General features: G+C 62.7%; 45 protein-coding genes and 1 riboswitch (2 of these 46 cut by a window edge). Of the genes, 17 read left to right on the top strand and 28 right to left on the bottom strand.

Features of this window, described 5'->3' with window-relative positions; translation table 11 throughout:
- From NCCP436_RS11465 to NCCP436_RS11455, 3 genes are all read right to left on the bottom strand, one after another.
- Positions 1 to 773, bottom strand: the 5' portion of a protein-coding gene (locus NCCP436_RS11465) for an aldo/keto reductase (RefSeq protein ID WP_220804171.1). Its footprint begins 58 nt before the window's first position; 773 of the gene's 831 nt are visible here — the first part of the coding sequence; it begins with the start codon at positions 771 to 773; its stop codon lies off the left edge, out of view.
- Entirely contained in the window at positions 752 to 1,927 is a 1,176-nt protein-coding gene (locus tag NCCP436_RS11460; RefSeq protein ID WP_220804137.1) for an FAD-binding oxidoreductase, read from the bottom strand. Before NCCP436_RS11460 ends, NCCP436_RS11465 begins: the two co-directional genes overlap by 22 nt.
- 64 nt (positions 1,928 to 1,991) lie before the next feature.
- On the bottom strand, positions 1,992 to 2,324 hold the full coding sequence (locus tag NCCP436_RS11455; protein WP_220804136.1) for a multidrug efflux SMR transporter: 333 nt from the start codon (positions 2,322 to 2,324) through the stop codon (positions 1,992 to 1,994).
- A gap of 91 nt (positions 2,325 to 2,415) precedes the next feature.
- Between NCCP436_RS11455 and NCCP436_RS11450 the strand changes: the two genes are divergently transcribed.
- Together NCCP436_RS11450 and waaA are read left to right on the top strand one after the other, a co-directional pair.
- Positions 2,416 to 3,303 carry a LysR family transcriptional regulator gene (locus tag NCCP436_RS11450; protein WP_220804135.1) on the top strand — a complete coding sequence of 296 codons (888 nt, stop codon included), beginning with the start codon at positions 2,416 to 2,418 and terminating at the stop codon, positions 3,301 to 3,303.
- A 43-nt stretch (positions 3,304 to 3,346) separates the two neighbouring features.
- Positions 3,347 to 4,618 carry a lipid IV(A) 3-deoxy-D-manno-octulosonic acid transferase gene (waaA, locus tag NCCP436_RS11445; RefSeq protein WP_220804134.1) on the top strand — a complete coding sequence of 424 codons (1,272 nt, stop codon included), beginning with the start codon at positions 3,347 to 3,349 and terminating at the stop codon, positions 4,616 to 4,618.
- Between the two features lie 160 nt (positions 4,619 to 4,778).
- Here waaA and NCCP436_RS11440 read toward each other — a convergent pair whose 3' ends face one another.
- The gene (locus NCCP436_RS11440) at positions 4,779 to 6,215 is read right to left on the bottom strand and encodes a TolC family outer membrane protein (protein ID WP_220804133.1); all 1,437 of its coding nucleotides are present in this window, start codon (positions 6,213 to 6,215) and stop codon (positions 4,779 to 4,781) included.
- Positions 6,216 to 6,422: 207 nt separating this feature from the next.
- Positions 6,423 to 6,529, top strand: a riboswitch (TPP riboswitch).
- A 95-nt stretch (positions 6,530 to 6,624) separates the two neighbouring features.
- Here NCCP436_RS11440 and thiC point away from each other — a divergent pair.
- From thiC to NCCP436_RS11395, 9 genes are all read left to right on the top strand, one after another.
- On the top strand, positions 6,625 to 8,508 hold the full coding sequence (thiC, locus tag NCCP436_RS11435; protein ID WP_220804132.1) for a phosphomethylpyrimidine synthase ThiC: 1,884 nt from the start codon (positions 6,625 to 6,627) through the stop codon (positions 8,506 to 8,508).
- A 97-nt stretch (positions 8,509 to 8,605) separates the two neighbouring features.
- The gene (locus tag NCCP436_RS11430) at positions 8,606 to 9,205 is read left to right on the top strand and encodes an NUDIX domain-containing protein (RefSeq protein ID WP_220804131.1); all 600 of its coding nucleotides are present in this window, start codon (positions 8,606 to 8,608) and stop codon (positions 9,203 to 9,205) included.
- A complete protein-coding gene (locus NCCP436_RS11425; RefSeq protein WP_220804130.1) occupies positions 9,196 to 9,648 on the top strand; it encodes a DUF1249 domain-containing protein in 453 nt (150 codons plus the stop codon). The genes NCCP436_RS11430 and NCCP436_RS11425 overlap by 10 nt, the downstream gene beginning before the upstream one ends.
- A gap of 133 nt (positions 9,649 to 9,781) precedes the next feature.
- Entirely contained in the window at positions 9,782 to 10,618 is an 837-nt protein-coding gene (cpdA, locus tag NCCP436_RS11420; protein ID WP_220804170.1) for a 3',5'-cyclic-AMP phosphodiesterase, read from the top strand.
- Positions 10,619 to 10,719: 101 nt separating this feature from the next.
- Complete coding sequence (locus NCCP436_RS11415) at positions 10,720 to 11,331, top strand: YqiA/YcfP family alpha/beta fold hydrolase (protein WP_220804129.1); 612 nt, start codon at positions 10,720 to 10,722, stop codon at positions 11,329 to 11,331.
- A gap of 15 nt (positions 11,332 to 11,346) precedes the next feature.
- Positions 11,347 to 13,245 (top strand): DNA topoisomerase IV subunit B, encoded by a 1,899-nt coding sequence (gene parE, locus NCCP436_RS11410; protein ID WP_220804128.1) that lies wholly within the window; start codon positions 11,347 to 11,349, stop codon positions 13,243 to 13,245.
- Positions 13,245 to 14,228: an esterase-like activity of phytase family protein gene (locus tag NCCP436_RS11405; protein WP_220804127.1), complete on the top strand. Its 984-nt coding sequence runs from the start codon at positions 13,245 to 13,247 to the stop codon at positions 14,226 to 14,228. The genes parE and NCCP436_RS11405 overlap by 1 nt, the downstream gene beginning before the upstream one ends.
- A 125-nt stretch (positions 14,229 to 14,353) precedes the next feature.
- The gene (gene parC / locus NCCP436_RS11400) at positions 14,354 to 16,603 is read left to right on the top strand and encodes a DNA topoisomerase IV subunit A (protein ID WP_220804126.1); all 2,250 of its coding nucleotides are present in this window, start codon (positions 14,354 to 14,356) and stop codon (positions 16,601 to 16,603) included.
- A 131-nt stretch (positions 16,604 to 16,734) separates the two neighbouring features.
- The gene (locus NCCP436_RS11395; RefSeq protein WP_375709487.1) at positions 16,735 to 17,463 is read left to right on the top strand and encodes a membrane integrity-associated transporter subunit PqiC; all 729 of its coding nucleotides are present in this window, start codon (positions 16,735 to 16,737) and stop codon (positions 17,461 to 17,463) included.
- Positions 17,464 to 17,508: 45 nt separating this feature from the next.
- Here the strand turns inward: NCCP436_RS11395 and hldE are convergent, their stop codons facing one another.
- The 5 genes from hldE to msbA form a co-directional block, all read right to left on the bottom strand.
- Positions 17,509 to 18,930 (bottom strand): bifunctional D-glycero-beta-D-manno-heptose-7-phosphate kinase/D-glycero-beta-D-manno-heptose 1-phosphate adenylyltransferase HldE, encoded by a 1,422-nt coding sequence (gene hldE / locus NCCP436_RS11390; protein ID WP_220804124.1) that lies wholly within the window; start codon positions 18,928 to 18,930, stop codon positions 17,509 to 17,511.
- 34 nt (positions 18,931 to 18,964) lie between these two features.
- The gene (locus NCCP436_RS11385) at positions 18,965 to 20,968 is read right to left on the bottom strand and encodes an acyltransferase family protein (protein WP_220804123.1); all 2,004 of its coding nucleotides are present in this window, start codon (positions 20,966 to 20,968) and stop codon (positions 18,965 to 18,967) included.
- 93 nt (positions 20,969 to 21,061) lie between these two features.
- Positions 21,062 to 22,486 (bottom strand): PIG-L deacetylase family protein, encoded by a 1,425-nt coding sequence (locus NCCP436_RS11380; RefSeq protein ID WP_220804122.1) that lies wholly within the window; start codon positions 22,484 to 22,486, stop codon positions 21,062 to 21,064.
- 4 nt (positions 22,487 to 22,490) lie between these two features.
- Positions 22,491 to 23,387, bottom strand: coding sequence for a GNAT family N-acetyltransferase (locus NCCP436_RS11375; RefSeq protein ID WP_220804121.1), 897 nt, complete (start codon positions 23,385 to 23,387; stop codon positions 22,491 to 22,493).
- Positions 23,384 to 25,210, bottom strand: a complete 1,827-nt coding sequence (msbA, locus tag NCCP436_RS11370; RefSeq protein WP_220804120.1) for a lipid A export permease/ATP-binding protein MsbA — start codon at positions 25,208 to 25,210, stop codon at positions 23,384 to 23,386. Before msbA ends, NCCP436_RS11375 begins: the two co-directional genes overlap by 4 nt.
- A 33-nt stretch (positions 25,211 to 25,243) precedes the next feature.
- Between msbA and NCCP436_RS11365 the strand changes: the two genes are divergently transcribed.
- The gene (locus tag NCCP436_RS11365) at positions 25,244 to 25,867 is read left to right on the top strand and encodes a lipopolysaccharide kinase InaA family protein (RefSeq protein ID WP_220804119.1); all 624 of its coding nucleotides are present in this window, start codon (positions 25,244 to 25,246) and stop codon (positions 25,865 to 25,867) included.
- Between the two features lie 12 nt (positions 25,868 to 25,879).
- Here NCCP436_RS11365 and NCCP436_RS11360 read toward each other — a convergent pair whose 3' ends face one another.
- The 15 genes from NCCP436_RS11360 to glnE all read right to left on the bottom strand — a co-directional run bounded on the left by NCCP436_RS11360 (position 25,880) and on the right by glnE (position 44,308).
- Positions 25,880 to 26,734, bottom strand: a complete 855-nt coding sequence (locus tag NCCP436_RS11360) for a lipopolysaccharide core biosynthesis protein (RefSeq protein ID WP_220804118.1) — start codon at positions 26,732 to 26,734, stop codon at positions 25,880 to 25,882.
- A complete protein-coding gene (locus tag NCCP436_RS11355; protein ID WP_220804117.1) occupies positions 26,724 to 27,911 on the bottom strand; it encodes an O-antigen ligase in 1,188 nt (395 codons plus the stop codon). Before NCCP436_RS11355 ends, NCCP436_RS11360 begins: the two co-directional genes overlap by 11 nt.
- A gap of 5 nt (positions 27,912 to 27,916) precedes the next feature.
- Positions 27,917 to 28,963 (bottom strand): polysaccharide pyruvyl transferase family protein, encoded by a 1,047-nt coding sequence (locus NCCP436_RS11350; protein ID WP_220804116.1) that lies wholly within the window; start codon positions 28,961 to 28,963, stop codon positions 27,917 to 27,919.
- Positions 28,964 to 29,137: 174 nt separating this feature from the next.
- Positions 29,138 to 30,403, bottom strand: coding sequence for a capsule biosynthesis protein (locus NCCP436_RS11345; protein ID WP_220804115.1), 1,266 nt, complete (start codon positions 30,401 to 30,403; stop codon positions 29,138 to 29,140).
- Positions 30,404 to 30,410: 7 nt separating this feature from the next.
- Positions 30,411 to 31,544 (bottom strand): glycosyltransferase, encoded by a 1,134-nt coding sequence (locus NCCP436_RS11340; RefSeq protein WP_220804114.1) that lies wholly within the window; start codon positions 31,542 to 31,544, stop codon positions 30,411 to 30,413.
- On the bottom strand, positions 31,531 to 33,285 hold the full coding sequence (locus tag NCCP436_RS11335) for a carbamoyltransferase (RefSeq protein WP_220804113.1): 1,755 nt from the start codon (positions 33,283 to 33,285) through the stop codon (positions 31,531 to 31,533). The genes NCCP436_RS11340 and NCCP436_RS11335 overlap by 14 nt, the downstream gene beginning before the upstream one ends.
- Positions 33,286 to 33,297: 12 nt before the next feature.
- The gene (locus NCCP436_RS11330; protein ID WP_220804112.1) at positions 33,298 to 34,743 is read right to left on the bottom strand and encodes a lipopolysaccharide kinase InaA family protein; all 1,446 of its coding nucleotides are present in this window, start codon (positions 34,741 to 34,743) and stop codon (positions 33,298 to 33,300) included.
- On the bottom strand, positions 34,743 to 35,486 hold the full coding sequence (locus NCCP436_RS11325; protein WP_220804111.1) for a lipopolysaccharide kinase InaA family protein: 744 nt from the start codon (positions 35,484 to 35,486) through the stop codon (positions 34,743 to 34,745). Before NCCP436_RS11325 ends, NCCP436_RS11330 begins: the two co-directional genes overlap by 1 nt.
- Positions 35,483 to 36,217, bottom strand: a complete 735-nt coding sequence (locus NCCP436_RS11320) for a lipopolysaccharide kinase InaA family protein (protein ID WP_220804110.1) — start codon at positions 36,215 to 36,217, stop codon at positions 35,483 to 35,485. The genes NCCP436_RS11325 and NCCP436_RS11320 overlap by 4 nt, the downstream gene beginning before the upstream one ends.
- On the bottom strand, positions 36,217 to 37,023 hold the full coding sequence (rfaP, locus tag NCCP436_RS11315) for a lipopolysaccharide core heptose(I) kinase RfaP (RefSeq protein WP_220804109.1): 807 nt from the start codon (positions 37,021 to 37,023) through the stop codon (positions 36,217 to 36,219). The genes NCCP436_RS11320 and rfaP overlap by 1 nt, the downstream gene beginning before the upstream one ends.
- The gene (locus tag NCCP436_RS11310) at positions 37,020 to 38,144 is read right to left on the bottom strand and encodes a glycosyltransferase family 4 protein (protein ID WP_220804108.1); all 1,125 of its coding nucleotides are present in this window, start codon (positions 38,142 to 38,144) and stop codon (positions 37,020 to 37,022) included. The genes rfaP and NCCP436_RS11310 overlap by 4 nt, the downstream gene beginning before the upstream one ends.
- A 9-nt stretch (positions 38,145 to 38,153) precedes the next feature.
- Positions 38,154 to 39,158, bottom strand: coding sequence for a lipopolysaccharide heptosyltransferase I (gene waaC / locus NCCP436_RS11305; protein ID WP_220804107.1), 1,005 nt, complete (start codon positions 39,156 to 39,158; stop codon positions 38,154 to 38,156).
- Between the two features lies 1 nt (position 39,159).
- Complete coding sequence (waaF, locus tag NCCP436_RS11300) at positions 39,160 to 40,203, bottom strand: lipopolysaccharide heptosyltransferase II (RefSeq protein WP_220804106.1); 1,044 nt, start codon at positions 40,201 to 40,203, stop codon at positions 39,160 to 39,162.
- Positions 40,204 to 40,387: 184 nt separating this feature from the next.
- Positions 40,388 to 41,311, bottom strand: a complete 924-nt coding sequence (locus NCCP436_RS11295; RefSeq protein WP_220804105.1) for a branched-chain amino acid transaminase — start codon at positions 41,309 to 41,311, stop codon at positions 40,388 to 40,390.
- Positions 41,312 to 41,374: 63 nt separating this feature from the next.
- The gene (gene glnE / locus NCCP436_RS11290) at positions 41,375 to 44,308 is read right to left on the bottom strand and encodes a bifunctional [glutamate--ammonia ligase]-adenylyl-L-tyrosine phosphorylase/[glutamate--ammonia-ligase] adenylyltransferase (RefSeq protein ID WP_220804104.1); all 2,934 of its coding nucleotides are present in this window, start codon (positions 44,306 to 44,308) and stop codon (positions 41,375 to 41,377) included.
- Positions 44,309 to 44,576: 268 nt separating this feature from the next.
- Here glnE and aceE point away from each other — a divergent pair, with 268 nt between their 5' ends.
- From aceE to NCCP436_RS11275, 3 genes are all read left to right on the top strand, one after another.
- Positions 44,577 to 47,222 carry a pyruvate dehydrogenase (acetyl-transferring), homodimeric type gene (aceE, locus tag NCCP436_RS11285; protein WP_220804103.1) on the top strand — a complete coding sequence of 882 codons (2,646 nt, stop codon included), beginning with the start codon at positions 44,577 to 44,579 and terminating at the stop codon, positions 47,220 to 47,222.
- Between the two features lie 11 nt (positions 47,223 to 47,233).
- Positions 47,234 to 49,186: a dihydrolipoyllysine-residue acetyltransferase gene (aceF, locus tag NCCP436_RS11280; RefSeq protein WP_220804102.1), complete on the top strand. Its 1,953-nt coding sequence runs from the start codon at positions 47,234 to 47,236 to the stop codon at positions 49,184 to 49,186.
- Positions 49,187 to 49,370: 184 nt separating this feature from the next.
- Complete coding sequence (locus tag NCCP436_RS11275) at positions 49,371 to 49,811, top strand: CopD family copper resistance protein (RefSeq protein WP_220804101.1); 441 nt, start codon at positions 49,371 to 49,373, stop codon at positions 49,809 to 49,811.
- Between the two features lie 8 nt (positions 49,812 to 49,819).
- On the opposite strand, the gene NCCP436_RS11270 is transcribed toward NCCP436_RS11275, so the two are convergent.
- Positions 49,820 to 50,326 (bottom strand): hypothetical protein, encoded by a 507-nt coding sequence (locus NCCP436_RS11270; protein ID WP_220804100.1) that lies wholly within the window; start codon positions 50,324 to 50,326, stop codon positions 49,820 to 49,822.
- A 163-nt stretch (positions 50,327 to 50,489) separates the two neighbouring features.
- Here NCCP436_RS11270 and NCCP436_RS11265 point away from each other — a divergent pair, with 163 nt between their 5' ends.
- Together NCCP436_RS11265 and msrA are read left to right on the top strand one after the other, a co-directional pair.
- Positions 50,490 to 53,168: a bifunctional diguanylate cyclase/phosphodiesterase gene (locus tag NCCP436_RS11265; protein WP_220804099.1), complete on the top strand. Its 2,679-nt coding sequence runs from the start codon at positions 50,490 to 50,492 to the stop codon at positions 53,166 to 53,168.
- A gap of 50 nt (positions 53,169 to 53,218) precedes the next feature.
- Entirely contained in the window at positions 53,219 to 53,866 is a 648-nt protein-coding gene (gene msrA / locus NCCP436_RS11260) for a peptide-methionine (S)-S-oxide reductase MsrA (RefSeq protein ID WP_220804098.1), read from the top strand.
- 39 nt (positions 53,867 to 53,905) lie between these two features.
- Here the strand turns inward: msrA and NCCP436_RS11255 are convergent, their stop codons facing one another.
- The 3 genes from NCCP436_RS11255 to NCCP436_RS11245 form a co-directional block, all read right to left on the bottom strand.
- Entirely contained in the window at positions 53,906 to 55,096 is a 1,191-nt protein-coding gene (locus tag NCCP436_RS11255; RefSeq protein ID WP_220804097.1) for a cytochrome c, read from the bottom strand.
- Between the two features lies 1 nt (position 55,097).
- Positions 55,098 to 57,002 (bottom strand): NAD(P)/FAD-dependent oxidoreductase, encoded by a 1,905-nt coding sequence (locus tag NCCP436_RS11250; protein WP_220804096.1) that lies wholly within the window; start codon positions 57,000 to 57,002, stop codon positions 55,098 to 55,100.
- Between the two features lie 140 nt (positions 57,003 to 57,142).
- Positions 57,143 to 57,671: the 3' portion of a 23S rRNA (adenine(2030)-N(6))-methyltransferase RlmJ gene (locus tag NCCP436_RS11245; RefSeq protein ID WP_220804095.1), read on the bottom strand. Its footprint extends 314 nt past the window's final position; 529 of the gene's 843 nt are visible here — the last part of the coding sequence; its start codon lies off the right edge, out of view — the gene reads right to left on this strand; it ends in the stop codon at positions 57,143 to 57,145.

Raw genomic sequence — 57,671 nt, 5'->3', positions numbered from 1 at the left:
GGATTGATGGTACCGACAATGGCGCTGGCAACCCCGGGATGGGCAAACACCAGTTTGAAGCTGGCACGTACCGGGTCAACGCCGTCGGCCAGACAGACATGTCCGCTGGCCAGCGCCTTCTTGATCAAAATGCCCTTGGCGTGACTGGCAGCATAGTCCAATACCGGCTTCTCGCCCTGCTCGTTGAGGTTGTAGGTCACCATGGCGCAATCACCCTGCTCCAGAGCCAACAACCCGCCTTCGACCGTCTTGCCGGAAATACCGTAGGCAAGGATCTTGCCCTCGCGCTTGAGCGCTGCCAGCGTCTCGTATACCTCGCTCTGCTGCAGCACCGCCAGATCGTTGCCATCCGAATGAACCAGCAACAGATCGATGCGATCCGTCTCCAGGCGCTGCAGACTGCGCTCCACCGACATCCGCGTATGGGCAGCGGAAAAGTCAAAGGAAGATCGGCCCTGCTCAAACTCCTCGCCGGTCTTGCTAACGATCACCCACTCGTCGCGCTGCCCGCGCAACAGCGGGCCGAGGCGTTGTTCGCTGAGGCCGTAGGCCGGCGCGGTATCGATCAGGTTGATGCCCAGATCACGCGCCTGCCGCAGCAGCGCGCGGGCCTGCTCGTCATCCGGGATGCGAAAGCCGCTGGGGTACTTCACTCCCTGATCGCGCCCCAGCTTGACCGTACCCAGGCCCAACGGAGACACCCGCAGGCCGGTGGAACCCAGCGGACGGTGCAACTCATGCAGGGTCGCGCTCACGACAGCAACTCCTCCCAGACCGGCCGCCCCAGCGGCGGGCGCGGCAGTTCCGGCAGCGGCGGGTGGTTGCCGGGCTGCACGACATCGCGGCGCAGCGCAGCCAGTACGCGGTCGGCAAAGTCCGGCGCCAGCGCCAGCTTGGTAGGCCAGCCCACCAGCAGTCGCTGCTGATCAGCCAGGAAGGCATTGTCCGGACGCACCAGCCCGGACTGCGCCGGCTCGGCCCGATCAACTCGCAGGGTGGCCCAGCGGGTCTCACGTTGATCAATCCAGGGCAACAGCGCAGCCATTTCCTTCTGCGCTGCGCGGATCTGCTCCGCTTCGTCACGCGCTACTCCCTCGGCCTCGGCCAGGTCACCACCAAGATACCAGACCCACTGGCCGTCGGCAGCCGGATGGCTGGTGACAGTCACCCGCGGCTTCGATCCGCCGCCAAGACAGTGTGCATACAACGGCCTGAGTGCCGGTCCTTTGGCCAGTACCATGTGCAACGGCCGCAACTGCTGCGCCGGCTGCTGCAGGCCCAATGCTGCCAGCAGCCCGGCATTGCCGGCACCGGCGCAGAGCACCACTCGCTGGGCGCGGATGACGCGGTTGTCGACAATCAAACCGGCCAGCTCGCCGTCCTCATATAGCGGCTCGATCTGCCGGGCAGCCAGCAGACCTTCACCGGCCAGCTCGGTCAAACGGCCGATCAGACTCGGCACATCCAGAACCAGCTCTGCCAGCCGGTAGACCCGCCCCTTGAAGCTGGGATCCTGCAAAGCCGGCGGCAACTGATCGCCCTTGACCTGATCGACCCGCCCCCGCACGGCCTTGCTGGCGAAGAAACTGGTGAGATTGCCTGCCAGGCTGCCGGGTGACCACAGGTAATGGGCGTCGGAAAGGACGCGCACGCCCGACAGAGCCAACTCGCCCTCGCCTGCCAGTGCTTCGCGCCAGCGCCGCGGCATATCGGCGATAGCTTCGGAAGCCCCGGTCAGCGCACCATGCAAGGCGTATTTGGCACCACCATGGATGATGCCCTGTGACTTCAGGCTCTGACCGCCCCCCAGACTGCCGCTCTCCAGCACCAGACTGGAAAATCCTTCGCGACGCAGGCGGGCATTGAGCCAGAGGCCGGCGATACCACCGCCGACGATCAGCACATCGGTACTCAGAGACTGGGACATGAACGGGCCTCGGAAAAAACAGGCGCATAGTATAACCCGGTCTGCCTGCCTCTCCGGCTGCCGCTCAATGCCCGGTGGACTGCGAAAACAACTGAATCACCACCACGCCACTGACAATCATGGCCATGCCGAGCATGGCTGGCAGATCCAGTTTCTGCTGATAAATGAACAGTGCCGCGATACTGACCAAAACTATCCCGAGTCCGGCCCAAATTGCATAAGCAATGCCCACCGGAATACTGCGCACCACCAGGCTCAGCATCCAGAAGGCAATGCCGTAGCCTGTCACAACCAATATCAGCGGCAGTGGCTTGCTGAAGCCATCGATGGCCTTCATCGAGAGGGTAGCCACAACTTCGGCAGCAATGGCGATAGCGAGATAGAGGTATCCGGACATAACAACCCACTCCTTGAACATGGCCGCGATTCTAAGCCTGCCAATGATGGGATAAAGTGATTACCTATCTCCCACGACGATAGGCTTGCCAATGAACTGGAACCTCGATCAGTTACGCCTGTTTGTCCGTACCGCTGAACGCCGCTCCTTTTCCGCCGTAGCACGGGAGACTGGGCGTGCCCAGTCGGCGGTAAGCAGCGCCATCGCTCTGCTGGAGGCGGATCTAGGCGTCACACTGTTCGAACGCAGCAGTGGCCGTCAGCCACGTCTGAGCGAAGCTGGTGCCGCTCTGCTGGAGGAGGCCCGGAGCGTGCTGCAGCAGTGTCAGCGACTGGACGGCCGGGCACTGGGACTGGCCCGTGGCGAGGAAGCCCGGCTACGTCTGGCCCAGGACGAGGCCATGCCCTACCAGCCGGTGCTGGCCAGCCTGGAAGCTCTGGCCAATGCCTTCCCGCTACTGGAGGTACAGCTGTCCAGCGGTGCTCAGGGCGACGTGGCACGCAAGCTCTTGCAGGGCCAGGCGGATCTGGGCCTACTGTTCCATCATGAACAGATGCCTCGGGAGCTGGAAAGCCGCCGCCTGGGCACCATCGAAATGATCACGGTGTGCAGCCCGCAGCACCCACTAGCCCGCCTTGCCAGCGTCGAGCGCCGGCACCTGGCCGAGCACCGGCAACTGCTGATGACACCGCAGGACAGTCAATACCCGGGCGGCGAACAGATCAGTCCACTGGCCTGGCGGGCCGACAGTTTCTATGTGATGGCCGAACTGGTCATCCGCGACCTCGGCTGGGCCTGGCTACCACGCCACGTGGCGCAGTACCCCACCTATCAGGGTCATCTACAGGAACTGCACAGCGACTGGGCACCGCTGCCGCTGGCAGTGGAACTGGTACGCCGGCGCGACGGTGCTCTTGGGCCGGCAGCCTACTGGCTGGCCGACTGTCTGTCCCGCGAACTACTAAGACCGCAGTCGTGATCGCTCTTCCAGCCCATGACTGGCAACGCTAAGCTGCGCCCCCATGAACAGATACCTCTATACCCTGCTGCTGCACCTGGCCCTGCCCCTGATCGCCCTGCGCCTGCTGCTGCGGGCGCGCAAGGCTCCCGCCTACGCGCGCCGGATCGGCGAGCGCTTTGCCTTCTCGCTGCCCCGGATGAAACCCGGCGGCATCTGGATCCACGCTGTTTCGGTGGGCGAAAGCATCGCCGCCGCACCGCTGATCCGGGCCCTGCAGGCTCGCTATCCGCACCTGCCGGTGACCGTCACCTGCATGACCCCGACCGGCTCCGAACGCATCACCGCGCTGTTCGGCGACAGCGTGCAGCACTGCTACCTGCCCTATGACCTGCCATGGACCTCGGCACGCTTTCTGAATCGCTTGCAACCGCGCCTGGCAGTGGTCATGGAAACCGAGTTGTGGCCGAACCACATCCACCAGTGTGCCCGCCGCGGTATCCCGGTGGTGCTGGCCAATGCCCGCCTGTCCGAGCGCTCGGCACGCGGCTATGCCCGCTTTGGCCGACTTACTGCGCCGATGCTGGCGGAGCTTTCGCTAATCGCCGTACAGACACAGACCGAAGCCGAGCGCTTCCTTGCTCTCGGTGCCCGCGCCGAATGCGTGGAAGTAACCGGCTCGATCAAGTTCGACCTGACCATCGACCCGGAACTGGCACCGCGTGCTGCGACCCTGCGCCGGCAATGGCAGGCCGACGGCAGACCACTGTGGATAGCGGCCAGCACCCATATCGGTGAGGACGAGCAGATTCTCGCTGCTCACCGCCAACTGCTGACCTCCTACCCGGATGCACTGCTGATTCTGGTGCCGCGCCATCCGGAGCGTTTCACGAAGGTCTACGAGCTGTGCCGTGAACAGGGCCTGACCACTCGTCGCCGCTCCACTGGCGAGGCCGTCCAGCCCGATGATCAGGTGCTGCTCGGCGACACCATGGGCGAGCTGCTGTTTCTCTATGCCCTGGCCGACCTGGCCTTCGTCGGCGGCAGCCTGGTGCCCCACGGCGGCCATAACCTGCTGGAGCCGGCGGCACTGGGCAAGCCACTGCTAAGCGGCCCGCACACCTTCAACTTCCTCGAGATCAGTGCGCAGCTGCGCGAGGCCGGTGCCCTGGAGGAAGTGACGGATGCCGCACAACTGGCGAACGCCCTCACTGCCCTGCTGCAGGACAGGCCACGCGCCGAACGCATGAGCCTGGCTGGACTGGCCGTGCTCGGCGCCAACCAGGGCGCCCTGCAGCGCCTGCTTGATGGCGTGCAGCGGCTGCTGCGCGACTGACGACGAATCTCCAGCAAGCAGCCCTGCCGGCCGGTGTTGAGAACTCTGGCAGGGTGTTGTTCAGCAGAAAGTGTCCGGAGCAGACAATTAAAAAACCCGATGCCGGTAGTCCGGCATCGGGTTTTCGCAAAGCCCTGACAACTCAAAATCTGTGTAAGGCTCAGAACTCCGGGGCGGCACGCAAGCGCTGCTCGGCTGCCGAGGCCAGATCCGGCGGCAGAAAGTCCTTGTCCGGGTTGTAGTCCGGCTTGAGGTACTGCCCCAATGCCTCCAGATCTGCCGGGCTGAGCGTGCCGGCTACCTGCTTCAGCCTCAGGTTGTTGAGGATGTAGTCGTAGCGTGCGTCGTTGTAGTTACGCACTGCGCTGTACAGCTGGCGCTGCGCATCGAGCACGTCAACGATGTTGCGGGTACCGACCTGATAGCCGATCTCGGTGGCTTCCAGCGCGCTCTGGTTGGAGATGATCGACTGGCGCCGGGCCTGCACAGTTTCCACATCGGTGTTCACTGCACGAAACAGGTTACGGGTATTCTGCACCACCTGACGACGCAGACTCTCGCGCAACTGCTCGGTCTGGCCAAGGCGCTGGTAGGCCTCGCGTACCTGCGAGCTGGTCAGGCCGCCGCTGTAGAGCGGGATGTTGAGCTGCAAACCGATGGAGCGCTGCGAAACATCGCCACTGTAGCCCGGCAGGCCGCCGGAATTGGTAAAGCCAAGGCTGTCGTTATCGCCCTTCTGGTAGCTGGCTACCGCATCCAGGGTCGGCGCGTGCCCCGCCTTGCGCTGACGCAGGGTTTCCTCGGCAGCGGACACCGCATGCAGACTGGCCTGCAGATTGAGGTTCTGCGCCGCCGCAGTCTCGACCCAGGCCTGGGCATCATTCGGCGTAGGAGTGAGAACCGGCAGGCTGTGGACAATACCCTCCACGGCCAGGTAGTCGCGATTGGTCAGCGCCACCAATGCCTCGAAGGCATCCTCTACCGCCCGTTCGGCCAGCAGACGATTGGCCCGCGCGGTGTCAAAGCCGGCCTGTGCCTCGAGCACGTCGGTCTTGTCAGAGAGGCCCACGTCAAAGCGCTCATTGGCCTGATCCAACTGACGCTTGAAGGCCGCCTCCTCAGCCTTGGTGGAGGCCAAGTTATCCTGGGCACGCAGTACCGCAAAATATGTTTCGGCACTCCGCAAAATCAGGTTCTGCTCGGTGGCCGACAACTCCAGCGCGGCCTGCTCACTGACCGCTTCGGCAGCCTGCAGCTGAAACCAGCGATCGGCACGGAACAGCGGCTGGCTGAGGTTGGCCTGATAGACCAGGCCGCTGCGCGAAAGGGTAGCACTCGGCGAATCGAGGCTGGTTCGGGTATCAGCATAGTTGGCGCCGGCGGACAGATTGGGCAACAATCCGGCCCGGGCCTGCGGCACCACCTCACGGCGAGCCTCGAAATCGGCGCGGGCAGCGGCGATATCGGCATTGTTCTTCGCGGCCTCCCGGTACACGGTGACCAGGTCGGTCTTGCTGGACAGCGGTGGCTCATCGGCGTTGGCCAGGCCGATTGTGGCAGCCGTGACAGCGAGAACCAGGGAAAGTCTGCGCAACATGAATGTCGATCCTTGAGTTGGCGGTGGTCGGCAAGGCTACGGGGCGCTGCTGCCGGGGGTCAAGCATCCCCTGCCGCCAACAGTCTAGTCGCCTGCCTCCAGGACTGCGCAATGCAGCAAGCGGTTTCCCGAGTCGTATTCCGACACACGGGCTCTGTTTTTTGACCGCCGAGTTGGTTTTCTTCCGCAAGCTTGATTAGACTGGCCGGGTTCTTGTCGGGGTGCCCCATGTGAGGGGCTGAGATTGGCAACTGCCGGATCCCGTTGAACCTGATCAGGTTAAGGCCTGCGTAGGGAACAAGATGTCCTCGTCCGTATCCGGACGAGTCCTCTCGACACCACCAGTGGTGTGCCTTCGCTTCTGCTTGTCAGGTTCTGCCTCCGACCCCCGTCCCAGGAGAAAGACTTGATGAGCGCACAACAACAAAAGAACCTGAGCGAGTCGGCCCAGGTCGACCAGCAGTCGATCCAGCCCTTCCCCCGTTCCCAGAAGATTTATGTCCAGGGCTCGCGTCCGGACATCCGCGTGCCAATGCGCGAAATCAGCCTGGATGTCACCCCTACCGACTTCGGCGGCGAGATCAACGCTCCGGTCACCGTCTACGACACCTCCGGCCCCTACACCGATCCGAACGTGGAAATCGACGTGCGCAAGGGCCTGCCCGATGTACGCAGCCCCTGGATTGAGGATCGTGGCGACACCGAACGTCTGCCCGGGTTGTCCTCGGAGTTCGGCCAGCGTCGTCTGTCGGATCCGGAACTGACAGCCATGCGCTTCGCCCACGTGCGCAACCCGCGCCGGGCCAAGGCCGGGCACAACGTCACCCAGATGCACTATGCGAAGAAGGGCATCATCACGCCGGAGATGGAGTTCGTCGCCATCCGCGAGAACATGAAACTGGCCGAGGCCCGCGAGGCCGGCCTGCTCACCGAGCAGCACGCCGGTCATAGCTTCGGCGCCAATATCCCGAAGGAAATCACCCCCGAATTCGTGCGCCAGGAAGTGGCCCGCGGCCGCGCCATCATTCCGGCCAACATCAACCACGTGGAACTGGAGCCGATGATCATCGGCCGCAACTTCCTGGTGAAGATCAACGGCAATATCGGCAACAGCGCCCTTGGCTCTTCCATCGAAGAAGAAGTGGCCAAGCTGACCTGGGGCATCCGCTGGGGCTCGGACACGGTGATGGATCTGTCCACCGGCAAGCACATCCACGAGACCCGCGAGTGGATCATTCGCAACAGCCCCGTCCCAATCGGCACCGTGCCCATTTACCAGGCACTGGAGAAGGTTGGCGGCATCGCCGAGGATCTGACCTGGGAGCTGTTCCGCGACACCCTAATCGAGCAGGCCGAGCAAGGCGTGGACTACTTCACCATCCACGCCGGCGTGCTGCTGCGCTATGTGCCGCTGACGGCGAAGCGGGTCACCGGCATCGTTTCTCGCGGCGGCTCGATCATGGCCAAGTGGTGCCTGGCGCATCACAAGGAGAATTTCCTCTACACCCACTTCGAGGAAATCTGCGAAATCATGAAGGCCTACGACGTGTCCTTCTCCCTGGGTGACGGCCTGCGTCCCGGCTCGATTGCCGACGCCAACGACGCCGCCCAGTTCGGCGAACTGGAAACCCTCGGCGAGCTGACCAAGATCGCCTGGAAGCACGACGTGCAGACCATGATCGAAGGGCCGGGCCACGTGCCCATGCAACTGATCAAGGAGAACATGGACAAACAGCTCGAGTGCTGCGACGAGGCGCCGTTCTACACCCTTGGCCCGCTGACCACCGACATTGCCCCGGGTTACGACCACATCACCAGCGGCATCGGCGCGGCGATGATCGGCTGGTTCGGCTGCGCCATGCTCTGCTACGTCACACCCAAGGAGCACCTCGGCCTGCCCAACAAGGATGACGTCAAGACCGGCATCATCACCTACAAGATCGCTGCCCACGCCGCCGACCTGGCCAAGGGCCATCCGGGCGCGCAGATCCGCGACAACGCGCTGTCCAAGGCGCGCTTCGAATTCCGCTGGGAAGATCAGTTCAACCTGGGCCTGGATCCGGACACCGCACGCGCCTTCCACGATGAAACACTGCCCAAGGAATCGGCCAAGGTGGCGCATTTCTGCTCCATGTGCGGGCCGAAGTTCTGCTCCATGAAGATCACCCAGGAAGTCCGCGAGTACGCCCGCGACCAGCGTATCGACGCAGTGGATCTGGATGCCGAGCAGGGCATGCAGGCCAAGGCCGAGGAGTTCAAGGCACAGGGCAGCCAGCTCTACCAGCGTGTCTGAGGCCTGCAACGGGCGCTTGATCTGGCACTGCCACAATCGCTAGTGTGACGCGTAACGGGCTGCAGTTTGGCCCGTTACGACTATCTGGGGATCAGCCATGGGCAAAGACGACATCGACATCATCGAGCGCGAAACCTGCTTTCGCGGTTTCTACCGGCTCGAACGCATCCGCCTGCGCCATCGGCTGTTCGCCGGCGACATGGGGCCGCCCCTGAGCCGCGAGCTGTTCGTGCGTCACGATGCCGTGTGCGTCCTGCCCTACGACCCGCAGCGCGACGAAGTGGTACTGATCGAACAGTTCCGCGTCGGCGCCATGGACAAGAGCAGCAACCCCTGGTTGCTGGAGCTGGTCGCGGGCCTGATCGACCGGAACGAGCAACCGGAGGAGGTTGCCCGACGGGAGGCCCTCGAGGAAGCAAACCTTAAGCTCACCTCACTCTGGCCGGTCACCCAATACTACCCTTCTCCCGGCGGCTCGGACGAGCGTGTGCACCTGTATGTCGGCCGCTGCAGCAGCCAGGGTGCCGGCGGCGTGCATGGGCTGGCGGAGGAAGGCGAGGACATCCGCGTGCAGGTGATGCCGCTGGCAGATGCCCTGGCTGCGGTACGCGACGGACGCATCGACAACGCGGCCAGCATCATTGCCCTGCAGTGGCTTGCCCTGAACCGCGACGAGGTACGGGGCATGTGGTCATGACCCTGTTGCGCGAGCGCTACCGGGTCGACCTGGTCGAACTGCAGGCCGCCTGCGAGGCCAACTACGCGCGCCTGCTGCGCCTGCTGCCGGGTATGCGCGAGCATGCCGGAAGCCGCCGCGTGGCTCTCAGCCAGGGCGAACAGTTGCTCGCCGTACTGGCCCTGGAGGTGCTGGAAAGCTGCCCTTACACCACCACTCTGCGGGTTCGTCAGGAACACAGCCTGCACTGGCTTCCAGTGCCGCAGCTGGTGGTCCGGGTCTACCATGACGCGCGCATGGCCGAAGTGGTTGGAACCGAACACGCCCGCCGCCTGGATATCCGTTATCCCTATCCCAACGCGGCCATGCACCAGCCGGACGAAAAGAGCCAGCTCAATCTGTTCCTCGGGGAATGGCTGAGCCACTGCCTGGCCTGCGGGCACGAGCCCCAGCCGGTACTCTGAATGCAAGACCGGCCTACTCGGTGTGTCATACGGCTAACACCACATCGGCCCGGACAGATTGCCGGTATTTTCTGTGACCTGCGTCCGCTTCGCGGGTTTTCCCTTTGTTGCCGCAGCCACCATAATTGCCCCGATGGTTCACGAGGAGACGGTATTGTCCAGCCAGCCCCCTACCCACGCGGATACCCCGGTTCTGCTGGTGCAGTTGTCGGATAGCCATCTGTTCGGCGAAACAGACGGCCGACTGCTGGGCATGAATACCGGCGACAGTCTGCGTCGGGTGGTCGAACAGGTTCGCCAGGAGCAGCCGCGGATCGACCTGATCCTCGCTACCGGCGATCTTTCCCAGGACGGCAGCCTGGCCTCCTACCAGCGTTTCCGCCAACTGACTGCAAGCCTCGATGCTCCGATCCGCTGGCTGGCCGGCAACCATGACGAACCACCCCCCATGGAGATGGCCTGTGCCGACAGCGACCTGCTGGATCCGATTTTCGACCTCGGCGCCTGGCGCGTGATCCTGCTCAACTCCTCGGTTCCCGGTTCGGTGCCCGGACGGCTCGCCGAAAGCCAGCTTACGCTGCTCGAACGTGCGCTAAGCGAAGCGCCGCAGCGTTATCACCTGATCTGCCTGCACCACCATCCGGTTCCCATCGGCAGCAAATGGATGGATCCGATCGGCCTGCGCAACCCTGAGGCGCTGTTCGCCATTCTTGACCGCCATCCGCGTGCCCGCGCCCTGCTCTGGGGGCATATCCATCAGGAATTCGACCAGCAGCGTGGTCATCTGCGACTGCTGGCCTCACCGTCCACCTGCGTGCAGTTCGCACCGGGCAGCGAGGATTTTCAGGTTGGCAACGAGGCTCCGGGCTACCGCTGGCTGCGGCTGAACCCGGACGGCACCTTGGACACCGGTGTCTCGCGCGTGACCGGAATAGATTTCGAAGTGGACTACAGCGTCCGGGGATACTGAAACTGCAGTGCGTCCCCACTGCCAGCCCGCTCGCGAATAAACTCCCTGCCGCAAGTCTGTGGCTTGCAGCCCAAGGCCCCGGGCGAGTAGCCTCCTGCCCCATGAGCACATCCATCCTTTATATACACGGCCTCAACAGCTCCCCCGCCTCACACAAGGCCACCCGGCTGAAGCAGGCCATGGAGCAACTTGGCCTCGGCGAGCAATTGCGAGTGCCCGCCCTGCATCATCATCCCCGTCAGGCCATAGCCCAGCTGCAGGCGCTGGTCGCCGAACTCGGTCAACCCGTGCTGGTGGGCAGTTCGCTTGGCGGCTTCTACGCCACCTGCCTGGCCGAACAACACGGTCTCAAGGCACTGCTGATCAATCCGGCAGTCAACCCGCACCTGCGCTTCGAGGCCTACCTGGGTCCGCAAAAGAACTTCTACAGCGACGAGACCTGGGAGCTGACTCTCGATCACGTCGAAGCTCTGGCCGAGCTGGCCGTGCCAGCTCCGCGCGATACCGAGCGCTACCAGGTCTGGCTGCAGACTGCCGATGAAACGCTCGACTACCGCGATGCCGAACGCTTTTACCGGGCCTGTCAGCTACGCATTCAGGCCGGCGGCGACCACGGTTTCCAGGGCTTCGGCGAGCGCTTGCCGATGCTCTTCGCTTTTGCCGGCATTCACGCCACACTTTGGCGCGATGTCGACTTTTCCGTATTCAATTGACGACCAAGAGAGCCCATGGCCCAGCAGAACGCCTATAACGCCGACGCCATCGAAGTCCTGTCCGGCCTCGACCCGGTGCGCAAGCGACCGGGCATGTACACCGACACCACCCGGCCCAACCACCTTGCTCAGGAAGTCATCGACAACAGCGTCGACGAAGCCTTGGCCGGACACGCCCGATCCATCCAGGTGATCCTGCACGAGGACAACTCGCTGGAGGTGATCGACGACGGGCGCGGTATGCCGGTGGACATTCACCCCGAAGAAGGCGTGCCAGGTGTGGAGCTGATCCTCACCAAGCTGCATGCCGGCGGCAAGTTCAGCAACAAGAACTACCAATTCTCCGGCGGCCTGCACGGCGTCGGCATCAGTGTGGTCAACGCCTTGTCGACCCGCGTGGTAGTCACCGTCAAGCGCGACGGCAATGAATACCGGATGAGCTTCGCCGACGGCTTCAAGGCCAGCGAGCTGGAGATCATCGGTAGTGTCGGCAAGCGCAACACCGGTACCAGCGTCCACTTCTGGCCGGACGCAAAGTACTTCGACTCCCACAGATTCTCCATCAGTCGTCTCAAGCACGTACTCAAGGCCAAGGCCGTACTCTGCCCGGGCCTGGAGGTCACCTTTACCGATAAAAGCAATGCTGAAACCACCCGCTGGTACTTCGAGGACGGCCTGCGCTCCTACCTGGCCGACTCGGTATCCGAGCATCTGCGCCTGCCCGAAGAACCCTTCACCGGTAGCCTGAACGGCGAGCGCGAGGCGGTGGACTGGGCACTGCTGTGGTTACCGGAGGGCGGCGAGGCAATCCAGGAAAGCTACGTCAACCTGATTCCCACCGCCCAGGGCGGCACCCACGTCAACGGACTGCGACAAGGCCTGCTGGATGCCATGCGCGAGTTCTGCGAGTTCCGCAACCTGCTGCCGCGCGGGGTCAAACTGGCTCCCGAGGATATCTGGGAGCGCATCGCCTTCGTCCTCTCGATGAAGATGCAGGATGCGCAGTTCTCCGGCCAGACCAAGGAGCGCCTCTCCTCCCGTGAGGCAGCGGCCTTCGTCTCCGGCGTGGTCAAGGACGCCTTCAGCCTGTGGCTCAATGCTCATCCGGAAACCGGTCTGCAACTGGCCGAACTGGCCATCAGCAATGCCGGACGGCGTCTTAAGGCGGGCAAAAAGGTCGAGCGCAAGAAAATCACCCAGGGCCCCGCACTGCCCGGCAAACTGGCTGACTGCGCCGGCCAGGATCCGTTGCGCTGCGAGCTGTTCCTGGTGGAGGGCGACTCTGCCGGCGGCAGTGCCAAGCAGGCACGCGACAAGGAGTTCCAGGCCATCATGCCGCTGCGCGGCAAGATCCTGAATACCTGGGAAGTGGATGGCAGCGAGGTACTGGCCAGTCAGGAAGTACACGACATCGCCGTGGCCATCGGTATCGATCCGGGCTCGTCCGACCTGTCGCAGCTGCGCTACGGCAAGATCTGCATCCTGGCCGATGCCGACTCCGACGGCTTGCACATCGCCACCCTGCTCTGCGCCCTGTTCGTGCGCCACTTCCGCCCGTTGGTGGATGCCGGCCACGTCTACGTGGCGATGCCGCCCCTGTACCGCATCGACATGGGCAAGGAGGTCTACTACGCCCTGGACGAAAGCGAGCGTGACGGCATCCTCGAGCGCCTGACCGCCGAGAGGAAACGCGGTAAGCCGCAGGTCACCCGTTTCAAGGGGCTCGGCGAGATGAATCCGCTGCAGCTACGCGAGACCACCATGGACCCCAACACCCGTCGTCTGGTGCAACTGACCCTGGACGACTTCGAGGGAACCCGCGAAGTCATGGATATGCTGCTGGCGAAGAAGCGCGCCGGCGACCGCAAGAGCTGGCTGGAAAGCAAGGGCAACCTGGCCGAGGTACTGGCCTGATGCGTGGCCTGTTTCTGGCGCTCGGCCTTCTGGCCGGCGCCGCTCAAGCCGAGCCCGGGCTACCGGAAGAACTCCGGCTCATGAGCGAATACCCGGTCAGCGGCATGCCTGCCGGCCATCTCTCGGGCCTGGCCCTGTGTGGAGAGACACTGTGGGCGGTCTCAGACCGCGAGGATGACCGCCTCTACCAGTTGCTACCGGAAGACGGCGTGCTGCGCGCCGAGGCAGAGTTTTTCAGCGCCCCCAACCCGCCGGAAAGCCAGCTTCCCTGGGGCCTGCGCATGCGTAACTGGGCCGCCGCTCTGGTACGCGGTGGGGCCCTGGATTTCGAAGGCTTATCCTGCGACGCCCAGGGCAACCGCTATCTGGTTAGCGAAACCCGTGCGGCGGTATTGCGCCTGGCCACCAACGGCAGTGTCGAATGGCTGCGTCTGCCGCGCGCACTGGTGCGCCAGTCACGTGCCAGCGGCATGCTGCTGCACTTCAACCACGGGTTTGAAGGCATTGCCGTGGATTCGGCCGGTGAACGCCTGTGGTTGGCTGCCGAACAGAAGCGCCGTGGCCTAGCCGTGCTGCATGGGCGCAATAACAACTGGCGTTGCAGCGGTGGCTGCGTACTGACCAGCGAAGGCGGTGAACGTGCCTCGCCTGAAGCCCTCGGAGGGCACAGTGCTCCACTGGACTTCTCCGGGCTGGCGTATTTCAACGAGAAACTCTTTACCCTGGAGCGTCAGGCCCACCGTATCTGCCGACGCAATCTGAGCGAAGGGGAGATGGAGCTTTGCTGGTCGTTTGCCACCGAGGCACTGACCGACAACCGTCATTATGCAGTGGATTACGGCATGGCCGAGGCCCTCTGGATCGACAAGGACGGCGCCTGGATCGGCGTCGACAATGGCGGTCTTAGCCGCGCCGACGGCGAGCAGCGCCCCATAGTCTGGCGCTTTGCCGCCCCCAGGGGCGGCTGGAGCCGGCGGCCATGAACAATCAGGTCCAAGGCTTACGGACGACGACATGCCAGCGGGCATGCGTGCCTTGAGAACACTCGAATTTAATCAGAAGGGCGGCACCCTGGTGCTGCGCCAATCAACCTTGCAATGAGGCCCGCATGAGCGAATCCCTCGATTTGAGCCTGGAAGGCGTGGAACGCCGGTCACTGGCCGACTTCACCGAGCAGGCCTACCTGAACTATTCCATGTACGTGATCATGGACCGCGCCCTGCCGCACATCGGTGACGGTCTCAAGCCCGTGCAGCGACGCATCATCTATGCCATGAGCGAGCTGGGCCTGGATGCCGATGCCAAGCACAAGAAGTCGGCGCGTACCGTCGGCGACGTGCTCGGCAAGTATCATCCGCATGGCGACAGCGCCTGCTATGAGGCCATGGTGCTGATGGCGCAGCCGTTCAGCTACCGCTACACCCTGGTCGACGGCCAGGGCAACTGGGGGGCGCCGGACGATCCCAAGTCCTTCGCCGCCATGCGCTACACCGAGGCGCGTCTGTCGCGCTATTCCGAGCTGCTGCTGTCCGAGCTGGGCCAGGGCACGGTGGACTGGGTGCCGAACTTCGACGGCACGATGAACGAGCCGGCAACCCTGCCGGCACGCCTGCCCAACCTGCTGCTCAACGGCACCACCGGCATCGCCGTGGGCATGGCCACCGACGTGCCGCCACACAACCTGCGTGAAATAGCCGCGGCCTGCGTGCACCTGCTGGATGAGCCGAATGCCGATGTCGGGCAACTGATGAAGCACGTGCCGGGCCCGGACTTCCCCACCGAGGCGGAAATCATCACCCCGCGCGCCGACCTGCTGAAGATCTACGAGACCGGCCGCGGCTCGGTGCGCATGCGCGCCGTATACCGCCTGGAAGACGGCGATATCGTGGTCACCGCCCTGCCGCACCAGGTCTCCGGAGCCAAGGTGCTGGAGCAGATCGCCGCGCAGATGCAGGCCAAGAAGCTGCCCATGGTGGCCGACCTGCGCGACGAGTCGGACCACGAGAACCCCTGCCGCATCGTCATCGTACCGCGCTCCAACCGGGTCGACGCCGAAGAGCTGATGACCCACCTGTTTGCCACCACGGATCTGGAATCCAGCTACCGGGTCAACCTCAACGTCATCGGCCTCGACGGCAAGCCGCAGGTCAAGAACCTGCGCAGCCTGCTCAGCGAATGGCTGCAGTACCGCGTCGGCACCGTGCGCCGCCGCCTGCAGTTCCGCCTGGACAAGGTGGAGAAACGTCTGCACCTGTTGGAAGGCCTGCTGATCGCCTTCCTCAACCTAGACGAAGTGATCCGCATCATCCGCACCGAGGACCAGCCCAAGCCGGTGCTGATGGCGGCCTTCGGCCTGACCGAGGTGCAGGCCGACTACATCCTCGACACCCGCCTGCGCCAACTCGCCCGCCTGGAAGAGATGAAGATCCGCGGCGAGCAGGACGAGTTGGCCAAAGAGCGTGAGAAACTGCTGGCCCTGCTCGGCAGCGAGGCCAAGCTGAAGAAGCTGGTGCGCAAGGAAATCCTCGAAGACGCCGAAAAGTACGGCGACGAACGTCGTTCCCCCATTGTCGAACGTGCCGAGGCGCGTGCCCTGTCGGAAACCGAACTGCTGCCCACCGAACCGGTCACCGTGGTGCTTTCGGAAAAAGGCTGGGTACGCTGCGCCAAGGGGCACGACATCGACGCGACGGGACTTTCGTACAAGGCCGGCGACGGCTTCAAGGCTGCCGCCCCCGGCCGCTCCAACCAGTACGCGGTGTTTATCGACTCGACCGGACGCAGCTACTCGCTAGCTGCCCATTCACTACCTTCGGCCCGTGGCCAGGGCGAGCCGCTGACCGGACGCCTGACCCCGCCACCAGGTGCCAACTTCGAATGCGTGCTGCTGCCCGAAGACAACGCCCTCTATGTGATCGCTTCCGACGCCGGCTACGGCTTCGTGGTCAAAGGTGAGGATCTGCAGGCCAAGAACAAGGCCGGCAAGGCCCTGCTGACGCTGCCAAACGGGGCCCGCGTGGTAGCACCGAGGCCAGTCGGCAACCTCGATGAGGACTGGCTGGCAGCCGTGACCACCGAGGGCCGCCTGCTGTTGTTCAAGGTGTCGGATCTGCCGCAGCTGGGCAAAGGCAAGGGCAACAAGATCATCGGCATCCCTGGCGAACGAGTCGCCAGCCGCGAGGAGTACCTTACGGATCTGGCCGTACTGCCCACTGGCGCCAGCCTGGTACTGCAGGCTGGCAAGCGCACCCTGACTCTCAGAGCCGACGATCTGGAGCACTACAAGGGTGAGCGCGGCCGCCGTGGCAACAAGTTGCCACGCGGCTTCCAGCGAGTTGACAGGCTGCAGGTGGAATAGCCCGGGCAGACACAGCCAGGACTGGAGTCAGGGCGCGGATTGACGGATGATACGCGCCTCGGATCATGCCTGAATGATCCCCCCGACCTGGATTTGATGTGCAGCGGCCCTCAGGCCGCTGCCGGGAATGAATGATGAGTGTAGTACGTCCTGCCGCCCTGCTGCTTTCCGCCCTGCTCGCCCTGAGCGGCTGCGGCCTGATGCAGCACAAGCCGGTTTCCCTCTATCAGCTCGACAGCGGCGATGCGCTGACACCGAGCAGGGACAACGGTATTACCGTACTGGTCGGCCCGATCAGCGTGGCCGACTATCTGCGCCAGCACCACCTGCTGCAGCGTCAGGCCGACGGTAGCCTGATGGAGGTTCCGGATGCAGTCTGGGCCAGCGGCCTGCCCAACGATATCGATCAGCAGATCCTGCGCCAGCTGGCCTGGCGTCTGGACAGCCAGCGCCTGACACTGGCGCCGGCCGCGCCCGGCTTCAGTGCCGACGCACAGGTGCTGCTGACCATCACCCGGCTGGATTCCGGGCCGACACAGCCTGCCGTACTGGAAGCCCAGTGGAGTCTGCTCGATCGCCGCGGCCAGTTGCGCGACAGCCGCCTGATCCGCCTTGAGGAGCCGCACGCCGGCCCGCTGGCTGAGCAGGTCAAGGCCCAGAGCACGCTACTCCAGCGCCTCAGCGCGGAACTGGCGACAGCCATCCAGCCAGTAGCAACGCTGACCGACCCTGTACCTGTGGAGCCGCCAAGGCGGAAAGCCCCGGTGGTAAAGGCCAAACCACAGGAACCCCAGCCCGCAGGACCGAGGATACCGGTGGCAGAACCCATCAAGACCGATACGGAAGTATTTCGCTTCTAGCAAAAAGCCCGCATCTGCGGGCTTTTTCATTCGGCACCAGGCAGCTTATTTGCTGCGGATCTTCTCCACGATGGCAGTGGTGGAACTATTCTCCACCAGTCCCAGCACGCGCACCTCGCCACCATAGGCCTGGACGATTTCCGCTCCCACCACCTGGTCGATGCCGTAGTCGCCCCCCTTGACCAGCACATCCGGACGTACCTGGGCGAGGAGCCGTTCCGGCGTATCCTCGGAGAAGCTCACCACCCAGTCCACCGCGCCGAGGCCAGCCAGTACCGCCATGCGCCGATCCACACTGTTGATCGGTCGCCCCGGCCCCTTGAGGCGACTGACCGAGGCATCGTCGTTGATCGCCACGATCAGGCGGTCACCTTGGGCGCGGGCCTGTTCCAGATAGGTGACATGACCGGCATGCAGGATGTCGAAACAGCCATTGGTGAAGACGATCTTCTCGCCATGGGCACGGGCATCCTCAATGGCACTGAGCAATTGCTCCAGCCCGAGCACGCCGCGTCCGCTGCCCTCCTCGCGCTGCACCGCCCGGCGCAACTCGGGGACACTGATCACCGCGGTGCCCAGCTTGCCGACCACTATGCTGGCAGCCAGGTTGGCCAGGGCCACGGCCTGCGGCAACTCCTCGCCAGCGGCCAGCGAGGCGGCCAGGGTAGAGATAACCGTATCGCCGGCCCCCGTAACATCGAACACCTCGCGGGCACGTGCCGGCAGGTGCAGCGGTGCATGCTCGGGTCGCAGCAGAGTCATGCCCTGCTCACCACGGGTCACCAGCAACGCTCCCAGCTCCAGCTCGCGCATCAGGGCAGCGCCTTTGGCAACCAGATCGGACTCGTCGGCGCACTGACCGACAATAGCCTCGAATTCATGCAGGTTCGGGGTAATCAGGCTGGCACCACGGTAGATGGAAAAGTCGCGTCCCTTGGGATCGGCCAGCACCGGAATGCCCCTGTCGCGCGCAGCGCGGATCAAGGCCTGATGATTCTGCAGCGCACCTTTGCCGTAGTCCGAAAGTACCAGCACGCGGACACCTTCGAGCAGCGCTTCGACCTGCTGCAGCAGCGCCTCACCATCGGTAGCGAAGGACTCCTCGAAGTCCATGCGCAGCAACTGCTGGTGCCGGCTCATGACCCGCAGTTTGACGATGGTGGGTTGCCCGGGCAGACGCTGGAAATGGGTGTCCACACCGGCACCACGCAGTCTGGTATCCAGACTTTCGGCCGCTTCGTCGGCACCGGTAACACCAACCAGCATGGCCTGGGCACCCAGCGCCGCAATGTTCAACGCTACATTGGCCGCACCACCGGGCCGATCCTCGATCTGCTCCACACGCACCACCGGCACCGGTGCCTCGGGCGAGATCCTCGACGTACCGCCATGCCAGTAACGATCAAGCATGACATCGCCCACCACCAGAACGGGGGCTTGGTCGTAGCGGGGCAGGGTCAGCTTCATGGGCTCTCCGGAATGGGGCAAAAAACGTCACGGATCATAACATGCCCGGCTCTACGCCCGTGGGGGCTCTATTCGGGAGCGGACCATCCCGGGCCTGCTCCTCAGCCTCAAAGATCTGCCGGAACATCGGTATCAATCGGCGGTTGCCGAACTCGGTAATGTGGTTGTCGTCACGATACAGCGGCCGTCCATCCTGATCCCCCGGACAACTGCCGTTGGCACAGAGATAAGGCAGTGGATCGAGCAAGCGGGCGCCACAGTGTTCGACCGCTTCGTCCTGCATCGCCCAAACGAAGGACTGGCGGCGGTGATAGTCGGCTAGAGGCAGCTCGAAACGACGTTGCTGGCCGAATATCATTGCCCGGCCAAGGCGGGTCGGTACATCATCCGACATCTCCGGGGTCGGACGAACCAGGTAAAGCGGCCTCTGCTCGGCCAATCGGCACATGGTTGCCACGTAGTGCTCACGGAATTCGCGCAGATACTCTTCGTCAATTTGCTGATAGGAAGTGCCGAAATTGAAGCTCGGTCGCTGCTCGTCGGGCTGGCCACCGTTGAGATAGTTTGCTGTGCGCCCTACTACCACCAGAGGAACGCCCGCCGGCAACTGGCTGTACTCTCGCTCCAACTGCTTGTTGAGCTCCTCGCATTCATCAGATTTGCCTTCATTGCCACGCAGACCGAAGGCAATGGGACAGCCACCCTCCCCCCGGAACAGTACTCCGCCCACTCCATCAGGCAGCGCCGCCTGCAGGGCAGTGACCAGGGCATCGGCATGGCTGTCACCATACAGGATCACCCGTACCGGCTCCTCTCCGTAGATACAACGGGCCTCTGCCCCCAGGCATTCTTCCCTACGTGGGTTGGTATTGCTGCGCTCCATCTCAATCTCCGCCACGGCCGCAGGCAACCGCTCCACAAAGCCATTCTTACGGATCTGCTGAGCAAATAAGGCAACCAGAACTAGGACAGAGATCAGAACCAGAGCATTGCCTCTGACGCTTAGCCGGTTTAACTGACGACGGGCCGGGTTCTCCACAAAGTGAAAGGAAAGATGTCCAAGCAACAGTGAGGCACACACAGCCAAGACGACCCCAAATGGGTCGCTGAGCTTCTCCACATAGGCCAGAGCCACCACCAATGGCCAGTGCCAGAGATAGATGGAGTAGGAACGCGTCCCCAGCCACTGAGCAGTCCGGCTGCCGGTCCATAGCGAGTCCCGGCGCGCTGCCAGCAGCACCAGCGCTGCTCCAGCTACCGGCAAAACGGCCCGCCAGCCCGGCCAAAGACTCTGCTTGTCGAACACCAAGAAAGTACCCAGGATCAACGCAAACCCGAGCCACTCAACGCTTCGTTGCCAGCCTTCAGACCAGTCCCGCCGGCCAGCCAGATATATCAGGGCGCCAACAAGCATTTCCCAGGCACGATTGTGCAGCAGAAAGAAAGCCTCACTGGCATCCTCGTAAGTGCTCCACAGGCACAGTCCCAGAGAGGCCAGGCAAAGCCCGCCCAATGTCCAGGCCAGCCGGCGGCGCCCCGGCAACCAGCGAGCCATTGCCATCATCAGCAGCGGCAAGAGCAGGTAAAACTGCCACTCCACCGATAGCGACCAGGTGTGCAGCAGCCACTTTTCCTGGGAGGCCACATCGAAATAGCCTGACTCATCGAGATAGCGCAGGTTGGAGCTGAAAGTCAGGCTCTCACGGGCATGCTTACCGAGCAGCCGATACTCCTCGGGCATCAACAGGAACCAGCCAACGAGCAGAACCACAATGCAGAGCACAATCAGCGCCGGCCAGATACGCCGAGCCCGGGCCAGGTAGAAGCGCCACAGCGAAAAGTCTCCACGCTCCAGCCCCTGGAGAGCGATACCGCACATCAGATAGCCGGAAATCACAAAGAACACGTCGACCCCGGCAAAGCCTCCTCCAACGCCGACAACGCCGAAGTGGTACAACACCACGGCGATCACCGCCCATGCACGCAGACCATTGATGTCCAGGCGGAACTCACGTTCCGGTACAACTCCTGCTGTCATCAGCACTCTCCTGACCAGACGCACTCAACGGCCCGGCTATCGTTTGCTAGTGGCTGGTGTGAAGGCCGACCTCTACCTCGTTCCAGAGTGGATCTAGGTGGACGGTGGGCTTGAAGGATCGTCAATAGAGGAGCTGTTCATAGGACGAACCCAGAACAGCTCGTGGCGCCGCACCGCCTTACGGAAGAACTCATCCTCTCCCCAGGCTGGCCAGCAACGGGCAGCCAGCAACTGCTGAATCCGCCTGCGCAAGCGCCGCTTCAGCGGCAGCAGTCCTTGCAGATCGTGCTGCATGGCTAGTGCCATGGCCTTGTCCAGTTGGTCCCCGGCATTGAGCTGCGGGCTCCACAGTCGATCAGCCGGCAACGGCGTCAACGCCGGCGGCAGAGCAACCCCATAGCCCGCAGGCCCCATTGGCCAGCGATCATTATCATGCAGGTGGTTGGCGTAGAGCAGCAACGTCCGGGGCTGCCAGGCACCACGCGAGCAGGCCTCAAGCACGGCACGGGTACTGGCTACGTGATCCGGGTGCGGATCCAGCTGCGGATGCGGCGTTACCACTACCTCCGGGCGGTAATGGGCGATCAGCGCAATCAGATCCGCAATCAGGTTATCCCAGGTCGGCCGACCGTCGGCATCTCCTGGCAGAGCAAGGGGATTGTGCCGGCGCACACTGCGCACGTCGCAGTCACCCGACTCACGGGAGCCGAAAGACTGCTGCGGAGCCGAAGCCATGGCTGGCAGTTGCAGACAGTAATAGCCGAGTTGCACGCAGCGACTCTGCGGAATCCCACCCCAGAGTGGTACAGCCAGGCTGTCCCAACTACGCAGGCGCCCCTTGAGACGGGCCGCAGCGGCCTTGTCCAGACCCAGTCGTCGGTAGCCGTCGGCTTCGATCTCGCCCTGAGTCAGAGTGACGATGGCGGCCTCGTTTGCCCGACTGTACTGGCCAAAGACTGCTAGCTCGGCATCATCGGCATGGGGAGCGATGATCAACATGCGCTGCGCGGCGTAGTCCGGGTTGCGCATTGCATATATCCGCAGCTCACCGCGAATACGGCAGCGTTGTGGGCGGATCTGCAGCCCCTCGGCAATCTGCCCGGACAGGTTGAGGTAGCGCCGTCCCTTCACCCCGCGCTCGAAATCCTGCCGGTCGCTGCCGAGCATAACGAAAGGATCCAGCCAGCGCCCGAGCCAGGTGGCCTCCAGCTGCAACTCCAGAATCAGGGTGTCGTAGTCCTGCAACTCGCTACCAACCTGCAACACCCCCTGCTCCAGACGCGCCGGCAGGCTCAGGCAGTCTGCCGGAAAGTTGTAGCTGTAGTCGTCCTGCGGAGAATAGAACAGATGGTCGGCAAACCAGGCCTCATGCGCCACCCAGCCGAGCACCAGCAATAGCGGTGGCAGCCAGGCCGAAACACCTACGCCCAGCACCAGCAACACCAGTAGCGCCACCAGCAGAGCGATTCGCTTGTTGCGCCGATGGCGCCCGAGCAGTTGCTGCTTGCGTCCGTTCATGGTCTTACACCTGGTAGACCGGTACCCGGTGGCACCAGCGATCCTTGTACTCGCGGTCGGCACGGCCAAAGGAATAACGCAACGGCTTGCCCAGCGCACGGGCCCGAGCCCATTCGTTCTGCGTGTTGACGTAGCTGAGCACACTGCCGGGGCTGAAGTCACGCTGCTGAGGATCCACCCCACCGTTGATGTATTCCAGACTGATCCACTGCGGCGCCTCGACCCGGTAGAGCACCTGAATCGCTACGGGCTCGCCGTTCAGATAGATCAGCGAGCCGCTCATGAACTCGCGCAACAGGCTGAACACCTCGGCCAGATGCGCCTTACCGGTGGCCTCAAAGCCCCAGCGGCGCAAGAACAGATCGGCGTAGATACGTGCCTGATCCTGCGGGCTCAGCTCCAGCATCGGCCGGATCTCCCCGCCCGCCTCCTCCAGAAGACGCTGCTCGCGGCGCTGGTTGTAGCGAAACTTTTTGCTGTACTGCTCCGGCTCGCGTGCCAGCGCCAAGCCTTCGGCCTGCTCATGAGCGCCACTGACACGCACGGCGCAAAGTTCGGACAGATAGCGCACGCGGTGGCGCAGCGGCACACAGGCTCCAGCCGCCAACGGCAGGATCACCTCGGCATTGCCCAGGTCGAACAGGCCGCGCTTGCCCTGTTGCTTGAGCACATCCTTCGACAGTGCCAGGTAGCGGCCCCAGGTGGGGATCGCCGCCTGTAGCTGGCCATCAACCAGCCACCCCAGGTAACGTACCGGGATGCCAGCCAGGTCGGCCAGGCGCGCCACCACCTCGGGATGGGTCGCCACGCTGCCGCCAAAGCGACTCCAGGTCTCGGCATAATCGCCAGCGGATATCGGGGTCCATCCGCGCTCACGCCAGAAGCGCAGGTAATTCATCATGTCTCATCCTGCCCGGCCGCAGCGTCATCATCCTCAAACTGCTTGGCATGCAAACGCGCATAATAACCGTTCTGCGCAAGCAGCTCGACGTGACTGCCGCGTTCGACGATACGGCCCTGATCCATCACCAGGATCATGTCGGCCTTCTCGATGGTGCTCAGGCGGTGAGCGATCACCAACGTAGTACGCCCCTGCATGACCTGATCCAGCGCAGCCTGGATGTGCCGCTCCGACTCGGTATCGAGTGCCGAGGTCGCCTCGTCGAGGATCAGCAGCGGCGCATCCTTGAGTAGTGCCCGGGCGATCGCCAGACGCTGGCGTTGACCGCCCGAAAGCAGCACGCCGTTCTCACCGATCATGGTGTCGTAGCCCTGTGGCATTTTCTCGATGAATTCGGTGGCGTTGGCATCCTCGGCAGCGCGCTTGATTTGTTCCAGAGAGGCCCCAGCAAGGTCGCCATAGGCGATGTTATTGCGCACGGTATCGTTGAACAGGGTTACCTGCTGGGTCACCAGAGCGATATGCCGGCGCAGGTTACGCAGGCTGTAGTCTTCCACATCCAGCCCGTCGAGCAGAATCTGCCCCTGGTCATGGTGGTAGAAACGCGGGATCAGGTTGGCCAGCGTCGACTTACCGCTGCCGGAGCGGCCAACCAGCGCCACCATCTGCCCCGGCTCGACCACGAAGGAAATGTCACTGAGCACAGGCCTGTCAGTATCCGGGTAACTGAAGCTTAGATTACGCACTTCCAGCCGACCGGAAACGCGCTCGCGCTCCTGTGTGCCGTTATCGACCTCAGGCGCCTCATCCAATTGCTGGAATACGCTTTCCGCACCGGCCACGCCCTTCTGGATGGTGGAGCTGACCTCCGACAACTGGCGGATCGGCTTGGGCAGCAAGCCGGCCAGGGTGATGTAGGCAACCAGGTCACCGGCCGAAGCATCGCCACGCAGCAGCAGAACGAGGAACATCAGCACCGCCATAGCGCTGTAGATCACCAGTTGCAGTGAGGGCGTATAGACCGCGTTGGTCTTGACCATCTTCAACTGCTTGAGCTTGTTCTCGCGGCTGGCATGGACAAAGCGCTGCTTCTCGTAATCCTCGCCACCGAAGCTGCGCACCACCCGATAGCCCTGAATGGTTTCCGAGGCCACATGGGTGACATCACCCATGCTGTGCTGAATCTTTTTGCTCTGCTTGCGGAATTTCTTGCTGGTATGGGTCACCATCAGGCCAATGACCGGAAGGATTGCCACCATTACCAGAGTCAGCTTCCAGTTCATCCACAGCAGGGTGGCAAACAGGAAAATAACCGTCATGCCTTCGCGCACCACCACCTTGATTGCATCGGTGGCGGCACCTGTGACCATGGTCACATTGTAGGTAATGCGCGAAATCAGATGACCGGAGTTATGGTTGTCGAAGTAGCGGTTGGGCAGGGTCAGCAGGTTATTGAACAGCGCGATGCGCAGATCCTGCACCAGCCCAAGCGATACCTTGGCGAGGAAGTAGTTGCCGAGAAAGGAGCCAACGCCCTGCCACAGGGCAATCAGCACGATCAGTAGCGGCACGGCTTGCAGCAGCTTCAGATGGGCCAGCCAGGGCGCGTTCTCGAGTAGCCAGGGCACCCCGGAAAACAGGCTGGCCTCAGGATTGGCCAGACCGTCGACAAAATACTTGAGCATGTAGCCCAGCATCGGCTGGGTTGAGGCGAAAATCAGGAATCCCAGGAGGCTGAGCGCGAACAGCCCCCAGTAGGGAAGCACATAGCGCAGCAACCGCAAGTACACCTTCAAGCTGGATTGCTGGGTAGAATTGGCCATTCGGCATGTCCCACAACTGGCTAGAGGAAAACGATGCGGATTGTAACAGCGCAGGAACTGGAAAGCTGGCTGGCCAGTGGAGAAGTGCTCGAGCAGGATGCTCGCGGCCCCAAAGTGGTGGCACTGACCGACGGCAATCTGCTGAAAATCTTCCATACCCGCCGCCCGCTACTGCAGGCCCGCCTGTGGCCGGCAGCCCTGCGCTTCAGCCGTAATATCGAGCGTCTGCGCGCGCGTGGCGTGGCTACTCCGCAAGTCAGTGAAGCGCTCTGGATAGACCGAGCAAAGGGCCTCAGCGCCTGCCTCTACGCTCCACTACCAGGACAGTCTCTGGAACAGTTGCTGCGCAGCGGTGATCCCCGCATTGAACAGGAGCTGCCAGCCCTGGCCGGTTTCATCCAGCACCTGCATCGTCAGGGCATCTACTTCCGCTCTCTGCACCTGGGCAATATTCTGCTGACTGCACCGGGCCAGTTCGGCCTGATCGACGTGCTGGATCTGCGCTGCTATCCCTTTCCACTCAACCGCAGCCTGATCCGCCGCAACTTCGAGCACCTGCGCAGCTATCTGCAGCGCCGACACCTGGAGCACTTCCCCTTCGAGCGACTGCTCAGTCTCTACCACTCCGGCGGAGTCGGTACTACGCAACTGAACTGAAGCGTCTCCGGCTCAGCCGCCCCCGGCCAGCAGCGAATCCACCTCACGCCACTCCAGTCGCGGCACCAGCGCCGGCTCGATACGGCTGTTGCGAGACAGGTTGAAGACTTCAAAGTCAGGCCGCAGAACCCGTCGGGCAAGCAGCTGGAAACTCGGCAAAATGTAGTCGTCCCAATCGTCGTCGAGCCGACTCGGTACCACCTTGCCTTGCGGATCGTAGAACTGGCCAAGCCCAGCCTGCATATCGACTCCGACCATGAATACCCGCTCGAAGCCCAAGTGGCAGGCCAACTGCAGAGCAGCGTATGCAATGGTTCGGGCATTGAAGTAGCCCAGTCCAAGATTACGGCTGAAGCCGATACGATTGCGTTTCTGGTGCAGTAATGACCACTGCACCAGAAGCTCCGGATCGTGCCGGTGACGCCAGGCAAAATGCCGATCCGACAATCTGCGCTGCCCGTGCAGGCGGTTGGCCCGCTCCAGCAGAAAGAGATCGCCCTCTTCTAGTGCTTCGGGTGTATGACGCGCCACCTGCTCCAGCGAACTCAGGCCCAGCGCTGCATGTTGCGCATGGCGAATACCTTCAGCCACCGCGGTCCCCTTGCGCTCAGCAACTCCACGATCGTCACAGAGATAGAACAGCGGTCTGAGACCTTCTTCGAGAAAACGCACAATCGAACCATTCATCGACAGCATCGGCCAGTCTCTATAGCGCGCCATGGGGAAGTCCGCCACAGATGGCCCGGATGCCACGAGAAACACCGTTCCAGAGAAACGTCCGCGCAGTGCGGCAAAATCCCTCAGCCCAATTCGCACACCGCTATCCAGTTGCAACGTTCGTCCGGAGTTATTCGTTTCAATGTGCATGCAGACGCTCCCGGCTTCCCAGAGCGATGGCCAGCGGCAGCCAGATCCACAACCAAATAAGGTTTGGCGAATGAATAAACGAGTGCAGCTCGAAGAACATCACCGCCAGGCTTCCGCAGAGCAGGCCAAGCGCCAGCGTGGCCAGGTCATTGGAGCAGCGCCACAGGCGCCGGACTGCCAGCAACAGCATGCCGAGAAACAGCACCAGGCCTACCACACCGTACTGAAACAGCACCTCCAGGTAGAGGCTGTGAGTATTGGTCACCTTCAGGCGGTCGATCTGCATCAGATCCATATTGACCCCCGCGCCGTGGCCCTGCAGCCAGTAGCCGGGCATGGCGTCGAGCACCATTTTCCAGATCACGTCGCGGTGGGTCAGGTTGCGCGCGGCCTCGACTCCAAGCATGTTGGGGAAACGAAGCAGCGCCAGCACCAGTGCCAACACCAAAGCCACACCGCAGCCAATCCAGATACGCAGATTACCCAGTCTCCAGAGCAGGAACAGACCGCCGGCCGCCACTCCCAGCCAGGCACTACGTGAGAAAGAGAGAAATACATAGAGCCCTAACGGCAACAGCAGCAGCCCCCAGAACAGACGGCCAGACCAGCGCTTGCTACTAAGCAGTGACCAGAAAGCGGTTAACCCGGCCAGAGCCAGGTGCATGCCGGAAATAATCGGGTTGCCGAACTCGGCGAAACCCGGAATACCCGAGCTATGCAGACGGAAGGCGCGATAGCTGAAATTGAAGCCATTTTTGTGCAGCGCGAGGCCGATGGTCACCAATGAGGCCAGTGCCCCCAGTACTGCCGACGCCTGCAGCAGCCGCAGTAGCGTCTGAGATTCTCGCCCGGCAAGATAGGCAGTGGCCACAATAAACACCAGCAACACCAAGCCGCGCCGGAGAATGTCGACCTCACCGCCGAGCCAACACACGCTGATCAGCACCCAGAGCGCCAAACCACCCATCAGCAGTAACAGCTGACGCTCGACCAGCTCAGCGCCGACCTGCCGCCAGTTCAGCAAAGCTGCAAGCAGGAAGAAGGCCAGACAGAAGCGCATACTGCTTGCCCAAGCCGAGGTCTCGCCAGGCCACCAGAAACGCCCCAGCAGCAGTACTGCCATCGAGAGCCAGGCAAACAGAAACGGCAAGCGCTTAAGAGCAATCCGTGGATCCATGTGATTCAACACTCCTGCCGACGGCAATATTGGGCAATTTGTTTAAACATTTCCTGCGCCTGCTCCCGCGAGCGCTGCAGGAAGTGCTCCAGCGCCTGCTGTTCCTGCATAGAGAACGGCCAGGCGGCCGCCAATTGCAGCGCTTCCTCGTAGCTCTCAGCCAGACGAAGCTGCAGACCAGCCTCCTGCAAAAGGGCTTCAATCTTATGCGTGTTGGAGGAAACCGCAACGAAAGGCGTGCGGGTTAGCAAACAAAGCGTCACGCAGTGAAAGCGTCCGGTCACCATCCACTCGGCAGCCGACAGGCTAGCCAGAAAACGCGCCAATGAGCGCGACGAATAGCGCCAGCGAAGTTGTGTCAGCGACCGTTCACCAAGTTCCTGTGGCACGCTGTGCAGGTGGCTGGACAACAGCCGGGACTCGGCCTTCAACCGGCGCGCCAGACTCTTAAGCAGGTAGGAAGGAAAACCTTTGCCAGCCTGCAAGGGCGGAGGTGCCTTGATGCTCAGGTAGCGAACCCGGTGACGACAGGCAGTCTGCCAGGCCTCCCAAGTACGCTCGGCAAACACACTACCGTTAATCAGCCCGCCGGAACGCACGCTACAGTAAGGCGACAGATCCAGAGTCAGTGTCAGATCCGGCACTACCTGCGCCGCGATTCCAGCCTGCGCCAACTCCTGCCTACTAAGCTGATCTCGCACATAGATACCGCTGAAATCGCGTGCATACTCGTTCAGCCGGATATTACGCTGCCACACGCTATTGATCAGAAAGCAGGGCACCCCGTGGGACTTGCAGTAACTGGCTAGCTCCACCAGACGCAGGGCCTGACGAGCATCATCGTGCATAGTGCCCTCACCGTTGATCAGGCACAGATCGGCCTTAAGGATATCGGCTTTCAGGCGCGCGTCGGCCTGCCAGTCATAGCGCATCGGACAGGCTCGGCGAATGTGGATTCCAGCCGCAGCGGCCAGACGATAGATCTGTCGAACCACCAATTGAGAGCCATGATGCTGCTCATATGAGGTGTCGTTGAAAAGCAAGGCCTGCATGAAAAGCCCTATAGAGTGAACATTAACAAGCCACCGAGACACTCCTTAAAGCAGAAGGTCGCGTGACGGCCACGAATGGCTGTCGCCTCCATGTCACAGCACTTTGTGGCCACCCCCTGGCCTGAGCGGGATCCCCTCGAGTGCCTACCAGTGAGGATGCATTTCCCAGTTTCCTTATCTTTCAACTGCTCCACTGGCCGGTAACCAATGCCCTTCAATAACTTCGCCGCGCAACAAGCGCTCCAGCAACTCGAGGTTATGCTCCAGCCCCTGGCAGCCCTGAGCCAGATGGTAGTGAGCAAATTGCTCTGCCTGCTGCAGGTGCCGGGGATAATCCTGCTCCACGGCCCTGACCGCCTCCTGCAGGCTCTCAACGCTCGTCACGGCTTCACCGAAGAACCTCGTCTGAGCAAACAAATCTACGCCCTGGCCAACCGTTACACCGATCACCGGCCGCCGCGCCAGTGCCGCCTCGATCACTGCATTGGAAAGAAGACTGACCACCACACTGGTCTGAGCCAGTGCATCAGCCAGGCTGCAGCTTTTGGGCAAAACCTGCACGTTATCCAGACTGGCAGCGGCCTCCTGCCAGAACGCCACCTGGCTGCGCGGATGGGCCTTGACCAGCACCTGGTATTCCGGATGTGCTCTGGCCCAGTCACGTACCAAGGCGTAGGCTGCCTGAAAACCGGCTTCCTTTTCCCTGTCAGGCCCTACTCCCAGGATCAACAGACTGCGCCAGGCAGGATCGCCAGCAGGCTGGTCGTATGCCATATCAATCATGTGCGAACCAGCCAGCACCGCAGTCGAACTGCCGAAGCGCAAAGTCCGGGCCTGCAATGCCTGCAGTGAACTCTGGCCAAACAGGAAGTAATAGTCGTAGTCGTTCATGCTTAGCCGGCGCGAGCTTTCCACCGTGGTGGCATGAGCCAGATGCACCAGCAGATTGCCGCGGGCATTCAGTGCCAGACGCAGAAAGGGGCTGTACAGGCTGCCGTTACGGTCATTAAGCAGGATGCGAGGCTGATACTGTTCTACCAGCCACTGTGCATAGGCAGCGAGCCCGAAGTAACGGGTTGGCACAGCGAAGGGAGGCATTCTGAGCAGACGCTCATGCAGAACCGTCTTGGGCCCCTGCAGTGCGGTCTCCACCAGGCTATGACCGCGCCCACGCAGCACCTCGATCAATAGCTTCTTGCGTTGCAGCGGTATCACCTTGGGGGCTGACTGCAGCAACAGGAAATCACATGGCTCTGGTGTAACTACAGAGGCTAGGCGCCTGCGCGCTCGCACGCCGAACCACCAGTCGCCCAGGGCTTCACGAACAAAGCGCAGCGCACTGCCGAATACCCCGTGACGCTCGCGCAGCAACTGCCAGCGGTAGCGGTCAAGGGCGCGGGCGCAATCAGCCCAGGGATTGCTGGTAGCGTTCTTGCTCATGAAGGTCTCAGCGCAGCGGCGTACACAAGGGAAGCGACCAGAAACGGCGTGTGACCGCCTGATCCGAAAAGGACTGCTGTAGACGCTCCAGCATCCGTTGGCGCAGCGGCTGCAAATCGTCCAGCCGCGCCTGGCGCTGCAAAGCGGAGGCTAGCGAATCGACGCCGCCGAGCGGGAACAGCTCACCAACGCCCTGCACCACCTCCCGGCCACCACCGCAATCGGTACCAATCACTGGCACGCCAGCAGCCATGGCCTCCAGTAGCACCATGCCGAATGGCTCGTGATCCGAACTCAGGGCGAACACATCGAAGGCCCTGAAGTAACGCCGGCCATGGGCTACCTGGCCGAGAAAACGCACGGAGTCGCTCACACCCAGCTCGGCAGCCAGAGCCTTGAGCAAAGCCTCCAGACGGCCGCTGCCCATGATTGCCAGCAGGCTGCCGGCCGGCAGCTGTGGTAGAGCCTGGGCAAAGCCACGAATCAGAGTGGCCTGATCCTTGTCCGGGTGCAGGCGACCGGCGTTGCCCACCACCCAGGCGTCTTGCGGCAAACCGAGGTGCTCACGAGCAGCCGCACGATCGACCTGCTCGGCCTGTAGCGCCGCCAGGTCAATACGGTTGTACAGTGTCTCGATACGCTCGGCCGGCCAGTCGGGCAGGCAGGCACGCATGTCATCGCGTACCGCATCGGAAACGCCCAGCAGCCTGAGGCGCTGGCGGAAAAAATTGGCGAACAGCCGGCGCGAACGCCGCTGATAATCACCGAAGGCGTGGTGCACGCCAATCACCGGCAGATCACTGCCAAGCAGGGCGACATAGATCGGCTTGAAGCGATGAGCAATGCACAGGGCGAAGTCGCGGGACGCGGCGATGCGCCGCAAGTCGCGAATCGCCGCCAGTTTCAGGCCTCGCACCTGCTTGCTGGAATAGTCGAGAAAGATAACCTCGTCGGAGGCCGAGCCCTGCTCCACCTCGGCCGAGGGTGCGCCGGTCAGATAGACCGTGCACACCTTGTAGCGCGTGCCGGCGAACAACGCAGCGTACTGCCGGGCACAGTCGAGAAACGGTCCGTCATAACCGTGACAGAACTGCAGTACCCAGCGCACGCCGTTGCCGGCGACCGGCTCAGACGTGGTCATACCAGTCCCTGCCGTCCTTGACCACGAGGATGTCTTCCATGATCAGGTACTGCAGATCCGAGCCATAGAACATGTTCAATGCATCGGTCGGTGAGCAGATCATCGGCTCGCCGCGGCGGTTCAGCGAAGTGTTGAGCGACACGCCGTTTCCGGTCAGCTTCTCCAGCTCCAGCATCAGGTCGTACCAGCGCGGATTGAAGCGGCGCTCCAGCACCTGGGCGCGGGACGTGCCGTCTTCGTGTACCACCTCGGCGACGCGGGTCTTCCATTCCTCGTTGACCTCGAAGGTGAAGGTCATAAACGGACTTGGATGGTCAACCTTGAGCATCTTCGGCGCGACGGTGTCGAGCATCGACGGGCAGAAGGGTCTCCAGCGCTCGCGGAATTTGATCTGTTCGTTGATCCGGTCGGCCACACCCGGCACGCTCGGGCAGCCGATGATCGAGCGGCCGCCAAGGGCGCGCGGGCCGAACTCCATGCGGCCCTGGAACCAGGCCACCGGGTTTCCGTCGACCATGATCCGGGCGATGCGCTGCTCAACGTTGTCGATCTTCTTCCACACCGGCTTGTTCGGGTGCCTGGCGCAGGCGGCGATGACCTCCTCGTTGCTGTAGGAGGGGCCGAGATAGACGTGCTCCATCTTCTCCACCGGCACGCCGCGGGCCACCGACACATAGGCCGCTGCACCGACTGCGGTGCCGGCGTCGCCGGAAGCCGGCTGTACGAACAGTTCCTTCACTTCCGGACGGGCGATTATCTTCTGGTTGAGCTTGACGTTCAGCGCACAGCCGCCGGCGAAGGCGATCCTGCCGGTTTCCCTGATGATGTCACCCAGGTAGTAGTCCATCATCTCCAGCGCCAGCTTCTCGAACAGCGCCTGCATGCTGGCGGCGTAGTGGATGTAGGGATCGTCGGCGATGTCGCCCTGACGCTTCGGCCCCAGCCAGTCAATCAGCTTGGGCGAGAAGTAGTAGCCCTTGCCGTTTTCCTTGTAGCGGCGGAAGCCGATGACGTTGGCGTAATCGGTATTGATGGTCAGCTCGCCGTTCTCGAACTTGGCCAGGCGCGAGAAATCGTACTTGGCGGCATCACCGTAGGGTGCCATGCCCATGACCTTGAACTCGCCGTCGAGCATCTCGAAGCCGAGGTACTCGGTGATCGCACCGTACAGGCCGCCGAGTGAATCCGGATCATAGAACTCCTTGATCTTGTGGATCTTGCCGTTCTCACCCCAGCCGAAGAAGGTGGTGGCGTACTCACCCTTGCCGTCGATGCCGAGGATCGCGGTCTTCTCCTTGAAGCCCGAGCAGTGGTAGGCGCTGGAGGCGTGTGCCAGGTGGTGCTCGACCGGCTCGATCTTGACCTTCTTCAGGTCGAAGCCGAGTTGCACCAGACACCACTCGATGCGCTTCTTGTAGCGCTTGTAACGGCGGTTACCGAACAGGATCGCATCAAGGGCACGATCCGGCGCGTAGGCGTAGCGCTTGGCGTACTGCCAGCGGGCTTTCTCGAAGATGCTGATGGGCGCGAAGGGAATCGCCACCACGTCGACGTCCGACGGCTTGATCCCGGCCTGCTCCAGGCAGAACTTGGCGGACTCGTAGGGCATGCGGTTCTTTGCATGCTTGTCGCGCACGAAGCGCTCTTCCTCGACCGCCGCGATCAGCTTGCCATCGATGTACAGGGCGGCGGACGGGTCATGGCTGAGCGCGCCGGACAGGCCGAGAATGGTCAATGCCACAGGTGTAAGCCTCTAGTTCGGGCAGGTGCCAGGCACCTGCGGTAAACGTTGGTCGAGCAACCGGTACAGCGCGGAGTCTGCCGGCCAGTTGCGCAGAAAACGGGCACGGTCCCGGGCATAGGCCCGAGCAAAACTGCGTGCACTGCGATGCTGACGCATGGCATCCAGGTCAATCAGCGACCAGGCACCCTGCGCATCATCCCAGAACAGATTGTGCCCCTTGAGATCGCCATGACTGATGCGCTCGCGCAACAGGGCGGCAAACAATCGCTCAAGAGCCAGCAGTTCGGCCTCCGGTGGGGATGCGTGCCGATATGCCTCGAAACGGGCAATTATATCCTGCCCACCGCAATAGTCGGTAATCAGGTAGGCGCGCCCACGCAGCCAGCAAAAGCGCCGCTCGATCACCGCCAAAGGCGTAGGAGTGGGAATGCCCAGCAGTTGAAGGCGATTGCCCTCACGCCAGCTGTGCCAGGCGCGGCTCGGCCGCCAGAAGCGCTTGAACCAGTGCAGCAGGTTCTTCACGTTGTAACGCTTGAGCACCAGCGGCCGTCCCCCAACCTCGATACGGGCCACCGTCGCGGCTCCGCCTGTCTTGTACAGATGGCCGGCATCAATTCGCGCATCCAGCTCGCCGAGCAGCGGCTGCAGCAGCGGCTCGCAGTCACGGCGCAGCACGCGCAGGCCGAAGGCACCGATCCGTGCGGCAAACAGGCTGCAGTCGCGCCCCGTTTTGCGCAGGAAATCCCGCAGGCGCCAGCGACGCACCTTCTCCACCTCGCTCTGCAACTGCTCCAGAGGCAGGGCATGCTCACCATTGGCCAGCAGGTAGAAGATCAGCAGCTCCTCCAGATAAGTATCCAGCTCCGCCGGTAGCTGGGCGAAAAACACCCCGAGATTCTCCAGCACCCGCTGGCGCGAAAGAGGCTGCCCGGCCGTCTCCACCCGCACGCCACCACCGTCGATCAGATACAGGCGACCGTCATGCCGCAGCAGATTGTCCAGATGCAGATCGGCCTGCCACAGGCCCTTGCCATGCAGCCGGGCGATGGACTCCAGGGCCGCGCCGAGCACTGCCTGCTGAGCGTCGGACAACAGCGGCTCGTGTACCACCGAACGCCAGGCGTCCCACAGGCTCTCGGCGCCATTCAGATAGTCAAACAGCAGCCAGCCGCCCTGCCCGCTCGCAAAGCCCTCTGCCAGCAGGACAGGCGTCGTCAGCCCCTGGTTTGCCAGCAGATGGGCACCCTCCAGTTCACGCTGGTAATGCCGCTCGGCCTTGCCGCCGACCAGCAGCTTGGCAAGCACTGCACGACCACGCCACTGTGCCAGAGCGACATAACGCTGCCCGGGCAGCACCCGCAGTAGGCGTTCGAGGCGCAGCGACTCACCGGCAAGCTCCAGGCTCAGCGGCAGCTGTGGCGCACGGCCAGCCTGCTGCAGTTCGGCCAGTTGCATCAGCGCATCTCCTTGTGCCGACGACGAGCGCCGAGACGTTGATACCAGCGCTCGATATCGCCCTTCTCACCCAGATAAGCAGTGAGCAACTGACGCACTTCAGCCTCGCTCCACAGACCGGCGCGGCGTAGCAACGGCTCCAGATCCTTGATCCGGTCGCGCTCTCCCAGCAGCAGCGGCCGGGTCTTTTCCAGATCGATCAGTTGCGCATCAAAACCCGCAGCCCCCTCACGCAGGAAGATATGCTTGGGATAGAAACAACCATGCATCTGCCGCGCCCGATGCAGATCACGCGCCAGCTCGCCACAGGCCCTCAGAATGGCGCTGCGCTGCGCATCGCTCAGCTCGGCCCAACGCTGCAGCCAATGATCCAGATCCCGCCAGCCATCCAGGGCCCGGGTCAGCAGCAGCGCCCGGTGCTCACCCGGCACACGTCGCTCAGCGAAAAAGGCCGCCTGCAGCGCCGGAATGCCTAGTTCGGCATAGCGGCGGATGTTGCGAAATTCGCGGGCAAAGGTCGGCTCGCCCAACGGCTTCAACAGACTGCGGGTCAGGTGATTGCTCTGCCGCTTGAGGTAGTAGGCACGCTCATCCAGCTCCAGCCGATAGACACTGCTCCAGCCGCCGCGCTCGGTGTTGGGCTCATCCACCGCCTCCAGCTTGAGCGCCCACAGCGCCTCGAAACTGGCCAGGCCATGGCGTTCGAGCAGTACACGGTCTTCTGCGGCAATAAAGTCGCTCATTCCCGTCCCTCGAAGAACTTCAGGATCCTGCGCACCTGACGCTTGCCGGCCTCATCCAGCCGGGCCCGCTGACGGTACTGCAGGTAGAAGCGCAAACGCTGGGTTCGTCTCAGTACCTGTTTGGCCACCTTATCCAGACAGGCCAGATCCTTGACGATCCGGTAGCGCAGCAACGCCCCCCACCAGAAACTGCCGGTAGGGCAGTCGATAAAGAACAGCCGACCCTGCTCGTTGACCAGCAGATTGCGCCATTTCAGATCGTTATGAGTGAAGTGATGGTCATGCAGCGTCCGGGTGTGCTGCGCCAACTGACGGCTGATGTCATCTACCCAGGACGCATTGCGCAGGCGCGGATCACCCTCCTTCGCCAGCATCGCCAGATCACAGGTGTGCTCCAGTTCGCGGGTAATCAGCGCACCACGAACAAAGGCACCGGCCCTTCTCTCCAGTCCATAGGCAACAATGGGCGCGGTGGGGATGCCCCACCTGGCGAAGTGCCTGAGGTTCTGCCACTCGGCCTTGACTCGCGGGCGGCCGAGATAACGGCGCAGCCCCTTGCCTGCGCCCCAGTAGCGCTTGACGTAGTAACGCACGCCGTCGCGCTCGATAAGTATCACCTCGGACAGCGGGTCCTTGGTCAGGCGCCGGCCCTGCAACTCGAACACGGCCTGCAACGAACCAAAGTCGGCAGCCAGTGCACGATAGTCTTCGGCGAGATTCCAACCGGCCATCAGAGTGCATCCCCATAGCGCTGCTTACGCGCATAGAGCTTCGCAGCCTTGCGCTCCAGCCACTGTAGCAGGCGCGCCTCTTCGCGCAGCACCTGACGCAGCGGCCGCTGGAAATAGTCGCGCAGGAAGCGCAGCCTGTCGCGCCGGGTCAGGCCGATATCGAGCACCGAGAAATACAGCGCGGCCAGATCCTTGTCACGCCAGCGCCGCGGCGTGTGCCGACGCACCTGGGCGCGGTGCAGGTCGATGATCGACAGACGCAGATCGCCAGGCTGGATCGGCCGCTCCGTGTGCAGCAGGAAATGGCAGATGTAGCAGTCACGGTGATTGACCCCGGCACGATGCATAGCCCTGGTCATCCGCGCCACCTCACCGATCAGCGCGCGCTTGAGAGCGAACCTGGGCGGCTGCTGCGCCCAGTTCAGGCTGAGCTGCTCCAGGTCGACGGTCGGCGCCAGCTCTTCGGTGACGATGAATGAATGCTGACGCGCCGGATTGCTGCCGCGCTCGCCGTAGGCCACGGCGGTCATGGTCGGCACTCCTGCAGCGGTCAAGCGCTGGATCGCCTGCCATTCCTGCGCAGCGCCGAGCACCGGCGCCTTGGCACTGAGCAGGTTCTTGACGATCTCGCCCCAGCCAATACCGCGGTGAATCTTGACGAAGTAACCCCGCCCGTCGACTTCGGTGCGCAGGGTACGGCGGCCTTCCAGCTCACGGTAGACCTGGCCCTGCAACGCCTCGACGGCCTCGAAGGCGTCGCGACCGGCCCACAGGCTCTTGAACGGCTCGGCGAGAATCAGCTTCACGCGTGTTTCTCCGCGAGGATCACGTCGGCGGCCTTCTTCGGCATCGAATACAGATCGGCGCTGTCGGCATAGGCAAGCCCATTGCGCCCCCAGAAGGCGCGCTGCTGCGGATCGGCGAGCATATCGGCCAGGGTGCGGTTGAGCTGCTCCTGCTCGAACGGGCTGGGCAGCACCCGGCCGCAGTCGGCATCGGCAATGTAATGCGCGTAGCCGCACACATCGGTAACCAGCACCGGCAGGCCGGACACCAGGGCCTCCAGCAGTACGGTACCGGTATTCTCGTTGTAGGCCGGGTGGATCAGCAGGTCGGCACCGAGCAGGAAACGTGGAATATCGCTACGTCCCTTGAGAATCTGCACCTGATCCGTCAGCCCCAGTGCCTTGACCTGCAGCAGGAAGGGCTTGGGGTCATCCTGGCCAATGGCGATCAGCCGGGTGCGTTTGCGCAACTCGCGCGGCAGGGACGCCAGCGCCTTGAGGCTGCGATCCAGCCCCTTGGTCTTGAAGCCGGAGCCGATCTGCACCAGTAGCAGATCATCATCACTCAGATTGAACTCCCGGCGGAACTCGGCACGGATCTCGGCGGCATTGGCCGGTGCGCGGCGATCCTGGGCAATTCCCGGAGGCAGCAGATGGAAGCGCTGCACAGGTGTCTTGTAGTGCTTGATGAACAGCGGCTGCTGCACCTCGGAGATCATCAGTATCTCGGTCTTCGACTCCGGCGCGAACACCGCTCGCTCGTACTCGGCGAAATGCTTGTAGCGCCCCCAGCGACGATAGATCGGGTTGCGCAGGGTCTGTGCCTTGTCCTCGAAACAGCCGTCGGCGGCGTAGTACACGTCCAGGCCCGGCATCTTGTTGAAGCCGATCACCCGGTCGACAGGATCTCGCTTGAGGTCGGCTTGCAGCCAGGCGGTGAATTTCTCGTTGCGGCGGTGATTGAACAGGGCACGAACCGGTGCCACGCGCACGTCGAAGCCGCCGGGGTTGTCGCCCTCCCAGATCGGCGTGTAGACGCGAATGGCATGGCCGCGCGCCTGGCACTCCAGGGCGATGCGCATGAAGTCGCGCTGCAGTCCGCCGAAAGGAAAGTATTTGTAGAGAACGAAGGCCAGTTGCATAGCCACTCCTTAAAGGGTTTCGCGAGGTGCAAGCAACAGCGCCTCCAGCTCCAGGGCGACGCGCTCGGCGCCCAAGCCCTCGAAACATGGCTGATTGCGATCACCACTGCCTGCGCCAGGGCCACTGGCGCAAAGATGGATCTGGCCACGGCCGTAGGCGCCCACCTTGCCAGGCAGGGTTGGACCGTAAAGGGAAATGTTCGGCACGTCCAACGCAGCGGCCAGGTGGCCAAGGCCGGTATCCACCGAAACACAGGCCCGAGCACCGGCAATGACCTTGGCCACGCCAGCCAGATTCAATTTCGGCAGCACCGCCGCATACTGCAGACCGGAAACAATGCGCTCGGCCCGCGCCTTCTCCTCGGCATTGCCCCATGGCAGGCGCACCGCCCAGCCCAGCTCGTCCATACGTTCGGCCAGGGCGCGCCAGTCTGCCTCCGGCCAGTGCTTGCTCGGCCAGGTAGTGCCATGCAGAAACAGCAGATAAGGCCCGGCTGCGGTATCGCCTAATGCGGCACGGTCAAGGCCATAGTCACCCACGCCGACCGGCAGCGGATAGTCCAGCGCCTGGGCGAACAACTGACGGGTACGCTCCAGTGCGTGTTGCTCCCTGGGTACGGCGTACAGACGGTCGTAGAAGCGACAGGCGATCGGCTCACGGGCCGAGTCGCGATCCAGGCCAGCCACCGGAGCCTTGACATAACGGGTCAGCCAGGCACTTTTCAGCAGTCCCTGGGCATCGATCACCAGGTCGTAGCGGGTCGCGCCAAGGCGCTGGCGAAAACGCTTCCACTCACCGCTGCGCCAGGTTTGCAGCAGGTGCTTGCGCCAGCGGCGGATCGCTACCGGAATCACCTGCGACACCGCCGGGTGCCAGGCCGGAATCTCGGCGAAGCCTTCCTCCACCACCCAGTCGAAACGGATGCCGGGAATCGCCCGGGCCGCATCGGTGAGAGCCGGCAGGGTATGTACCACGTCGCCTAGCGACGAGGTTTTGATGATCAGCACCCGCAATTCAGTGATCCTCGGCCAGGCTCAGTGGATCGCCCACCAGTCGGCCCAGCGCGTCGATCACCTGCCGCGGCGCCAGATCACGCAGGCAGTTGTAGTGACCGAAGCGACAGGTACGCTCAAAGCAAGGGCTGCACTCCAGCCCCAGCCGGACGATTTCCACCCGTTCGGCCAGCGGTGGCGTGAACTGTGGAGAGGTAGAGCCGTAAACGGCCACCAGCGGGCGTTCCAGAGCTGCTGCCACGTGCATCAGCCCCGAATCGTTGGAGACGACTGCCGCAGCAGCCGACATCAGATCGATGGCCTCAGCCAGACTGGTCTGCCCAGCCAGATTGCTGACCTCCTCACGCAACCCGGGAATCAGCCGCAGGCGAATATCTTCGCCGCCGGCATGATCGTTCTTCGAACCAAACAGCCAGACCTGCCAGCCCTGGCGAATCCGCGCTTCGGCAACCTTGGCGTAGTGCTCGGCCGGCCAGCGCTTGGCCTCGCCGAACTCCGCTCCGGGGCATAGCGCCAGAACCGGGCGATCAAGCTGCAGGCCGAACTTCTCCAGCGCCGCATCGCGGCTGGCCTGATCGATCACCAGGCATGGCCGTGGATAAGGCTGAGGCAATGCCGCACCCGGTTCGTAGGCCAGCGCCATAAAGCGCTCGATCATCAGCGGGTAGCGGTCCTTATCGAGAATGCGCAGGTCGTTGAGCAGGCCATAGCGCATCTCGCCTCTCCAGCCCGTGCGCAGAGGGATGCCGGCGAACCATGGCACCAGCGCGGACTTGAGCGAGTTGGGCAGCAGGATCGCCTGATCGTAGCGGCCGGCCAGTGACTTGCCGATACGCCGACGGGTGGCCAAATCGAGCACGCCATGCCCCAGCGGCAGGCTCAGCGCGGCCCGCACCTCGGGCATGCGCTCAAGGATCGGCCGACTCCAGTCCGGCGCCAACACATCGATCTCGCACTCGCCATGACGCTGCTTCAGACACTGGAACAGTGTCTGCGCCATCACCATGTCGCCCACCCAACTGGGCCCAACGATTAGTATCTTCATATCCTTTCCAGAAACGATCGGGGAGGCCGGAAGCCTGCCGACAGCCTGCACTTCTGACTGCACTGAACGAAGCGGCGCCCGCGGACAACATCACTGTCTGCGTCTGCCCGCCTCTTCGAGCAGCTAGCGTACAAGCCTGCCGACAAGCTCCCGAAGCCTCCCCGTCATGACCCCGGAACCGTCCTTACTTGACCAGAGTGCGCCACTCGGCATGAGCCGAGGTCTTGCCGGTCACCAGGTCAAAGTAGGCCTTCTGCAGCTTTTCGGTTACCGGGCCACGGCGGCCGATACCGATCTGACGGCCGTCAACTTCGCGGATGGGCGTCACTTCGGCGGCGGTACCGGTGAAGAAGGCTTCGTCGCAGATATACACCTCGTCGCGGGTAATGCGCTTCTCCACCACCTTGATGCCAAGCTCGGACGCCAGAGTGATGATGGTGCTGCGGGTAATGCCGTTGAGGCAGCTGGTCACTTCCGGGGTGTAGATCACGCCGTCCTTGACCAGGAAGATGTTCTCGCCCGAACCTTCAGCCACATAGCCTTCCGGATCCAGCAACATGGCCTCGTCGGCGCCGCCGGAGATGGCTTCCTGCAGAGCAAGCATCGAGTTGATGTAGTTGCCGTTGGCCTTCGCGCGGGTCATGGCGATGTTGACGTGGTGGCGGGTGTAGGAGCTGGTGCGCACCTTGATTCCGCTTTCCAGCGCTTCTTCACCCATGTAGGCGCCCCAGTGCCAGGCCGCGACGATCACGTGCACCTTCAGGCCAGCGGCACGCAGGCCCATGCCTTCGCTACCGAAGAACACCATCGGACGCAGATAGGCGCTTTCCAGACCGTTCTCGCGTACCGCCGCACGCTGCGCCTCGTTGATCTCCTCCTTGGTGAAGGGGATCTGCATGTTGAAGATATGGGCGGAGTCGAACAGACGGTCGGTGTGCGCCTGCAGGCGGAAGATCGCAGTGCCGTCCGGGGTGTTGTAGGCACGCACCCCCTCGAACACGCCCATACCGTAATGCAGGGTATGGGTCAGCACATGGGTGGTTGCTTCGCGCCACGGCACCAGTTTGCCGTCGTACCAGATCACGCCGTCACGGTCGGACATCGACATCTTGCCTGCTCCTCAAATTCGCTTCTCGATTAACTTCAGTGGGTGGGGCCTTGCCCCGCCCGGTCAATTCAGCCCAAGTGCCTGCCACAGGCGCATCACGGCGCGGCGTTCAGCCTGGAACTGATCGCCCGGCACCACGCCCGGCTGCTTCTGCAGCGCCTGCCGGTGGGCCGCCGAGCGGTAGCTCTTGTACACCTCGCGCAGCAGTGCGGCATCCTCAGCGGGCATCAGCCCGACCTGTTCCAGACCTTCCAGAATGCGGATATTGTCGGTGAACTCGAGTAGCTGCGGGTACTGCCATGACCAGGCCAGAGCCGCGTATTGCACCATAAATTCGATATCGACGATACCACCGGCGTCCTGCTTCAGATCGAAGCTGGACGTGGCTTCAAAGGCATTGTCTGCGGTACCGGCCGCAGTAGCGCGAGTGCCCAGGTTGTCACGCATCTTGGCACGCATCTCGCTGACCTCGCGCTGTAACGCCGCCAGCTCGCGCTGCCGGCCGAGCACCTCGGCACGCACCCGGGAGAACTCGCCAGCCAGTCGCTGGCAGCCAACCAGCACCCGGGCGCGTACCAACGCCTGGTGCTCCCAGGTCCAGGCCTCGCTTTCCTGGTAGCGCTGGAAGGCGCCCAGGGAACTGACCAGCAGGCCCGCCGCACCGGAAGGACGCAGGCGCATGTCCACCTCGTAGAGCGCGCCGGAAGTGGTCTGGGTAGTCAGCAGATGAACGATGCGCTGCCCCAGTCGAGTGAAAAACTGCGCTCCGTCGATCGGCTTGGCGCCATCGGTCTCGGCCTGCGGGTCGCCACCGTGAATGAAAACCAGATCCAGATCCGAGCCGTGTCCGAACTCCAGGCCACCCACCTTGCCGTAGCCGACGATGATGAAATCCGGGTCGCACGGTGTGCCATCTGCGCGCAACGGCCGCCCATGACGCTGCACCGTATGCTGCCAGGCCAACGCCAGAACCTGTTCGAGAATTGCCTCAGCCAACCAGGTCAGATAGTCGGAAACCTTCATCAGCGGCAGCGTGCCGGCAATTTCCGAAGCGGCCACACGCAGACTGTGGGCCAGCTTGAAATGACGCAGCGCCTCCATCTGCTGCTCCAGATCGTCCTGCGGAATACGCACCAGCCGCTCGCGCAGCTCAGCCGCCAGCTCGGGCGCCTGCGGAGGCGAGTACAGCCTGCCCTCGTTGAGCAGTTCGTCAAGCAACAGCGGAAAGCGGGCGATCTGCTCGGCGATCCACGGACTGGCAGCGCACAGGGTCGTCAGACGCAGCAGGGCACCCGGGTTCTCGCTCAGCAGCACCAGATAGGCCGAGCGCCGCGCCACCTTCTCCACCAGCGGCAGCACCCGCTCAAGCACCAGATCCGGGTTGTCGTGCTCAATGGTCTGCGCCAATAGACGCGGCACGAAGGCGTCCAGGCGCTCACGCCCGAGGCGCTGCATGGCCCGCACCTGCGGCGAATTACGCAGGGCCAGAAGGCGCTGCCAAGCTGCCTGCGGCTCGCCAAACCCCGCCTCCTGCAACTGCAGCACAGCAGCCTCCTGGTCCAGCGCCTGCTCCCACAGCGGCAGCCATTCGGCGCCGTAGGAAGCTGCCCCGGGGCATCCGTCCTCTTCGTCCGGATCGGCAATAACCTGTTGAAAATGCCACTCGATACGACCACGCCAGTAGGTCAACCGCTTGTGAAAGGCCACCCAGTCGGCAAACCCCATAATCGCCGCCACCCGCGCCTGTTCCAGGGGATCGGCCGGAAGCATCTGCGTCTGCCGATCACCGATCCCCTGCAAGGCATGCTCGGTATAGCGCAAGAACTCGTAGCCTTCACGCAGCTCAGCGACCACCGCCGGAGGCAGGTAACTCTGCCCTTCCAGGGTCGCCAGAACCTTGAGCAGCGACCGCTGCTGCAGACTGAGATCACGGCCGCCATGGATCAACTGGAAGGCCTGGGCGATGAACTCCACTTCGCGGATGCCTCCGGCACCCAGCTTGATGTTCTCGCTCATGCCCTTGCGCCGCACCTCCTGCTGAATCAGTTGCTTCATGGCGCGCAGCGCTTCGATGGCAGAGAAATCCAGATAGCGCCTATAGACAAAGGGACGCAGCAGCTCCAACAGCTCCCGCCCGGCGGCCTGATCGCCACCAACCACCCGCGCCTTGATCATGGCATAGCGCTCCCAGTCGCGCCCTTGATCCTGGTAGTACTGCTCCAGCGCATTGAAGCTGAACACCAGCGCGCCACTGGAGCCGTAGGGGCGCAGGCGCATGTCGGTGCGGAACACGAAGCCGTCGACAGTGATCGCATCCAGCGCACGAATCAGCCGCTGCCCCAGGCGGGTGAAGAACTCCTGGTTGTCCAGCGCGCGCCTGCTTCCCTCGGTTTCCCCGCCTTCCGGATAACCGAAGATCAGGTCGATGTCCGAAGACAGGTTCAGCTCGTGGGCGCCAAGCTTGCCCATACCAAGAACCACCAAATGCTGCGGATGGCCGCTACGCCGTCCGATTGGCGTGCCGAACTGCTCGCAATGGCGGGGATAGAGCCAGTGGTAGGCAAGATCGATGCAGGCGTCAGCCAGATCCGAGAGATCGCGACAAGTCTCTGCAAGCACGGCCTGGCGACTGAAGTCGCGCCAGATGATGCGCAGCTGCTGACGGTTGCGAAAACGCCGCAGACAGCGCGCCAGAGCCTCCTCGTCGTCGCAACCGAGCAACTGTCCAGCCAACTGTTCGCGCAGCTCACCGGCGGCCAGCGAACGCTCCAGCTCGCCGGAAGCGGCGAGCGCAAAAAACATCTGCGGATCACGCTGGACCTGCTCGACGACAAAATCACTAAGCACCGCAACTCGCCGCCATGCCTCGCGGCGGCCAGGCGGCCATGCGGCCAGCTCGCCCTCGAAACCGCTTGCCAACTGTTCCAGCACGCTCTCCACCCGTTCCACCCGGGATGTCAGCGAAGGGGGTAACTCGACCGGCAACGGCTGGCTCATGGTCTATCCTTTTGACGGATTGTCAGACGCACGGTGAAACCATCGAAGCCAGCAGCCACGGGCTTGCGGCGGCCATCATCACCGCGAATTGTAGTTTTACTACTGCTGAATTGTATCCAGAGGGCTGAATCCGTCGCCAAAATGTAGTAAAACTACAAACGGCCGGACCTACCCCCGGTAAATCCAAGAATGCAACTCACCTGCTCAAAAAGCCGGTGAGCCTTAACTGGCCTCCGATTCTGGAAGCCTTTCCGCCCTGGAGCAAGCCATGCAAGACCTCGATCCGATCGAAACCCAGGAATGGCTGGACGCCCTTGAATCCGTCCTCGACCGTGAGGGTGAAGACCGTGCCCATTACCTGATGACCCGTCTGGGCGAGCTGGCCACCCGCAGCGGTGCGCAACTGCCCTACGCGATCACCACGCCGTACCGCAACACCATTCCGGTCACTCACGAAGCACGCATGCCGGGTGACCTGTTCATGGAACGCCGCATCCGCTCGCTGGTACGCTGGAACGCCCTGGCCATGGTGATGCGCACCAACCTGGACGACCCGGATCTGGGCGGCCACATTTCCAGCTTCGCTTCCTCGGCGACGCTGTATGACATCGGCTTCAACTACTTCTTCCAGGCTCCGACCGAAGAGCATGGCGGCGACCTGGTGTTCTACCAGGGCCACGCCAGCCCCGGCGTCTACGCCCGTGCTTTCATGGAAGGCCGCATCAGCGAGGAGCAGATGCAGAACTTCCGTCGCGAAGTCGACGGCAAGGGCCTGTCCTCCTATCCTCACCCTTGGCTGATGCCGGACTTCTGGCAGTTCCCCACCGTTTCCATGGGACTGGGGCCGATCCAGGCGATCTACCAGGCCCGCTTCATGAAGTACCTGGAAGCGCGCGGCTTCATCCCGGCCGGCAAGCAGAAGGTATGGTGCTTCATGGGCGACGGCGAATGCGACGAGCCGGAATCCCTCGGCGCAATCGCCCTGGCCGGCCGCGAGAAACTGGACAACCTGATCTTCGTCATCAACTGCAACCTGCAGCGTCTGGACGGCCCGGTGCGCGGCAACGGCAAGATCATCCAGGAACTCGAAGGTGTGTTCCGCGGCGCCCAGTGGAACGTCAACAAGGTAGTCTGGGGCCGCTTCTGGGATCCGCTGTTCGCCAAGGACAAGAACGGCGCCCTGCAGCGTCGCATGGACGAGGTGGTCGATGGCGAGTACCAGAACTACAAGGCCAAGGACGGGGCCTACGTGCGTGAGCACTTCTTCAACACCCCGGAACTCAAGGAGATGGTCAAGGATCTCTCCGACGAGGAGATCTGGAAGCTCAACCGTGGCGGCCACGACCCGTACAAGGTCTATGCGGCTTATCACCAGGCGGTCAATCATCAGGGCCAGCCCACCGTGATCCTGGCCAAGACCATCAAGGGCTACGGCACCGGCGCCGGCGAGGCGAAGAACACCGCACACAACACCAAGAAGGTGGATGTGGAAAGCCTGCGCCAGTTCCGCGACCGCTTCGACATTCCGGTCAAGGACGAGGATCTGGAAAAGCTGCCGTTCGTCAAACCCGAGCCGGGCAGCCCCGAGTACAAGTACCTGCACGAGCGCCGTGCGGCCCTCGGCGGCTTCGTGCCGCAGCGCCGGCAGAAGAGCTTCAGCATCCCGACCCCGCCGCTGGATACCCTCAAGGCCATCCTCGACGGCACCGGAGACCGCGAGATTTCCACCACCATGGCCTTCGTGCGCATCCTCGCGCAACTGGTCAAGGACAAGGATCTGGGCTCGCGCATCGTACCGATCATCCCGGACGAAGCCCGTACCTTCGGCATGGAAGGCATGTTCCGTCAGCTCGGCATCTACTCCTCGGTCGGCCAGCTCTACGAGCCGGTGGATAAGGACCAGGTGATGTTCTACAAAGAGGACAAGAAGGGCCAGATCCTCGAGGAAGGCATCAACGAAGCCGGTGCCATGAGTTCCTTCATCGCCGCGGGCACCTCCTATTCCATCCACAACCAGCCGATGCTGCCGTTCTACATCTTCTACTCGATGTTCGGCCTGCAGCGTATCGGCGACCTGGCCTGGGCTGCCGGCGACAGCCGCACCCGTGGCTTCCTGATCGGTGGCACCGCCGGCCGTACCACCCTCAACGGCGAAGGCCTGCAGCACGAAGACGGTCACAGCCACATCCTGGCCTCGACCATCCCCAACTGCCGCACCTATGATCCGACCTACGGCTACGAGCTGGCAGTGATCATTCGTGAAGGCATCCGCCAGATGATCGAGCAGCAGCAGGACATCTTCTACTACATAACCGTGATGAACGAGTCGTACCAGCAGCCGGCCATGCCGGAAGGGGTCGAGGAAGGCATCATCCGCGGTATGTACCTGCTCGAGGAAGACAAGAAGGAAGCCGCCCATCACGTGCAACTGCTCGGCAGCGGCACCATTCTGCGCGAAGTACGCGAGGCGGCGAAGATCCTCCGCGAGGAGTACAACATCGGCGCCGATGTATGGAGCGTCACCAGCTTCAACGAGCTGCGCCGCGACGGTCTTGCCGTGGAGCGCAGCAATCGTCTGCATCCGGGCCAGAAGCCCAAGCAGACCTACATCGAGCAGTGCCTGACTGGCCGCAAGGGGCCGGTGGTTGCGTCCACCGACTACATGAAGCTGTATGCCGAGCAGGTTCGCCAGTGGGTACCGAGCAAGGAATACAAGGTACTGGGCACCGACGGCTTCGGCCGCAGCGACAGCCGCAAGCAGCTGCGTCACTTCTTCGAGGTGGATCGCTACTGGGTCGTACTGGCTGCTCTGGAAGCCCTGGTAGACCGCGGCGAGCTGGAAGCCAAGGTACTGGCCGATGCCATCACCAAGTTCGGCATCAACCCCGACAAAGCTAACCCCCTGGACTGCTAAGGAGCGTAGCGATGAGTGAACTGATTCGCGTACCCGACCTCGGCGGTGAAGGCGAGGTCATTGAGCTGCTGGTCAAGGTCGGTGATCGCATCGAAGCCGACCAGAGCGTGCTGACTCTGGAGTCCGACAAAGCCTCCATGGAAGTACCCTCGCCCAAGGCCGGCGTGATCAAGGAACTGAAGGTCAAGATCGGCGACCGCCTGAAGGAAGGCGACGAGCTGCTGGTGCTGGAAGTCGAAGGTGCTGCGCAAGCGGCGCCTGCGCCGAAAGCCGAAGCCCCGCAAGCGGCCGCTGCACCGGCCGCTGCGCCAGCAGCAGCCGTCAGCAGTGTGCAGGACGTGCAGGTGCCGGACATCGGTTCCAGCGCCAAGGGCAAGGTCATCGAACTGATGGTCAAGGTTGGCGACCGCATCGAGGCCGACCAGAGCCTGCTGACCCTGGAGTCCGACAAGGCCTCCATGGAAATCCCCGCGCCGCAGGCCGGCGTGGTGGAGGAGCTGCTGGTCAAGCTGGATGACGAGATCGGCACCGGCGACCTGATCCTTCGCCTGCGCGTCGAAGGCGCGGTGCCCACCCAGGCCACACCTGCAGCGGCTCCAGCTCAGGCTCCGGCTGCACAAGCTGAAGCGATCCCGGCAGCCGCCACTGCCCCGGTAACGGGTGGCGTGCAGGATGTCCACGTACCGGACATCGGCTCCAGCGCCAAGGGCAAGGTCATCGAACTGATGGTCAAGGCCGGCGACAGCATCGAGGTCGACCAAAGCCTGCTGACCCTGGAGTCCGACAAGGCCTCCATGGAGATCCCCTCGCCCGCCGCCGGCGTAGTGGAAGAAGTACTGGTCAAACTGGACGATGAAATCGGCACCGGTGACCTGATCCTGCGCCTCAAGGTTGCCGGAGCCGCCCAACCGGCTGCGACTCAGGCCAGCCAGGAGGTACACCGTGTACCGGAAGGTGCCGCCCCGGCGGTAGCCGCCGAGGTACGCGCCATCGCCTCGCTGTCGGCCGCCGCTGCTGCCGTAGCTGCCGCACCGCGTCGCGAAGGCGCCCGCGTGCACGCCGGCCCGGCCGTGCGCCAGCTGGCCCGTGACTTTGGCGTCGAACTGAGCGACATCACCGGCACCGGGCCAAAAGGACGCATCCTCAAGGAGGACGTGCAGGCCTATGTCAAAGCGATGATGCACAAGGCCAAGAGCGCACCGGAAGCCGCAGCAGCCACCTCCGGCGCCGGCATCCCGCCGATCCCGACCATCGATTTCAGCAAGTTCGGTGAAGTCGAGGAAGTGCCGATGACCCGCCTGATGCAGGTCGGCGCAGCCAACCTGCATCGCAGCTGGCTCAACGTGCCGCACGTGACCCAGTTCGAGTCGGCCGACATTACGGATCTAGAAGCCTTCCGTGTAGCGCAGAAGGCCGTGGCCGAAAAGGCCGGCGTCAAGCTGACCGTACTGCCGCTGCTGCTCAAGGCCTGCGCCCACCTGCTCAAGGAGCTGCCGGACTTCAACAGTTCGCTGGCTCCGAGCGGCAAGGCGCTGATCCGCAAGAAGTACGTGCACATCGGCTTTGCTGTCGATACGCCGGACGGCCTGCTGGTGCCGGTAATCAAGAACGTCGATCAGAAGAGCCTGCTGCAGCTGGCTGGCGAAGCGGCCGAACTGGCCGACAAGGCCCGCAAGAAGAAGCTCTCGGCTGACGACATGCAGGGCGCCTGCTTCACCATCTCCAGTCTCGGTCACATTGGCGGTACCGGCTTCACGCCGATCGTCAACGCGCCGGAAGTGGCGATCCTCGGTGTCAGCAAGGCCACCATGCAGCCGGCGTGGGACGGCAAGGCTTTCCAGCCGCGCCTGATGCTGCCGCTGTCGCTGTCCTACGATCACCGGGTGATCAATGGCGCGGCCGCCGCCCGCTTCACCCAGCGTCTGTCACAACTGCTGGCTGACATCCGCACCATCCTGCTGTAACTCGTTTCGAGCACGCCACGCTCGCATCCTCAGCCCCACCCATCCGGGTGGGGTTTTTTTGCTCCTTCGCCTCTTATCATCCGTCGTGCGCGGACCATCCTGCCTGCATGTTTTGACCGACATCATGACTGCCGCCTGGTCTACCGGCATCATCCGTCAACAATCTCCATTGCGGAGCGCTGCAATGTTCTACTCGCTACTGAAGCTCGCCCATCTGACCGCAGCCGCCTTTTTCATAGGCGGCGTGTTCTTCGAAGTGATGATTCTCAGTCGCGCCACACCGGTACTGCAGGAAGCGCAGCGCGCCGACTTCTCGCAGGCGCTTGCGCGGCGCGCCCGGCAGGTCATGCACTGGGTGGTGCTGGTTCTCTATTGCGCCGGCATCGCCCTGGCCTGGCACTACCGCAGCGTACTGCAGGCACCGCTGACCAGCAGCTTCGCCCTGCTTCTGAGCCTGAAGATAGTGCTGGCGCTGAGCATCCTCGGCCACTTCCTGCTGCTGGTGGTGCTGATGCGCAGCGGCCGAATGACTGCGGCGCGCTCACGGCATCTGCACCTGAGTGTGCTGATTCACATGCTAGGAATCTTGTTCCTGGCCAAGACCATGTTCATTCTCGACCTCTAGGCAGGATGCTACCCCTTCTGCAGGTTGCGAATCAGGAAGCTCAGGGCCTTGGCCAACTCCGCAGCACCACTGTGGTCGCGCACGATACTCAGCAGCGGGCTGCCGTCGAGCGGGTTGAACAGCACACAGCGGACACCGCTCGGCGGGCATTCGTAGCGGATGAAGGGATCGGCACCATAAACCGACAGGCGCTGGTGACGCACGGCGATGGCACTGCTCGCTTCGTCACGACTTTCCTCGCGCAGAATCAGCTCGCCGGCCTCTCCGACACTGAGCTGATAGAGCCAGTCCTGGCGCCTGGTCTGGCCAACCTGGTAACCGGCGCGCAGCGCATAGGTTTCCAGCAGCGCGTTGCCGTGAGCCAGCAGCGCCCGGCGCTCGTCGTCGGCCAGGTACAGTTGCCTGAGACCGTCGAGATAGGCGCGTTGCTCGGCGCCCTGCAAAGCCCCGCGATCATCGGCGCCGGCAAGCAGTGGCTGCAGGGCCAGCAGCATCCCGCCCACCAGCATCGTCATCAGTTTTCTTGTCAGTATCCTTTGCATGATGCACCCTTGCCGAAAGCTATAGTGAAGTAGGCCTGAGCACCACTGCCCGCCCCTTCGCATCGTTTCTTGCGATACTGCAGCGGAGCAGGTGCAGATACCTAGCCTGATCAGCATACTGGAAGCACGACGCCCGATGAAAAGCCATCCCGATGCTGCCCCCTACCCGGCGGCCGAGGTTGTGACGCAGTTGCCAGTGCCTTCACGGCTCGGCATGCTGCGTTTCGAGCGTTTGAACGAACCAAGCTGGGCGCTGCTGTTCCTCGATCCGGCCTGCGAGCGCCAGCTCGGCATCAGTGCGGCCGACCTGTGCGCCCTGGTCGATGCTCCCTATGCCAGCCTGATGGAGCCGGAGGCCCGCTACCAGCTGCACGACGCCATCCAGCAGCAACTCCTGCAGCGGCCGTACTATCTGGTGCGCTACACCCTGCATACACCAAACGGCGCACTCAACATGCTGGAGCTGGGCGAACCTTTCCGCCAGCGCCACCGTCAGTTGTTGCGCGGCTACCTGCTGATCAGCGACGAGGCGCCTGCGGAGCTAGAGAACCGCCAGTTGCGCAACACCCTGCTGCAGTACCAACGGACGCAGGACGACCACCTGCAACATCTGGCCCGTTCGCGCACCCAGCAACAACTGATGGTGCGCCTGGCCCGCCACCGTTACATCTCCGAGGATCCACTCCAGGAGGCTGCCGAACTCATCACCCAGGCCGCTTGTGAGGTCTACGGTGTAGCCCGCGCCGGCATTTGGCGACTGAACGGCCAGCGCATCGAGTCGGTGTCTCTATACCGCCGCGACCTGTCCCGCCACGAGCAGCTCGCTGCGGTTGCTACCGACGACTTTCCGCTCTATCTGGAAGCCCTGCACAGCGGCCGTTCGATCGATGCCCATGATGCCTTGCACGACCTGCGCACACGCGAATTGGGCCCCAGCTATCTGGAACCGAACGGCATCACCTCATTGCTTGATGCCAGCATCCGTATCGACGGCGAGGTTGTCGGGGTTCTCTGCCTCGAACATGCCGGTGTCCCGCGTACCTGGCAGGCTGACGAAATTGCCTTCGCGGGCGAGCTGGCCGACCATTTCGCCCAGGTGCTCATCAGTCAGCAGCGGCGCAGTGCTGCCCATGCCCTGCATCTGTTCCAGCGAGCCGTCGAGCAAAGCGCCAGCGCCTTCCTCCTGGTGGATCGCCAAGGCCGGGTGGAATACGTCAACCCGAGCTTCACCGCCATCACCCTGTACAGCAGCGAGGAAGTCTGTGGCCGTCACCTATCGGATCTGCCAGCCCTTTCCAGCCTCAGCGACCTGCTATTCGACACCCAATCGAACCTGGCCGAACACAGCAGTTGGCAAGGCGAGTTTCGCAGCCGGCGCAAGAATCAGGAGCCCTACTGGGGTCACCTGTCGCTTTCCAAGGTCTATGGCGACAACGGCGAGCTGACCCATTACATCGGCATCTACGAGGACATCACCGAATCCAAGCTGGCACAGCAGCGCATCGAACGCCTGGCCTACACCGACAATCTGACCAACCTGGGCAACCGCCCGGCCTTCATCCGCAGCCTGGAGCAACGCTTCGCCTCCGGTAGCCCCACACCGATAGGCCTGTTGCTGGTAGACATCGATAACTTCAAGAGAATCAACGACAGCCTCGGCCACCAAACCGGCGACAAACTACTCTCTGCTTTGGCCCGTCGCCTGCGCAACAGCCTGGGTGAACAAGGCAGCCTGGCTCGCTTTGCCAGTAACGAATTCGCCATTTTGCTCGACGGCTGCGACCAGGCTGCCGCCCAGCACATCGCCCATCAGGTGCTGCAGACGCTGGACAGACCACTGTTTGTCGATAACCAGTTGATCAACATCACCGGTTCGGTGGGCCTGGCCATCGCGCCGCAACATGGCGATGACCCGCAAACCCTGATGAAGAACGCCGGCCTTGCCTTGCACAAGGCCAAGGCTAACGGCAAACATCAGGTACAACTGTTCACCGAAGCCCTGAACGCCGAGGCCAACTACAAGCTTTTCGTCGAGAGCAACCTGCGTCGTGCACTGACCCAGAATCAGTTGGAGGTTTTCTATCAGCCCAAGCTGTGCCTGAAAACCGGGCAGTTGCTCGGCCTGGAGGCACTGCTGCGCTGGCAGCATCCGGAAAAAGGCATGATCCGTCCGGATCAGTTCATCGGTGTGGCCGAGGAAACCGGGCTGATCATCCCCATCGGCAAATGGGTAATCCGCCAGGCCTGTCGTATGAGCCGACAGATCGCCACTATCGGTCTGGGCGACCTGCAAGTGGCCATTAACCTTTCGCCCAAGCAATTTTCGGATCCGGATCTGCTGGGCTCGATCAGCGCCATACTCGAAGAAGAAAATCTCGATCCCAGGTTGCTGGAGCTGGAGCTTACAGAGAGCCTGCTGCTGGAAGCTACCGAAAACACCCGCCACCAGCTCGCCCAGCTCAAGAGCCTGGGCCTGACCCTGGCCATGGACGACTTCGGCACCGGCTACTCGTCACTGAGCTACCTGAAGAAGTTTCCCATCGACGTGATCAAGATCGATCGCAGCTTCATCAAGGACATCCCTGAGAACCAGGACGACATGGAAATCACCTCTGCCGTGATCGCCATGGCTCACAACCTCAAGCTCAAGGTGGTGGCCGAAGGCATCGAAAGCGCCGCACAACTTGGCTTCCTTCGCCGCCAGCAGTGTGATATCGGCCAGGGTTATCTGTTCGACAAACCGATTCCCGGCCGCGAGCTGATTGACAGCCTGCGCCGCTATCCCCGCCGGCCAAAGACCAGCCAGCGAACTTAATACACGGCACGCTGCGCAGTTCACATTTCAATCACTTTCAGGAAACCGCCATGGCCCTGCGCTCCCAGATTCTCGTCAACAAACACGCCCTACCAACCGCCGAACAGGCACTGCCAGGCCGTGCCGAGCCCCTGCTAGTCGCCGACCATCACCATGTCAATGGCAATCCGATCAAGCCGCCCTTCCCCGCCGGACTGCAGCAGGCCGTATTCGGCCTGGGATGTTTCTGGGGTGCCGAGCGGCGCTTTTGGCAGCAGCCAGGAGTGTTCAGTACAGCCGTGGGTTATGCCGGCGGCCACACCCCCAACCCCACCTACGAAGAAGTCTGCTCCGGCCTGACCGGGCACACCGAAGTAGTACTGGTGGTGTTCGATCCGCAACAGACCAGTTTCGCGACACTCCTCAAGGTGTTCTGGGAAGCTCACGACCCAACCCAGGGCATGCGCCAGGGTAACGACCTGGGCACCCAGTATCGCTCGGCCCTGTACTGCAGAGACGCTGCCCAGTTGGCACTGGCTCAGGCCAGTGCAGCGCAATACCAGCAGGCATTGAACGACGCAGGGCTGGGCCAGATCACCACGGAAATACGTCTGGCACCAGACTTCTATTACGCCGAGACCTATCACCAGCAATACCTGGCGAAAAATCCTGACGGTTACTGCGGCCTGCGCGGCACCGGGATATGCCTGCCGGCCTAGGCTGCACGTACCGGGCTGTCATAACCCGGTACCGTCCGACTAGTGGGCGCGCTGCTGACCACGCAACGCAGCCACCTGACTGGCGCTGACGGCCGCAGCCTGATTGCCCCACTGACCGCGCAGGTAATTGGCCAACTCCGCCAACTGGCTGTCATCCATGCGCCAGCCGTAACCGGGCATGGCGTAGCCCATCTGCTCCTCGGTACGCGGGCTGTGTGTACCGTTGAGCAACACCTGCAACAGGCTGTTGGGATCCTGAGCGATAACGGTCGGATTGCCCGCCAGAGCCGGCACCACAAACTCCACGCCCTCGCCCTCACGGCCATGGCACACCGAACACAGGCTGGCGTAGGTGCCAGCCGCAGCCTGGCCGGCTTCACGGCTGCTGGCCGTGTTCGCCGTCTGTGAGACCGGCTGATCGGCAATCGCCACCAGGTATTCGCCAATTGCCGCGCGATCCTCGTCAGTCAGGTACTGGGTGCTGTGGCTGATCACATCGGCCATCGGGCCACTGACACTGTAGTGCGCCGAGCGCCCGGTCTTGAGCAGTTGCGCCAGGTCTTCGGCACTGAAGTGCGCCTCGCGCAGGTTGCTGGCCCACCAGCCGTCCAGGTCGGCGCCGGCAAGGAACTGCTCGCTGGCAGCGTTCTGCGCCTTTTCCTGCATGGCCCAGCCACGCGGCGTGTGGCAGGCACCGCAGTGGCCCAGTCCTTCAACCAGATAGGCACCGCGGTTGTAGGCCTCCGATTGCCCGGCCGCCGGCTCGAACGGCGCATCGTCATGGAACATCCAGCGCCAGACGTGCAGCGGCCAGCGCATCGACAGCGGCCAGGGGATATCGCTGTCCCGATTCGCGACTGGCTGAGCCGGCACCTGCTGCATAAAGTAGTCATACAGCGCGCGCATGTCCGACTCGCTCAGGCGCGCATAGCTGGTGTAAGGCATGGCCGGATACAGCGCATGACCAGAGGCGGCAACCCCCTCGCGCATCGCCCGGTTGAATTGCTCGAAGCTGTAGGCGCCGATGCCGTGTTCTTTATCGGGGGTGATATTGGTGGAGTAGATACGGCCGATGGGCGTATCGAACGGCACACCGCCGGCCATGAATTGACCGCCAGGCGCGGTATGGCACGCCGTGCAGTCACCGGCACGCGCCAGGTATTCACCGTCGGCGCCATAGCTGGCCAGCGGCAGCAGTCCCAGCAGGGCGACACTTGCTAATACCCTCATGTCACACCTCCTTGTCCGTAAATTCCTGCACCGCCCGATACGCCTGATCGATGGCCGCATGGGCATAGGGGTTCCAGTCCGAGTCTGAGTTGGCAATGGTGATCACGCCAATGGGCTGGCGCGCGGTCTCGATGATCTGATCGGCGCTTTCTTCGTCGTCAAACAGGCCGTTGTAGAAATACGAGTAACCATGGGCCCAGCGGTTGACAGTGATCTCGGCGATATCGTGCTGGTGGTCAAAACCGCCCGCCCCCAGCATGCCCTGAAGCTGCTCACGGATTTGCGCCTCGAACACCTCAAAGGGCGTGCCGAGCAGATAGGCCCGGCCCTTGCGTGCCTGATCACGGGCACTCAGGCCGCTGCCGGGCATCACCGGCACCTGAATCAGGTGCAGGCCGATGGGTTTGTCCGGATCACGCGGATGCTTGTAGCCACCCAGGTCCACCGGGTAATCGAGTTTGACCAGGCAGAACGGCGCCGTCGGGCAATAGGCCTCATGCACGCCGAGGTTCTTGAACGCCCGCCAGTTGCGGATCAGCACCTTGGCATACACCAGCGGCAGCTTGACGTTCTGCGCCAGAGCATCCTTCTGCGCCTGCGGCATCTCAGGGACTATGTACGGAATCATCATGTTGTAACCGGCCATCACCACATGCCGGGCACGGATTCTGTGCAGTTCACCGTCGCGGACATAGCCCACATCAGCCATCGGTTGGCCGTCCACATCCAGGTTGACCGCCTTGACCACTGTACTGTTCAGGCGTAGCGCCACCTTGGCCTGCGGCAAATCCAGCTTGGTGTAATCGAACTTGGCCTGTTGCACGTCTTCCATGCTGTGCCCTGGCGGTGCGACCTGCGGGATCAACTTGCGTACCATCAAACGCGTCAGCGTCGCGTTGCCATCGGGGAAGTGGAAGATATACGGGTCTTCCAGTTCGGCCTGTGCCTCCGGATCGAGCGGCGGCAGACCCATGGCGCCAAATCCCGGGAGACCACACAGGCGCGCATCGGTGCATGAGGTGGCGTCAATGCCCACGGCCTGGAAGTCGTTGGTCTGCTGCTGGAAGTAGCGAATGGCCGAGGCCGGCAGGCCGACTTTATCCTTGAGGAAGGTGGTGTAGCTGTTACGGTCGCACCAGCGCACCTTTTCCTCGACGCTCATGCCGGCCAGATAGTCCTTCGGCGACAGGTGCAGTTCGATCAGCGCCTTGCGGTCATGCTCAGAAAGCGGGAAGTCATTGATGAACTCGGCGTAACCGCGCGCGTTCATGCGATCTGGTGGGATGTCGTCAGCTACCTTGCGCGTCGGCGAACCTGGCACCAGTTTGTCCACACCGAAGTTGGCACGATCAAAAAACACCCCACGCGACAGTCCCAGATCCGGATAGAAATTCACATCGAAGCCGGCCTCAAGGCGATCCAGATCCACTCCAAGGTCACGGATCAGGGTCAGCGCCCGCTCGCTCCAGATCGAACGCGGCGATTGCAGAGATTCGCTGCCGCCATAGGCCAGCACCTCGGTGCCGTCGGCGTGGAACTCATTGCGCTTGGCATGGCCGCCAAAGTCGTCGTGGTTGTCCAGGATCAGGATGCGCGCATCATCGCCAAAGCGCTGCTGATAGAACAGCGCCGCCGCCAGGCCACTGATACCGGCGCCGACCACCACTAGGTCGTAGGTTTCCTCCAACTTGGCGGCATCCAGATCGAACTGGCGACCACCACGCCCCAGGGCGTGGGCATTTTCGAACGAGCCATCGTGGTTGCCCCGCATACCAGTTAGCGAAGGCGGGTAATACAGAGCGCGGTGTTGCAGGCTGGTCTCGGCCCGCAACAGGGAAATGGGCAACAATCCGGCAGCCACCGCAATGGCAACGCCGTTGAGAAAGTCGCGACGCGTGATATCCATTCAGCACCTCATCTGATCAGGTAGTCCCGCACCTTCTTAACGAGGGCGTGGTCAACGAGTCAGACCGGCGCGCTTGCAAGGCGTTCAGCAAGGCTTGCCGATCTGCAACCCGTACTGATCAGCATAGGCGATGATCGGTGTTATCCCTGCTCTGCAATCAGCCAGTCCAGCCGCCAGCCGCCCTGGCTCTGGCCCAGCGCCTCGGCAAGCCACGGCAGCAACTGACGCAGCTCATCCTCCAACCCCCAGGGCGGATTGCTGATGGCCAGCCCCGAGCCGGTCAGGCGACCGGCATCGTCCGGGGCATGGACATACAGCTCGGCACGCAGCATTTTCGGTGCAGCGCTGTTGTGCAGATCACGATAGAAACGCTCCAACTGGCCGATGTCCTTGATCGGATACCAGATCGCTACGATGGCCTGGCGCATGCGGCCATGAGCTTCATTCAGCGCTTCGACACAGCGCTGCAGCTCGTCAGGCTGCTCGAAGGGCGGATCAATCAGCAACAAAACGCGCTTCTCCCGTGTCGGCATCAGCGCTCTCGGCACATGCCAGCCTTCACCCCGGTGTACAGCCACGCGGCGATCGCCGCGCATGTTGTCCTTGAGCAGGAAGCCGTCCTCCGGATGTTTCTCGTTGAACTGCAGACGATCCTGTTCGCGACTAAGC

This window comes from Pseudomonas sp. NCCP-436, assembly GCF_019656335.1.
Lineage (GTDB): Bacteria > Pseudomonadota > Gammaproteobacteria > Pseudomonadales > Pseudomonadaceae > Aquipseudomonas.
This window is presented reverse-complemented; position numbering and strand designations above follow the sequence as displayed.

What these genes read in the sequence shown, in the direction of transcription:
- NCCP436_RS11460 (WP_220804137.1), bottom strand. Translation starts at nt 1,927, where the DNA reads ATGTCCCAGTCTCTGAGTACCGATGTGCTGATCGTCGGCGGTGGTATC.
- NCCP436_RS11455 (WP_220804136.1), bottom strand. Translation starts at nt 2,324, where the DNA reads ATGTCCGGATACCTCTATCTCGCTATCGCCATTGCTGCCGAAGTTGTG.
- NCCP436_RS11450 (WP_220804135.1), top strand. Translation starts at nt 2,416, where the DNA reads ATGAACTGGAACCTCGATCAGTTACGCCTGTTTGTCCGTACCGCTGAA.
- waaA (WP_220804134.1), top strand. Translation starts at nt 3,347, where the DNA reads ATGAACAGATACCTCTATACCCTGCTGCTGCACCTGGCCCTGCCCCTG.
- NCCP436_RS11440 (WP_220804133.1), bottom strand. Translation starts at nt 6,215, where the DNA reads ATGTTGCGCAGACTTTCCCTGGTTCTCGCTGTCACGGCTGCCACAATC.
- thiC (WP_220804132.1), top strand. Translation starts at nt 6,625, where the DNA reads ATGAGCGCACAACAACAAAAGAACCTGAGCGAGTCGGCCCAGGTCGAC.
- NCCP436_RS11430 (WP_220804131.1), top strand. Translation starts at nt 8,606, where the DNA reads ATGGGCAAAGACGACATCGACATCATCGAGCGCGAAACCTGCTTTCGC.
- cpdA (WP_220804170.1), top strand. Translation starts at nt 9,782, where the DNA reads ATGGTTCACGAGGAGACGGTATTGTCCAGCCAGCCCCCTACCCACGCG.
- NCCP436_RS11415 (WP_220804129.1), top strand. Translation starts at nt 10,720, where the DNA reads ATGAGCACATCCATCCTTTATATACACGGCCTCAACAGCTCCCCCGCC.
- parE (WP_220804128.1), top strand. Translation starts at nt 11,347, where the DNA reads ATGGCCCAGCAGAACGCCTATAACGCCGACGCCATCGAAGTCCTGTCC.
- NCCP436_RS11405 (WP_220804127.1), top strand. Translation starts at nt 13,245, where the DNA reads ATGCGTGGCCTGTTTCTGGCGCTCGGCCTTCTGGCCGGCGCCGCTCAA.
- parC (WP_220804126.1), top strand. Translation starts at nt 14,354, where the DNA reads ATGAGCGAATCCCTCGATTTGAGCCTGGAAGGCGTGGAACGCCGGTCA.
- NCCP436_RS11395 (WP_375709487.1), top strand. Translation starts at nt 16,735, where the DNA reads ATGATGAGTGTAGTACGTCCTGCCGCCCTGCTGCTTTCCGCCCTGCTC.
- hldE (WP_220804124.1), bottom strand. Translation starts at nt 18,930, where the DNA reads ATGAAGCTGACCCTGCCCCGCTACGACCAAGCCCCCGTTCTGGTGGTG.
- NCCP436_RS11385 (WP_220804123.1), bottom strand. Translation starts at nt 20,968, where the DNA reads ATGACAGCAGGAGTTGTACCGGAACGTGAGTTCCGCCTGGACATCAAT.
- NCCP436_RS11380 (WP_220804122.1), bottom strand. Translation starts at nt 22,486, where the DNA reads ATGAACGGACGCAAGCAGCAACTGCTCGGGCGCCATCGGCGCAACAAG.
- NCCP436_RS11375 (WP_220804121.1), bottom strand. Translation starts at nt 23,387, where the DNA reads ATGATGAATTACCTGCGCTTCTGGCGTGAGCGCGGATGGACCCCGATA.
- msbA (WP_220804120.1), bottom strand. Translation starts at nt 25,210, where the DNA reads ATGGCCAATTCTACCCAGCAATCCAGCTTGAAGGTGTACTTGCGGTTG.
- NCCP436_RS11365 (WP_220804119.1), top strand. Translation starts at nt 25,244, where the DNA reads ATGCGGATTGTAACAGCGCAGGAACTGGAAAGCTGGCTGGCCAGTGGA.
- NCCP436_RS11360 (WP_220804118.1), bottom strand. Translation starts at nt 26,734, where the DNA reads ATGCACATTGAAACGAATAACTCCGGACGAACGTTGCAACTGGATAGC.
- NCCP436_RS11355 (WP_220804117.1), bottom strand. Translation starts at nt 27,911, where the DNA reads ATGGATCCACGGATTGCTCTTAAGCGCTTGCCGTTTCTGTTTGCCTGG.
- NCCP436_RS11350 (WP_220804116.1), bottom strand. Translation starts at nt 28,963, where the DNA reads ATGCAGGCCTTGCTTTTCAACGACACCTCATATGAGCAGCATCATGGC.
- NCCP436_RS11345 (WP_220804115.1), bottom strand. Translation starts at nt 30,403, where the DNA reads ATGAGCAAGAACGCTACCAGCAATCCCTGGGCTGATTGCGCCCGCGCC.
- NCCP436_RS11340 (WP_220804114.1), bottom strand. Translation starts at nt 31,544, where the DNA reads ATGACCACGTCTGAGCCGGTCGCCGGCAACGGCGTGCGCTGGGTACTG.
- NCCP436_RS11330 (WP_220804112.1), bottom strand. Translation starts at nt 34,743, where the DNA reads ATGCAACTGGCCGAACTGCAGCAGGCTGGCCGTGCGCCACAGCTGCCG.
- NCCP436_RS11325 (WP_220804111.1), bottom strand. Translation starts at nt 35,486, where the DNA reads ATGAGCGACTTTATTGCCGCAGAAGACCGTGTACTGCTCGAACGCCAT.
- NCCP436_RS11320 (WP_220804110.1), bottom strand. Translation starts at nt 36,217, where the DNA reads ATGGCCGGTTGGAATCTCGCCGAAGACTATCGTGCACTGGCTGCCGAC.
- NCCP436_RS11310 (WP_220804108.1), bottom strand. Translation starts at nt 38,144, where the DNA reads ATGCAACTGGCCTTCGTTCTCTACAAATACTTTCCTTTCGGCGGACTG.
- waaF (WP_220804106.1), bottom strand. Translation starts at nt 40,203, where the DNA reads ATGAAGATACTAATCGTTGGGCCCAGTTGGGTGGGCGACATGGTGATG.
- NCCP436_RS11295 (WP_220804105.1), bottom strand. Translation starts at nt 41,311, where the DNA reads ATGTCGATGTCCGACCGTGACGGCGTGATCTGGTACGACGGCAAACTG.
- glnE (WP_220804104.1), bottom strand. Translation starts at nt 44,308, where the DNA reads ATGAGCCAGCCGTTGCCGGTCGAGTTACCCCCTTCGCTGACATCCCGG.
- aceE (WP_220804103.1), top strand. Translation starts at nt 44,577, where the DNA reads ATGCAAGACCTCGATCCGATCGAAACCCAGGAATGGCTGGACGCCCTT.
- aceF (WP_220804102.1), top strand. Translation starts at nt 47,234, where the DNA reads ATGAGTGAACTGATTCGCGTACCCGACCTCGGCGGTGAAGGCGAGGTC.
- NCCP436_RS11275 (WP_220804101.1), top strand. Translation starts at nt 49,371, where the DNA reads ATGTTCTACTCGCTACTGAAGCTCGCCCATCTGACCGCAGCCGCCTTT.
- NCCP436_RS11270 (WP_220804100.1), bottom strand. Translation starts at nt 50,326, where the DNA reads ATGACGATGCTGGTGGGCGGGATGCTGCTGGCCCTGCAGCCACTGCTT.
- NCCP436_RS11265 (WP_220804099.1), top strand. Translation starts at nt 50,490, where the DNA reads ATGAAAAGCCATCCCGATGCTGCCCCCTACCCGGCGGCCGAGGTTGTG.
- msrA (WP_220804098.1), top strand. Translation starts at nt 53,219, where the DNA reads ATGGCCCTGCGCTCCCAGATTCTCGTCAACAAACACGCCCTACCAACC.
- NCCP436_RS11255 (WP_220804097.1), bottom strand. Translation starts at nt 55,096, where the DNA reads ATGAGGGTATTAGCAAGTGTCGCCCTGCTGGGACTGCTGCCGCTGGCC.
- NCCP436_RS11250 (WP_220804096.1), bottom strand. Translation starts at nt 57,002, where the DNA reads ATGGATATCACGCGTCGCGACTTTCTCAACGGCGTTGCCATTGCGGTG.